The sequence below is a fragment of the Vagococcus fluvialis bH819 genome, assembly GCF_900163795.1.
In the GTDB taxonomy this organism is placed as follows: domain Bacteria; phylum Bacillota; class Bacilli; order Lactobacillales; family Vagococcaceae; genus Vagococcus; species Vagococcus fluvialis_A.
Window position 1 is genome coordinate 346,030 of record NZ_FWFD01000008.1, and the last position, 57,671, is coordinate 403,700.

At 33.8% G+C, this 57,671-nt stretch carries 55 protein-coding genes, 1 pseudogene and 1 riboswitch (2 of these 57 only partly in view); of the genes and pseudogenes, 18 read left to right on the plus strand and 38 right to left on the minus strand.

Annotated features, from left to right (window positions below):
• Positions 1-327, plus strand: the 3' portion of a protein-coding gene (locus FM121_RS05755) for an ECF transporter S component (protein WP_086951206.1). 297 nt of this gene lie to the left of the window's left edge; the window shows 327 of its 624 coding nt (coding positions 298-624); its start codon lies off the left edge, out of view; the stop codon is at positions 325-327.
• A gap of 333 nt (positions 328-660) precedes the next feature.
• On the opposite strand, the gene FM121_RS05765 is transcribed toward FM121_RS05755, so the two are convergent.
• The 3 genes from FM121_RS05765 to FM121_RS14715 form a co-directional block, all read right to left on the minus strand.
• A complete protein-coding gene (locus FM121_RS05765) occupies positions 661-1,473 on the minus strand; it encodes a DUF1129 family protein (protein WP_086951208.1) in 813 nt (270 codons plus the stop codon).
• Between the two features lies 1 nt (position 1,474).
• Positions 1,475-1,804 (minus strand): PadR family transcriptional regulator, encoded by a 330-nt coding sequence (locus FM121_RS05770; protein ID WP_086951209.1) that lies wholly within the window; start codon positions 1,802-1,804, stop codon positions 1,475-1,477.
• Between the two features lie 123 nt (positions 1,805-1,927).
• Entirely contained in the window at positions 1,928-3,028 is a 1,101-nt protein-coding gene (locus tag FM121_RS14715) for a 3D domain-containing protein (RefSeq protein WP_143597062.1), read from the minus strand.
• A gap of 145 nt (positions 3,029-3,173) precedes the next feature.
• On the opposite strand from FM121_RS14715, the gene FM121_RS05780 reads away from it, so the two are divergent.
• The 3 genes from FM121_RS05780 (at position 3,174) to FM121_RS05790 (ending at position 7,325) form a co-directional block, all read left to right on the plus strand.
• Positions 3,174-3,656: a nucleoside 2-deoxyribosyltransferase gene (locus FM121_RS05780; RefSeq protein ID WP_086951211.1), complete on the plus strand. Its 483-nt coding sequence runs from the start codon at positions 3,174-3,176 to the stop codon at positions 3,654-3,656.
• Positions 3,657-3,832: 176 nt separating this feature from the next.
• On the plus strand, positions 3,833-5,572 hold the full coding sequence (locus FM121_RS05785; RefSeq protein WP_086951212.1) for an ABC transporter ATP-binding protein: 1,740 nt from the start codon (positions 3,833-3,835) through the stop codon (positions 5,570-5,572).
• Positions 5,565-7,325, plus strand: coding sequence for an ABC transporter ATP-binding protein (locus FM121_RS05790; protein WP_086951213.1), 1,761 nt, complete (start codon positions 5,565-5,567; stop codon positions 7,323-7,325). The genes FM121_RS05785 and FM121_RS05790 overlap by 8 nt, the downstream gene beginning before the upstream one ends.
• A gap of 42 nt (positions 7,326-7,367) precedes the next feature.
• Here the strand turns inward: FM121_RS05790 and FM121_RS05795 are convergent, their stop codons facing one another.
• The 3 genes from FM121_RS05795 to FM121_RS05805 form a co-directional block, all read right to left on the minus strand.
• Entirely contained in the window at positions 7,368-7,844 is a 477-nt protein-coding gene (locus FM121_RS05795; protein WP_086951214.1) for a hypothetical protein, read from the minus strand.
• A gap of 74 nt (positions 7,845-7,918) precedes the next feature.
• Positions 7,919-8,608: a YjjG family noncanonical pyrimidine nucleotidase gene (locus FM121_RS05800; RefSeq protein ID WP_086951215.1), complete on the minus strand. Its 690-nt coding sequence runs from the start codon at positions 8,606-8,608 to the stop codon at positions 7,919-7,921.
• A gap of 20 nt (positions 8,609-8,628) precedes the next feature.
• Positions 8,629-9,111: a MerR family transcriptional regulator gene (locus tag FM121_RS05805; protein ID WP_086951216.1), complete on the minus strand. Its 483-nt coding sequence runs from the start codon at positions 9,109-9,111 to the stop codon at positions 8,629-8,631.
• Positions 9,112-9,198: 87 nt separating this feature from the next.
• On the opposite strand from FM121_RS05805, the gene FM121_RS05810 reads away from it, so the two are divergent.
• Positions 9,199-9,933, plus strand: coding sequence for an SDR family oxidoreductase (locus tag FM121_RS05810; RefSeq protein ID WP_086951217.1), 735 nt, complete (start codon positions 9,199-9,201; stop codon positions 9,931-9,933).
• Between the two features lie 71 nt (positions 9,934-10,004).
• Here the strand turns inward: FM121_RS05810 and FM121_RS05815 are convergent, their stop codons facing one another.
• Positions 10,005-10,529: a folate family ECF transporter S component gene (locus FM121_RS05815; protein ID WP_086951218.1), complete on the minus strand. Its 525-nt coding sequence runs from the start codon at positions 10,527-10,529 to the stop codon at positions 10,005-10,007.
• Positions 10,530-10,569: 40 nt separating this feature from the next.
• Positions 10,570-10,674: riboswitch (THF riboswitch) on the minus strand.
• Between the two features lie 59 nt (positions 10,675-10,733).
• Entirely contained in the window at positions 10,734-11,111 is a 378-nt protein-coding gene (locus FM121_RS05820) for a methylglyoxal synthase (RefSeq protein ID WP_086951219.1), read from the minus strand.
• Between the two features lie 127 nt (positions 11,112-11,238).
• On the opposite strand from FM121_RS05820, the gene FM121_RS05825 reads away from it, so the two are divergent.
• Positions 11,239-12,345: an ABC transporter ATP-binding protein gene (locus FM121_RS05825; protein WP_086951220.1), complete on the plus strand. Its 1,107-nt coding sequence runs from the start codon at positions 11,239-11,241 to the stop codon at positions 12,343-12,345.
• Between the two features lie 117 nt (positions 12,346-12,462).
• Here the strand turns inward: FM121_RS05825 and FM121_RS05830 are convergent, their stop codons facing one another.
• The 6 genes from FM121_RS05830 to FM121_RS05855 form a co-directional block, all read right to left on the minus strand.
• Positions 12,463-13,038: a hypothetical protein gene (locus tag FM121_RS05830; protein WP_086951221.1), complete on the minus strand. Its 576-nt coding sequence runs from the start codon at positions 13,036-13,038 to the stop codon at positions 12,463-12,465.
• Positions 13,039-13,114: 76 nt separating this feature from the next.
• Positions 13,115-14,002, minus strand: a complete 888-nt coding sequence (gene rsmA / locus FM121_RS05835) for a 16S rRNA (adenine(1518)-N(6)/adenine(1519)-N(6))-dimethyltransferase RsmA (protein ID WP_086951222.1) — start codon at positions 14,000-14,002, stop codon at positions 13,115-13,117.
• Positions 13,995-14,573, minus strand: a complete 579-nt coding sequence (gene rnmV / locus FM121_RS05840; RefSeq protein ID WP_086951223.1) for a ribonuclease M5 — start codon at positions 14,571-14,573, stop codon at positions 13,995-13,997. Before rnmV ends, rsmA begins: the two co-directional genes overlap by 8 nt.
• Complete coding sequence (locus tag FM121_RS05845) at positions 14,573-15,343, minus strand: TatD family hydrolase (RefSeq protein WP_086951224.1); 771 nt, start codon at positions 15,341-15,343, stop codon at positions 14,573-14,575. The genes rnmV and FM121_RS05845 overlap by 1 nt, the downstream gene beginning before the upstream one ends.
• A gap of 80 nt (positions 15,344-15,423) precedes the next feature.
• Complete coding sequence (gene metG, locus FM121_RS05850; RefSeq protein ID WP_086951225.1) at positions 15,424-17,430, minus strand: methionine--tRNA ligase; 2,007 nt, start codon at positions 17,428-17,430, stop codon at positions 15,424-15,426.
• A 305-nt stretch (positions 17,431-17,735) separates the two neighbouring features.
• Positions 17,736-18,005, minus strand: a complete 270-nt coding sequence (locus FM121_RS05855) for a GNAT family N-acetyltransferase (protein WP_086951226.1) — start codon at positions 18,003-18,005, stop codon at positions 17,736-17,738.
• 126 nt (positions 18,006-18,131) lie between these two features.
• Between FM121_RS05855 and FM121_RS05860 the strand changes: the two genes are divergently transcribed.
• The 3 genes from FM121_RS05860 to FM121_RS05870 all read left to right on the plus strand — a co-directional run bounded on the left by FM121_RS05860 (position 18,132) and on the right by FM121_RS05870 (position 21,099).
• The gene (locus FM121_RS05860; RefSeq protein WP_086951227.1) at positions 18,132-19,478 is read left to right on the plus strand and encodes an Nramp family divalent metal transporter; all 1,347 of its coding nucleotides are present in this window, start codon (positions 18,132-18,134) and stop codon (positions 19,476-19,478) included.
• Between the two features lie 81 nt (positions 19,479-19,559).
• Positions 19,560-20,096, plus strand: coding sequence for a hypothetical protein (locus tag FM121_RS05865; protein WP_086951228.1), 537 nt, complete (start codon positions 19,560-19,562; stop codon positions 20,094-20,096).
• A 154-nt stretch (positions 20,097-20,250) separates the two neighbouring features.
• Positions 20,251-21,099 (plus strand): AraC family transcriptional regulator, encoded by an 849-nt coding sequence (locus FM121_RS05870; RefSeq protein WP_086951229.1) that lies wholly within the window; start codon positions 20,251-20,253, stop codon positions 21,097-21,099.
• Between the two features lie 190 nt (positions 21,100-21,289).
• On the opposite strand, the gene FM121_RS05875 is transcribed toward FM121_RS05870, so the two are convergent.
• Positions 21,290-21,940, minus strand: coding sequence for an HD domain-containing protein (locus FM121_RS05875; RefSeq protein ID WP_086951230.1), 651 nt, complete (start codon positions 21,938-21,940; stop codon positions 21,290-21,292).
• 104 nt (positions 21,941-22,044) lie between these two features.
• Here FM121_RS05875 and FM121_RS05880 point away from each other — a divergent pair, with 104 nt between their 5' ends.
• A complete protein-coding gene (locus FM121_RS05880; protein WP_086951231.1) occupies positions 22,045-23,469 on the plus strand; it encodes a cryptochrome/photolyase family protein in 1,425 nt (474 codons plus the stop codon).
• A gap of 77 nt (positions 23,470-23,546) precedes the next feature.
• Here the strand turns inward: FM121_RS05880 and FM121_RS14440 are convergent, their stop codons facing one another.
• The 3 genes from FM121_RS14440 to FM121_RS05890 form a co-directional block, all read right to left on the minus strand.
• Positions 23,547-23,723, minus strand: a complete 177-nt coding sequence (locus FM121_RS14440) for a hypothetical protein (protein WP_179203800.1) — start codon at positions 23,721-23,723, stop codon at positions 23,547-23,549.
• Positions 23,724-23,822: 99 nt separating this feature from the next.
• The gene (locus FM121_RS05885; protein WP_086951232.1) at positions 23,823-24,248 is read right to left on the minus strand and encodes a hypothetical protein; all 426 of its coding nucleotides are present in this window, start codon (positions 24,246-24,248) and stop codon (positions 23,823-23,825) included.
• Between the two features lie 17 nt (positions 24,249-24,265).
• Complete coding sequence (locus tag FM121_RS05890; RefSeq protein WP_143597063.1) at positions 24,266-25,192, minus strand: hypothetical protein; 927 nt, start codon at positions 25,190-25,192, stop codon at positions 24,266-24,268.
• 181 nt (positions 25,193-25,373) lie between these two features.
• Here FM121_RS05890 and FM121_RS05895 point away from each other — a divergent pair, with 181 nt between their 5' ends.
• From FM121_RS05895 to FM121_RS05915, 5 genes are all read left to right on the plus strand, one after another.
• Positions 25,374-26,435: a DUF871 domain-containing protein gene (locus FM121_RS05895; RefSeq protein WP_086951234.1), complete on the plus strand. Its 1,062-nt coding sequence runs from the start codon at positions 25,374-25,376 to the stop codon at positions 26,433-26,435.
• Positions 26,436-26,438: 3 nt separating this feature from the next.
• Positions 26,439-27,326 carry an N-acetylmuramic acid 6-phosphate etherase gene (gene murQ / locus FM121_RS05900; protein ID WP_086951235.1) on the plus strand — a complete coding sequence of 296 codons (888 nt, stop codon included), beginning with the start codon at positions 26,439-26,441 and terminating at the stop codon, positions 27,324-27,326.
• Between the two features lie 15 nt (positions 27,327-27,341).
• Positions 27,342-28,766, plus strand: coding sequence for a PTS transporter subunit EIIC (locus tag FM121_RS05905; protein ID WP_086951236.1), 1,425 nt, complete (start codon positions 27,342-27,344; stop codon positions 28,764-28,766).
• Position 28,767: 1 nt separating this feature from the next.
• Positions 28,768-29,403 (plus strand): HAD family hydrolase, encoded by a 636-nt coding sequence (locus FM121_RS05910; RefSeq protein WP_086951237.1) that lies wholly within the window; start codon positions 28,768-28,770, stop codon positions 29,401-29,403.
• Positions 29,404-29,471: 68 nt separating this feature from the next.
• Positions 29,472-30,317, plus strand: coding sequence for a MurR/RpiR family transcriptional regulator (locus tag FM121_RS05915; protein ID WP_256958413.1), 846 nt, complete (start codon positions 29,472-29,474; stop codon positions 30,315-30,317).
• A gap of 91 nt (positions 30,318-30,408) precedes the next feature.
• On the opposite strand, the gene FM121_RS05920 is transcribed toward FM121_RS05915, so the two are convergent.
• Genes FM121_RS05920 through FM121_RS05935 form a run of 4 tightly spaced genes read right to left on the minus strand, consistent with a single transcriptional unit; the run spans position 30,409 to position 34,045 of the window.
• The gene (locus FM121_RS05920) at positions 30,409-31,365 is read right to left on the minus strand and encodes a siderophore ABC transporter substrate-binding protein (protein WP_086951238.1); all 957 of its coding nucleotides are present in this window, start codon (positions 31,363-31,365) and stop codon (positions 30,409-30,411) included.
• An 18-nt stretch (positions 31,366-31,383) separates the two neighbouring features.
• On the minus strand, positions 31,384-32,142 hold the full coding sequence (locus FM121_RS05925; RefSeq protein ID WP_086951239.1) for an iron ABC transporter ATP-binding protein: 759 nt from the start codon (positions 32,140-32,142) through the stop codon (positions 31,384-31,386).
• A complete protein-coding gene (locus FM121_RS05930; protein WP_373385072.1) occupies positions 32,139-33,086 on the minus strand; it encodes an iron chelate uptake ABC transporter family permease subunit in 948 nt (315 codons plus the stop codon). Before FM121_RS05930 ends, FM121_RS05925 begins: the two co-directional genes overlap by 4 nt.
• An 8-nt stretch (positions 33,087-33,094) precedes the next feature.
• A complete protein-coding gene (locus FM121_RS05935) occupies positions 33,095-34,045 on the minus strand; it encodes an ABC transporter permease (RefSeq protein WP_086951241.1) in 951 nt (316 codons plus the stop codon).
• Between the two features lie 150 nt (positions 34,046-34,195).
• Between FM121_RS05935 and FM121_RS05940 the strand changes: the two genes are divergently transcribed.
• The 3 genes from FM121_RS05940 to FM121_RS05950 are packed head-to-tail and all read left to right on the plus strand — an operon-like array spanning position 34,196 to position 36,196.
• The gene (locus tag FM121_RS05940; RefSeq protein ID WP_086951242.1) at positions 34,196-34,654 is read left to right on the plus strand and encodes a YueI family protein; all 459 of its coding nucleotides are present in this window, start codon (positions 34,196-34,198) and stop codon (positions 34,652-34,654) included.
• Positions 34,655-34,711: 57 nt separating this feature from the next.
• Complete coding sequence (locus FM121_RS05945; RefSeq protein ID WP_086951243.1) at positions 34,712-35,794, plus strand: serine hydrolase domain-containing protein; 1,083 nt, start codon at positions 34,712-34,714, stop codon at positions 35,792-35,794.
• Between the two features lie 24 nt (positions 35,795-35,818).
• Positions 35,819-36,196: a hypothetical protein gene (locus tag FM121_RS05950; protein ID WP_086951244.1), complete on the plus strand. Its 378-nt coding sequence runs from the start codon at positions 35,819-35,821 to the stop codon at positions 36,194-36,196.
• Positions 36,197-36,264: 68 nt separating this feature from the next.
• On the opposite strand, the gene gshAB is transcribed toward FM121_RS05950, so the two are convergent.
• From gshAB to recG, 16 genes and pseudogenes are all read right to left on the minus strand, one after another.
• Positions 36,265-38,544 (minus strand): bifunctional glutamate--cysteine ligase GshA/glutathione synthetase GshB, encoded by a 2,280-nt coding sequence (gene gshAB, locus FM121_RS05955; RefSeq protein ID WP_086951245.1) that lies wholly within the window; start codon positions 38,542-38,544, stop codon positions 36,265-36,267.
• A 280-nt stretch (positions 38,545-38,824) separates the two neighbouring features.
• Positions 38,825-40,732 carry a PTS fructose transporter subunit IIABC gene (locus FM121_RS05960; protein WP_086951246.1) on the minus strand — a complete coding sequence of 636 codons (1,908 nt, stop codon included), beginning with the start codon at positions 40,730-40,732 and terminating at the stop codon, positions 38,825-38,827.
• 22 nt (positions 40,733-40,754) lie between these two features.
• The gene (gene pfkB / locus FM121_RS05965; protein ID WP_086951247.1) at positions 40,755-41,669 is read right to left on the minus strand and encodes a 1-phosphofructokinase; all 915 of its coding nucleotides are present in this window, start codon (positions 41,667-41,669) and stop codon (positions 40,755-40,757) included.
• Positions 41,666-42,418, minus strand: coding sequence for a DeoR/GlpR family DNA-binding transcription regulator (locus tag FM121_RS05970; RefSeq protein WP_086951248.1), 753 nt, complete (start codon positions 42,416-42,418; stop codon positions 41,666-41,668). Before FM121_RS05970 ends, pfkB begins: the two co-directional genes overlap by 4 nt.
• Positions 42,419-42,694: 276 nt before the next feature.
• On the minus strand, positions 42,695-43,972 hold the full coding sequence (ftsY, locus tag FM121_RS05975; RefSeq protein WP_086951249.1) for a signal recognition particle-docking protein FtsY: 1,278 nt from the start codon (positions 43,970-43,972) through the stop codon (positions 42,695-42,697).
• A 12-nt stretch (positions 43,973-43,984) separates the two neighbouring features.
• Entirely contained in the window at positions 43,985-44,797 is an 813-nt protein-coding gene (locus FM121_RS05980; protein ID WP_086951250.1) for a Cof-type HAD-IIB family hydrolase, read from the minus strand.
• Positions 44,798-44,812: 15 nt separating this feature from the next.
• Positions 44,813-48,388, minus strand: a complete 3,576-nt coding sequence (gene smc / locus FM121_RS05985; RefSeq protein WP_086951251.1) for a chromosome segregation protein SMC — start codon at positions 48,386-48,388, stop codon at positions 44,813-44,815.
• Between the two features lie 18 nt (positions 48,389-48,406).
• Positions 48,407-49,111, minus strand: a complete 705-nt coding sequence (rnc, locus tag FM121_RS05990) for a ribonuclease III (RefSeq protein WP_086951320.1) — start codon at positions 49,109-49,111, stop codon at positions 48,407-48,409.
• Positions 49,112-49,231: 120 nt separating this feature from the next.
• Positions 49,232-51,034 (minus strand): annotated as a pseudogene (locus FM121_RS05995) (oligopeptide ABC transporter substrate-binding protein).
• A 21-nt stretch (positions 51,035-51,055) separates the two neighbouring features.
• The gene (locus FM121_RS06000) at positions 51,056-51,955 is read right to left on the minus strand and encodes an ABC transporter permease (protein WP_086951252.1); all 900 of its coding nucleotides are present in this window, start codon (positions 51,953-51,955) and stop codon (positions 51,056-51,058) included.
• Between the two features lie 24 nt (positions 51,956-51,979).
• Positions 51,980-52,942, minus strand: a complete 963-nt coding sequence (gene opp4B, locus FM121_RS06005) for an oligopeptide ABC transporter permease (RefSeq protein ID WP_086951253.1) — start codon at positions 52,940-52,942, stop codon at positions 51,980-51,982.
• Position 52,943: 1 nt separating this feature from the next.
• A complete protein-coding gene (locus FM121_RS06010; protein ID WP_086951254.1) occupies positions 52,944-53,891 on the minus strand; it encodes an ATP-binding cassette domain-containing protein in 948 nt (315 codons plus the stop codon).
• Positions 53,891-54,841: an ABC transporter ATP-binding protein gene (locus tag FM121_RS06015; protein ID WP_179203810.1), complete on the minus strand. Its 951-nt coding sequence runs from the start codon at positions 54,839-54,841 to the stop codon at positions 53,891-53,893. Before FM121_RS06015 ends, FM121_RS06010 begins: the two co-directional genes overlap by 1 nt.
• A 564-nt stretch (positions 54,842-55,405) precedes the next feature.
• Positions 55,406-55,645, minus strand: coding sequence for an acyl carrier protein (gene acpP / locus FM121_RS06020; RefSeq protein ID WP_086951256.1), 240 nt, complete (start codon positions 55,643-55,645; stop codon positions 55,406-55,408).
• Between the two features lie 105 nt (positions 55,646-55,750).
• Positions 55,751-56,755 carry a phosphate acyltransferase PlsX gene (gene plsX / locus FM121_RS06025; RefSeq protein WP_086951257.1) on the minus strand — a complete coding sequence of 335 codons (1,005 nt, stop codon included), beginning with the start codon at positions 56,753-56,755 and terminating at the stop codon, positions 55,751-55,753.
• 51 nt (positions 56,756-56,806) lie between these two features.
• Positions 56,807-57,671, minus strand: partial view of an ATP-dependent DNA helicase RecG gene (gene recG / locus FM121_RS06030; protein ID WP_086951258.1) — the end only. It continues 1,175 nt past the right edge of the window; only the last 865 of its 2,040 coding nucleotides appear in the window; the start codon falls outside the window, past its right edge; its stop codon occupies positions 56,807-56,809.

Here is a 57,671-nt window from a genome sequence, read left to right on the forward strand (position 1 = left end):
GCCTTAGTTCCAAGAATTTTAACAGGAGTCATTCCCTTTTATGTCTTTAAATGGCTACAAAAAAAAGAACTTAAGTCAAACACTGCTCTTTTCATCGCTGGTGTTTCTGGTTCTTTAATAAATACTATCCTCGTGATGAACCTAATTTATTTTGTTTTTCAAGATGCTTATGCTACTGCTAAACAAATGGTAATCGGAGCTGGTCTATACAAAGCTGTTCTTTCCGTTATCTTAATTAACGGTGTTCCTGAAGCCCTTATCGCAGGTATTGCGACAAGCGCTGTAGCCTCAATTCTGCTAAAGGTCTACCATAAAAATAGGACCTAAGCATGACGTCTCTTCTTCAAGCTGATGCTATTATTAAGACATCAACAAGACAGGAGAGAAATCAGATGAATGAAAAAAATAGCTGGCTTCGCGTGATAGTCATTGCGCTAATCATACTTATAGGCCTAAAATTATTACCCTTTATTGTCGGTTTAGTCGCAGTCATGATCAAATTAGCGATGGTTTTAGTTATTATATATTGCCTAACGCAATATTTTTCTAAATCATCACGTAGATACAACTCCTATAAATAATTTTTAACAACAAGAAACACCCAATGATCCCCCTCATTGGGTGTTTTATTTTGTTCAAGTGAATTGATCCATATTTCATTTATTTTGTTTTTTTGAAATTTAAATACATTGAGCCGTAAATCAAAACTAAAATTAAGACAATGAAAATGGTTTTGTTTGTATTAGTCGCTAATAATACTTTGGCACTTGGAATATATTGAATAGTAGGGATTAGGTTAAGAAGGGCTAAACTCACAATTGAATAATAATATTCTCTTTTCTTTTTTAGTAAAACCCATAATGAATAGATGACTAAACCACTCCAAGTAATAACTAAGCCTGTCATTGAAGGAACTGATATACTTAACCACAGGCTACCTAAATAGTTCGATACAAAAGTTAAACCAATAAAAAGAAAACTAATCAAAAAAACTATACTATATTCTTTTTTCTTTTTTGTATTCGGCTTAAACGTAAATTGATTTATCATCCAAAATATAAGCTTAACAAAAGCTAAACTGATCAGCCCGTTAAGTATTAAGGTGAGAACATTTATACTCGGATTAATTCTTGTTAAGCTAGAAAACAATGAAAAGAGTGAACTAATCCCAAAAATCATTAAAACCAATGTCACTTTTTTATTAGTTGCTATCTTTGGTAGTTGATCCAATAGTTTATCTAGCATTGGTTGAGGATTTTCTCCAAAATATTTTTCTGCGCTTTCACCATTACTTTGTGCTTCTAAGATATCATTTAGTAATTCTATTAAAATAAGTTCTATGTCTAGTTCAGCACGAAATAAAGACTTAGTTCTGATATAAATTAATATTTTTTCATAGTATTCTTTATTCTCTGATGTTAATTTTTCCCGTAAAACATTATTTTCTTCAATCAATTTTTCTTCTTTAGTCATTTTATTTTATTTCGTCTCCTTCTAAAATGTGATCAACATTGTTTGTTAAAAGCAACCACTGCTCTTTAAATTCTAATAACCTCTCATTCCCTATTTCAGTTAAAATATAATATTTTCTATCTGGCCCATCTGGTGAAGACTGCATATCCCCTATAATAGCTGCTTGTTTTTCCAGTTTCTGAAGTAATGGATAAACCGTACCACCAACAATATCATCAAAACCTGACTTTCTAAGTTCTTGGACTAGCTCATAACCATAAATTTTTTCTTTTTGAATAATTGCTAATACACAACCTTCAAGAACACCTTTGAGTAACTGAGTTTGTTTCACATCACCCCTCCTAACTAGTTTGTTTTACATAGTAGATAGATTATATCAATCTCCAACTACTATGTAAAGCAGACTAGTGGAATAAAAAAAACTTGAGAATGAATTCTCAAGTTTTAAATTTTATTATTTAACTGTAACACTTACTGTACGACGACCAAACTGTCTACATTCTTCGATTGTGTTGTAATGTAAATCAATACGGTTACCTTTAATATCCCCACCAGTGTCTCCTGCTACAGCAATACCATAACCTGATACTTCAACTACTGATCCTAATGGAATTGTATTGGGATCTACAGCGATAACACGTGAATTCTTGCGTAAGTCAATACCTGTTGCTGTAAAGTAACTCAATCCAGGTTGTGTATATGAATATCCTGTTGCTTCCATTTGCATAGATTGACCACCAGTACTCGGTTGAGCAGGTTGTTCTGGTGCTGTTGGTGGTGTTACGTCTACTGATTCTTCTGTTGATTCTGAAGTTGTCGTTTCTTTAACTTCGCTAGAAGATACACTTGTTTTTTCTTTTGCTACGTGTACTTGTGATTTTGCTTCCACTTCTTTACGATTAGCTACTTCAACTGCCGCTTTTTTAGCTTGCGCTTCCTTAACGACGCGTTCATTAGATAATTTTTCTAACGCTGCTTGATTATTGCTTAATTCATTTTTTAAAGAAGAGACATCTTTCTCTAATGTACTAGCTTCTTGTTCCATTGAGCTTTGTTTTTCAGTCAATGTTGTTTTGTTTTCTTCTAAGCTTGTTTTCAATTCATCTAGTTTTTCTTTATCTTCTGCAAGTGAATCGACTTTAGATTTCTCTGCACCTTGTAAAACAGTCATTGCATAGGCACGATTAAAGAAATCTGATATATTTCCGGATGACAACAAAGCGTCTACTAAATTAAACGAAGAACCATTTGATTGGATATTTTGCATGCGTCCAGCCATAACCTCAGTTCTTTTAGTAATACTTGCTTCAGTTTTTTCTATATTTTTTTCTGTTTCTTTAATTGTAACTTCTGCTTCTGAAACTTCTGTTTTTAAAGTTTCAACTTCTTGATATTTTACGTTAACTGACTCCAATGCTTTATCTATCTTACTGCTAATCACAGTGCTTTCTTTTTTTACTGCTTCTTCATTCGATGCAGCTAAAGACATCACTGGTGATACCGACAAAGCAACAACAGATAAAAGCATTACGGATAACCCTTTTACTTTCAACAACGACAACACCTTTCATTTATACCGTCCAATTTAATTCTGTCCTAATTATACAAGAAGATAACTCTCCCTTTGTAACAATCTCTTTACAAATTATTACAGTTTAAGCTAAGCTATACATATCACGTAATAGTTAGGAGTTTTTTTTATGACAAAACAAATTTACTTTGCAAGCCCACTATTTTCAGACATGGAGCGTCAATATAACGACCATCTCGTTAATAAGATTCGCAAGAAATATCCTGATGAATCTTTTTATGTTCCACAAGAGCAAGGTGATATTAACAATAAAGAAAGTTATGCAAATGCGATGATGATTGCAAAATATGATACCGAAGCCTTATTGAATAGTAAATTAGTCGTTGCTATTTTAGATGGCGCAAGCATTGACGTTGGTGTTGCTTCTGAGATTGGCGTTGCTTATCAAGCAGGTATTCCTATTCTGGCTTTATTCACTGATTCTAGACAACAGGGAGCTTCTAATCAACAAAAAATAGAGGCTCTAAACGACGTGGCTGAATCTCAATTTCCTTACGTTAATCTCTATACAGCTGGTTTAATCAAATTAAACGGAAAAATTATTAATAACGAGCAAGAGTGGATTGAAACAATAAAAACATACTTAAATTAAAGCTATTTATCTTATTCAGTCATATAGAACACACAAAAATTCACGGACAATCAAAAAATTGATTGTTCGTGAATTTTTCTTTTAACAATCAATTTAATCTGAGTCCTTTCCTTTAAAATTAAAACTCTTTGACGTACAATGTGACTAGTTAAATAAATATTAGAAAGGATGCTTCTATGTTATCACTCATGCGTTATGCAAATAAATATAAAAAACAACTTATTTTAGGCCCTTTTTTTAAATTACTTGAAGCCGTTCTTGAACTGTTCCTTCCTCTTTATATGGCAAAATTAATTGATCAAGGAATTAGACAACAAAATTCAGAATATGCAATAAAAATGGGCGTTTATATGCTTATCATGTCAATTATTGGCCTAATTTGCGTCATGATTTGTCAGTATTATTCTTCAATTGCTTCACAAGGATTTGGAACTGAACTTCGCAACGCCGTTATGAAAAAAATCAACCAATTTTCTCATCAAGAAATCGATCATTTCGGTTCATCCACATTAATCACTAGAGCTACTAGTGATATCAACCAACTTCAATTAGCTCTTGCCATGTTAATTCGTTTGGTTATCAGAGCACCTTTTCTTAGTATCGGTTCAATTATTATGGCCTTTTATATTGATGTACAAATGGGCGTTATCTTTTTATTAACTATTCCTATTTTTTCAATTATTTTATTTTTTATTATGAAAAAAACAGTCCCATTGTATAAAAAAGTACAACAAAAAATTGATCGTTTAAACGCTACAATTAGTGGTAATTTAAGCGGTGTCCGAGTGATTCGTGCTTTTTCTAAAAAAGAAAAAGAGATTAAACATTTTGGAGAAGTTAGTGATGATTTAGCAATTGCTTATAAAAATGTTACCAATCTTTCGGCTCTCCTTTCGCCTAGTACCATTTTCATTATGAATTTAGCTATTATTGCCATTCTTTATTTTGGTGGAATCAATGTTAATTTAGGTCATCTACAAGCTGGACAAGTCCTAGCACTAATCAATTACATGACTCAGATGTTACTTGCTCTTGTAGTTGTTTCAAATTTAGTCGTCATCTTTACTCGTGCCTTTGCTTCTGCTGAACGAGTGAATGAAATTTTAGAAATATCGCCTCAAATTGAAACATCTAATGAAGATATAATTACAACTTCTTGGAATAAAAAAAAGCTTTTAGTTTTTGATGATGTTTCATTTAAGTATACGGAAAATAGTGGTTATGTTTTAAAAAATCTAACTTTTTCACTAGATAAAAATCAAACACTAGGCATCATCGGCCCAACCGGAAGTGGAAAAAGTACCCTGATTCAATTAATTCCTTATTTTTATCCACCAACTAAAGGTTGTATTTCTGTTAATGAAAAAGAGGTTACCACTTATAAAACTGGAGACTTGAGAGAGCATATCGCCATCGTTCCACAAAAAAGTGCTCTATTTAGTGGAACGATTCGCAGTAATTTACTTATTGGGAAACCAGACGCAACAGACGCAGAGTGTTTTGAAGCGTTGAAATGGGCCCAATGTCTTGATTTTGTAGAATCTCTTCCTGAAAAATTAGATGCTCAAGTCTTCGCTCAAGGTCAAAATTTTTCTGGGGGTCAGAAACAACGCCTCAGTATTGCACGTGCCCTTATACGAAAACCAGATCTTTTAATTATGGATGATTGCTTGAGTGCCCTTGATTATCAGACTGATTTTCTTATCAGGCAAGCTTTAAAAAAACATTTTAACGAATCCACCATCATTATCATTTCTCAACGTGTTTCTTCTGTTAAAGAAGCTGATGCCCTACTTGTACTAGATGAGGGTAAACAGGTGGGATTTGGTACACATGATTCCTTATCAAAACAATCAGTTATCTATCAACAAATTGTTCAATCGCAATCAGAAAAGGAGGAGATTAAACATGCGTAGAAAAAGTTTTTCTGCAAAAAGTCCTCAACGTTTTTTGACATATTTAACTGCTTTTAAAAAAGAAATATTTCTCGCTACTTTTTTTGGTTTGATAAATGGTGTTTCAGTTGTTGCCATGACCTATTTTATTGGCCAATCAATTGATACCATGATTGGACTGCAACAAGTTAATTTTAATAAACTATTTCACATTATTTCGTTGCTACTTGGCATTACTGTTGTCACTACTTTTTCTCAGTGGATTATTCAAATTTTAGGTAATAGAGTGGCTTACTTTTCAGTTGCTAAACTTCGGAAAGATGCCTTCTATCATCTTAACCAACTACCTTTAAAATACTATGATCAAACTGCTCACGGAGATATCATGAGTCGTTTTACTAATGATCTAGATTACGTTTCTGAAGCGTGCGCTTTAATTTTTAATAATGTCTTTTCTGGAATGACGATTGTTATTATTTCCTTGATAAGTATGTTTAGCCTGAGTACAACTCTCACTATCATCGTACTTATTTCAACCGCTTTAATCTTTTTAGTTAACTGGGTAGTAGCTACAAAAAGTCAAAAAAAATTCACTCTACAGCAGAAAACAGTAGGTGATATTTCGGGATTTTTATCAGAAACTATTTATCAGCAAAAAGTAATTAAAGCTTTTCAGTTTGAAGAAACATCTCAAAATAATTTTGAAATACTGAATACTAGATTACAAGAAGTGGGACAAAAAGCTCAATTTATCTCTTCTTTAACAAATCCTTTATCACGATTTATTGACCATTTAGGCTATCTTTTGATTGGTGTAATTGGAGGATTACTTGTCATTAATTCACCAGAGACGATGACTATTGGGATTATTACAAGTTTCATCATCTATTCTAGCCAGTTTTCAAAACCATTTATTGAATTATCCGGAATTACTACTCAAATTCAAACGGCAATTGCAGGATTAGATCGTGTCTTTCATTTAATGGATCAAAAAGAAGAACTTCCTGATAGTCTACTTACTTCAAATTTTGATGTTATTTCTGGAAAAATTATTTTTAAAAATGTTGATTTCTCCTATCAAGATAATCAAACATTGATTGAAGATTTTAATTTAGTCGTTCAACCAGGTGAAACAGTAGCAATTGTTGGGAAAACTGGCGCTGGTAAATCTACATTAGTTAATCTTTTAATGCGTTTTTATGATGTTACTAAAGGTCAAATTTCAATTGATGACATCCCTATTCAAGATATTCCTCGTGACAAACTGAGACAATCATTTGGGATGGTCCTTCAAGAGACATGGCTTTTTGATGGCACAATTTGGGATAACTTAACTTTTGGTAATCCTAATGCAACTAAAGAGCAAGTTATCTTAGCTTGTAAAGAAGCTTCTATTTATCATTTTATTGATACCTTACCTAACAAATTTAATACATTGCTAGGCCAAAGTGATTTGATTATTTCTGATGGTCAAAAACAACTTTTAACAATTGCTCGCACAATGATTAGTCAACCCAAGATGTTGATTTTAGATGAAGCTACTAGTTCTGTTGATACTTTAACTGAGCAACAAATTCAAACGGCTTTCTTAAAAATGATGAGGAACAAAACAAGTTTTATTATCGCCCATCGTTTATCTACTATCAGAGAGGCTGACAAAATCATGGTGATGGATCAAGGTCATGTTGTAGAGATTGGAACCCATGACAAACTCCTAGAGATTAAAAATGGTTTTTATTATACTTTATATCATGCTCAATTTAAACATTCATAAAAAAAACCGAGATTAAACTATTAAAGTTTGATCTCGGTTTTTTTATGAATGTTCATTAGTGTTGTATTTCACAAAATCAAGTGTTGCTAGTAAAGCAACTAGCGCAACTTCATTCTCATGTTCAAAGACCGTTAATTCATAAGATTCACCTATTGAAATCCACCGTTCACGGACTTTTGCGACTTTTCGATAGCCTAACATGATATCAAATGACATCTTATTTAAGTCACCTTCTATAAACATTTTGTCACTTTTAACAATATAATCTTTTGAATTTTTTTCTTTTTCAATTATAAAAATAACTTTTCTGTCGACTTCAATAACAAATCTTTCTACGGTTTCTAATCTTATTTCATTAACCGTCGCTTCTGAAGTTTTACTTACATGTGTAATTGTTATTCTAGGAGTTTTTTTCACAGAGGACATAGATAGATTGTACTCGTCTTTTCCTTTTTGATTGACAATGGTAACCAATTCATGGATACTTGTTTCACCTTGCTTCATAATTAGTCGTTTCATTAAATCACTCCTTTTTGTTCAATTTCTACACATCCATTATAACATGTTAGATACTTAACAATACAGAGCTCTTGTTACTTTTTTAATAATATTTTTATTTGTCTTAAGCTATTGCACTCATATATTGGACTATCTTCTCCGTATGTGTCCGAAAAGTTGTTTAACCACACCGAATCAATCCCAACTCTGTTAGCTCCTCTAATATCAGAGCTTAGACTATCACCAATCATTAATACTTTAGAAAGGTCTGTTATTCCCTCTTGATTAAAAATAGTATCAAAAAATCGTACATCTGGTTTCTCAAATCCTACCTCTTCTGATATATATAACTCTGTGAAAAAAGAACTCATTTTAGCATTTTTTAAACGTTGTCTTTGAGTCCTTCCTACTCCGTTTGTTCCAGCATAAATAATATAACCTGAATTTTTTAATTCTGTTAACAACTCAACGGCATCTTTCATAATGTCATTTCGACTCTCTAATAATTTTCGATAATCATTATCTGCTGTTTTTCCATCTACTACAATGCCTTTCCTTCCAAAAAACTTAGTAAATCTTGTTTCTAGAACTATTTCTTTTTTTATGCGACCTTCTTCTAATTTTGTCCAAAGTTCGTGATTAATTTCTTTATACTCCGCTAACGTTTCTTCATTAAAAATAACACCATATTTAGTAAATAGCGCCTTTAGAGCATAGTATTCAGACATGCTAAAATTTAATAACGTATTATCTAAGTCAAATATTAAATATTCATACTTTTTCATACAGATCCTCCTATATATTATTATTTATAATGACGAGGTGTGTCACTTATTTTCCTTCTATCATCACTTTGTTTCTGATTATACTGTTTTAAGACTTCTGGGTCCAAAGATTTTGTTCCTTTTTTAAAATGGATCGTTTCTGTTTTTGCTTCACAAGCTGTTTCGTAGTACCATTTTTTCCATTTCAAAAATGATAACATTGCTTCTAACGACTCTATTTTTGCTTCTAAAGCTTGTTCTTTTTCTGTAAAGAAGTCTTTTCTTTCTATTAAAGTTGAATCTCCCATCATAGTCCATTCTACAAATTGACCAATTTCTTTAACAGGAACATCCGAGAGTTTCAAACACTGAATAACTTCTAAATATTTCAAATCTGTTTCACTAAACGAACGGTGACCAGATTCATTTCTTTTAACAAATGGTAGTAAGCCAATTTTATCATAATATCTTAATGTATCTGTTGAAATATGGGTTATTTTTGATACCTCACCTATTGTATACATTTTTTCACTCTTTTCTCTTGACTTGGAGTTAACTCCAAGGTTTATTCTCTTATTAGATTCAATTAAATATAAGGATGTGTTAGAAAAATGTCAACTAAACCACTTATCGTTATCACAGGTGCAAGCTCAGGATTTGGCGCTAAAACTGCTCAATTATTTAACTCTAAAGGATTTCCACTATTATTATTAGCTCGTCGTACAGAAAAAATTAAAGAACTTCCTTTGAATTTTGATAATGTTCTAATTGAAAATGTCGATGTGACAAATAAAGAAGAGCTTCAAAAAGCCATTACTAAAGCTGAAGCTATTCATGGTCCAACCGATTTATTAGTAAATAATGCGGGAATTATGCTTTTAGGTAATATTCTTGATCAAGATGAAGAAGAATGGCAAAAAATGTTACAAACCAACGTTATTGGTGTTCTGAACGGAATGAAAGCTGTCCTAGGTCATATGATCGAAAGAAATCATGGAACAATTATTAACGTTTCCTCTATCGCTGGATTCAAGGCTTTTCTTGACCATGCTGCTTATGCTGCTAGTAAATTTGGTGTCCACGGTTTAACTGAAACTATTAGGCAAGAAGTAGCAGACAGTCATGTTCGTGTCTCTTTAATCTCTCCTGGAGCTGCTGAGACTGAACTTTTAACTCATGTGACTAACGAACAATCTTTTAATGATTATGTTTCTTGGAAAGAGAGTATGGGAGGATTAACTTTAGATCCTCAAAAAGTAGCTGAATCAATTTTCTTTATTTATGAAATGCCTCAAGAAGTAACCATCCGAGAAATTTCAATCGCTGCTACAAAACAACAAGCATAAAAAAACGAGGCTGATCTAATGTCAGTCTCGTTTTTTTGAATTTAAATACTTTTAAATACTCTTTTTAATTACTATGAACCAAATTTAATAATTTGTTTTTGAAATACTCTTATATTAACCATAGAATAGGTAATAAATACTTGAATAACACACATAATACTTGAACTAATGATACGTGCTGGTAAGAATGCAAATACTGCATTTCCTTGCATCATGTATAGCCACAAAGTATTGAGAGGAAGACTTAAAGCAAATGTTACGATAATATTTACTAAAATAATACGTGTTAATGTTAAGTCTTTTTTGTGATAAAAACTACTATAAATAATACCTGCTAAAAGTGCTGTTAATGTAAATCCAGGGAAATAGGCTCCTCCCGCTGGAAATAGCATAGCACCTATAAAATCACATAATGCATTTGCCGATCCTGCAATAATTGGACCAAATAAAATAGCCATAATCACAACTGGAATAAAGAAAAAGCTGATTTTAACAAATCCCGTTGTAATTGATAAAAATTGTGACAAAATAATTCGTAAAGCCATTAAGACCCCCATTAAAGCGATTGTCTTAGTTGTAAAAACTTGTTTTTCCATTCTAGCATCTCCTTTTTAGATAGAGTTGCTACATCCAATATGCAGCGAATGCGAAAATAATGTCGCAAGTGCTCCTCTAGCACTTTTCGTCCAGTGAGCTACATCCCATCACACCGGCACTTGACGCTTTATTTTCTACTCTGTTTTCTTTTACACTAAAAACTATATCATATTATTTAATAATTACAATAAAGGGGATAACAGTCAATTTTCCGACAAATTTTGAAGTTCTTTAAGCAATAAAATGGCCGTACTTTTGTTAGTCGCCAGCGGAATTTCATAGACGTCACTCAGACGAATTAAAGCGTTAACATCTGGTTCATGAGGTTGTGGTGTTAACGGATCCCTTAAAAACATAATCATATCCATTTCACCTTCCGAAACTTTTGCTCCTATTTGTTGATCTCCGCCCAGTGGACCTGACTTAAAACAATGAATTTTTAGCTTGGTTTGTTCCATGATTTTTGTTCCTGTCGTCCCTGTGGCAAATAATTCATGTTTCTCAAAAACTTTTTCATATTTTTTTGCTATCTCAATCAGATCTTTCTTCTTTTTGTCATGTGCTATTAATGCTATTTTCATAAAAAACACTCCTTATTTATTTTTTAGTCATTTTGACATAAATGATTGGTCACTTTTAACATTGTAAGCGTATTACATTTTCTATTATACTCTATGTAACAAATGAAGTGAAAGAAGGAAATTTGACATGGTAGAAATCGCATTAAAACATATACATAAAAAATATGATGGTAACCCAAATTATTCAGTAACAGACTTTAACTTAGAAATTCAAGATCAAGAATTTATCGTTTTTGTTGGTCCTTCAGGCTGTGGTAAATCAACAACATTACGTATGGTTGCTGGACTTGAAGATATTTCAGAAGGCGAATTATGGATTGGAGACCGCATGGTAAATGACGTAGCTCCTAAAGACCGTGATATCGCTATGGTATTCCAAAACTACGCATTATATCCACATATGACTGTTTTTGATAACATGGCATTTGGTTTAAAACTTCGTAAATATGACAAAGCTGAAATCCAAAAACGTGTGGATAATGCTGCTGATATTTTAGGTTTAACTGAATACTTACAACGTAAACCAGCCGCTTTATCAGGTGGACAAAGACAACGTGTGGCTTTAGGTCGTGCTATTGTTCGTGATGCTAAAGTGTTCTTAATGGATGAGCCTTTATCAAACTTAGATGCTAAATTACGTGTGGCTATGCGTGCTGAAATTGCTAAATTACACCGTCGTTTAGAAACAACAACTATCTATGTTACCCATGACCAAACAGAAGCGATGACAATGGCTGATCGTATCGTTATTATGAAAGACGGCTTCATCCAACAAATCGGTACACCAAAAGAAGTGTATGACACACCAAACAACGTTTTCGTTGCTGGATTTATCGGTTCACCTGCAATGAATTTATTCAACGTTACTCTAGGCGAAGATGGCTATATTACAGATGGTGATGATTTACGTCTTGAAGTTCCAGAAGGTAAATTTAAAGTTCTTAAAGAAAAAGGTTACGCTGGTAAAAAAGTGGTCTTTGGTATTCGCCCAGAGGATATCCATAGTGAACCAATCGTGAAAGATGCATCACCACATAGTGTTGTGAATTCTGAAGTCGTTGTTTCTGAATTATTAGGTGCTGAAACAATGCTTTACACTCGTACAGGTCAAACAGAATTTATCTCTAAAGTAGACGCTCGTTCAGCCTATATTCCAGGTGAACAAATTGAACTTGCTTTCAACTTAAATAAGAGTCATTTCTTTGATGCTGAAACAGAAGAAGTTATTCGTTAATTAAATTTATTCCCTCTTTTCACTTTTTATTAACCAACTAAGTGAAAATTAAAAGGAGTTGACTTAAATGTCAACTCCTCTTTTATTTATCTAACTAATCCTTTATTCGTACACGTATTATTTAACCTTAATTTGTTTTGCCGCCAAATACACCGGTAATTTAAATTTTGTGCCAATTTTTTCTGCAATTGAAAAAGCAATTGTAAAATCAACTATGCTATGAATAAAGCCACCTACCCCTACAAACACAATTACACTCATAAAGAAGCCAGACGTATAAGTTTCTGTAGATAACTTACCATTCATAAAGAATACTGTGACAACCAAAGTCTCACAAATGGCATGGATTAAACCAATTATTACATTAAAAGCCACCATTTTTTTAGGTGAACTAATTATATTAGGTTTTTTTGATAAATACCAACCACCAATAAACGCAAAAATAACATGTGACAATGCTCTAATTGCAATAATAAAAGGGGTTGTTAAAAAAAAGCCAAATGCCGTTCCTAAAGCAACTAACACTGCCACTGTAGGAGACACGAACATGGCTAAAAATACTGGTACATGACTTGCCAGTGTATATGAAGCTGGCCCTAACACAATTTTTATAGGCATAACCATGGGTATCATAATTCCTAATGCGATTAAAAGCGCCGCATACGTTAATGATTGAACTGAATTTTTTTTCATTTTTATCCATCTCCAACATCTTTTTTAACTATGATAACGAGTGAACAGAGTTTTGTCAACGAACATTACTTAATAACTAGGCTTCTTTATTCGCTATTAGACGATTGGATAAATCTCCAAATTCTTGAATACTTAATGTTTCTCCACGACGCTTTGGATCTATCTCACATTCTGCTAATGATTTTTCTAACCACGCCTTAGTAACTTCATCTTTGCCAAAATAGCTAGTTAAATTATTCCATAATGTTTTTCTACGTTGCATAAAAGCTGATTTAGTTAATTTAAAGAAGAATTTTTCATCTGTCACTTCAACAATCGGTGTTGTCCGCTTCGTTAATTTAATGATAGCTGAGTCAATATTAGGTTGGGGAATAAACGCTGTCTTAGGAACGATAAACGCTAATTCTGCTTCCATGTAATATTGAACAGCGATTGATAATGAACCGTACGCTTTCGTACTTGGTACAGCAGCAATTCTATCAGCTACTTCTTTTTGCATCATCACAACCATTGTCTCAATATCTAAATTAGACATTAATAAATGCATCATAATGGGAGTCGTAATGTAATAAGGCAAATTAGCCACCACTTTAATTCCACCATCTGTCGAAAACGTTTCTCTAGCAACAGTCTCTATGTCCGCTTTCAAGACATCTTCATTAATAACCGTCACATTATCATAAATTTCCATCGTATCATCTAAAACTTCAATTAAGCGTTGATCAATTTCAAAAGCTAAAACTTCACCTTTAGATCGTGCTAAATGTTCTGTTAAAGCGCCAATTCCTGGACCTACTTCAATAATCCGATCTTGATCAGTTAATTCAGCAGCAGCAGCTATATTTCTCAAAATATTAGGTTCTGTTAAGAAGTTTTGACCTAAACTTTTCTTAAATGAAAAACCATATTTTTTCAGAATTTCTTTCGTTCGACTTGGTGTTGCAATATCTTTATATTCACTCATTCTTTTCACCCTCTAAAATTTCTTTCATTGCTTTTGTAAATATTTCTTTTTCAATATGAAACATTTTCAAGCGTTTCTTTAGTTGTTTGCCATTTGTATAACCAATATTTAATTTTTCGCCTAACGACTCTCTTCTTCCTTTTGCATGAGGTCCAGCGATTAAACCAAATCGAATTAAATCCTCATTTTCGATTTCTGAATCAAAAGAATCTGTCGTTGGTGTTGAAACATTTCTTAACGCTTCTATGATGGTCTCATCACTAGCGTGTTCTACTCCTAGACTATTTCCTTTTTTTTGTGGTTCCCCTTTTTTCCTCGAAATAAAGGCATGTTTAGCTGTTGGAACCACTTCAGTTATTTGCTTACGTATTTTTTCGCCTGAAAAATCAGGATCTGTAAAAACAATGACCCCTCTAACTTTTTCAGCGTGTTCAATTTTGAGCAACGTTTCTTCACTTAAAGCCGAGCCATTCGTTTCTATCGTATCTGCCTCTACGACTTGTTGCACTCGCTTTGTATCAGATTTCCCTTCCACAACAATAATTTCTTCTATTCTTATTTTTTTTGTCATTATTCACCAATCCTAAATAAACGATGGGCATTTTCTCTGGTCACGTTTGCTACCTCTTCAAAAGGAAGATTTCTTAATTCAGCAACTTTTTCAGCTACATAACGTGTATATCCTGGTTCGTTTCTCTTACCACGATATGGCATAGGCGCTAAATAAGGAGCATCTGTTTCTACTAATAACTTATCCAGTGGAACAACCGTCGCAGCCTCATGAACTTCAAAAGCCTTTTTAAACGTCACCACGCCACTAAAAGAAATATGCATGCCTAAATCCAAAAAGCGCTTTGCCCATTCGCCATCCCCACTAAAACTGTGCATAATGCCACCGATATTATGGATTTTTTCTTCTTTTAATATTTTGTAGGTATCCTCAATGGCCTCTCTGGTGTGGATACTAATCGGTAAATTCATTTCTTTGGCTATCGCAATTTGTCTTCTGAAAATTTTATCTTGAACCTCTTTAGGGTCCTCCATCCAGTGATAATCTAAGCCGATTTCGCCAAGAGCTACGACTTTCGGTGTTTCTAATTGGCTTTGTAAAGTCGTCTCAATTTCCTTTGTATAACTGCCAGCCTCTGTAGGATGCCAACCAATAATACTATAAATATCTTTATGTGTTTCGCTTAATGCCAATGATTTTGTAATAGTTGGTGTATCAAAACCAACAACTGCCATCTCAGTCACGTCTAACTCACGCGCACGCTCAATCACTTCCGGAATTTCTTTTTCAAAGGCCTCTACATTTAGATGAGTATGTGTATCAAATATCATTTATCTCACTCCAATCCTTCTTATTTTAACACAAAATAAAACGACTGAAAGAACTAACGCTTTCTTTCAATCGTTTTTTACTAAGCAATAATCGCGCCATTTTCAGCACATTTAGGTGCTTCTACTACGTATAACTTACCATCTTCATTCTCAGCAGATAAAATCATCCCTTGACTAATTTCACCACGCATTTTACGAGGTTTCAGATTAGCTACAATGACTACTTTTTTACCCACAAGCTCTGTTGGTTCTGGATAAAACTCTGCAATTCCTGAAAGAATTTGACGATGTCCTTTATCACCTGCATCTAAACGGAACTGAAGTAACTTATCAGCCCCCTTAACTTTACGGCAATCAATGACCTCTGCTACTTTTAATTCGACTTTATCAAAGTCTTCGTATTTAATTTCTTTTTCTTTAGATGAAACTAATTCTGTTTCTTCTGGATTAAATACTTCCTCTTCTGTGGCATTCGTTGTTTGAGCCATTTGTTCTTTAATATAAGCTACTTCAACTTCCATATCTAACCTAGGGAAAATTGGCGTTCCTTTACTAATTACTTTCGTATCTTTAGGGAAATCACCAAAACGAATATCCAACATAGATAATGTTTCTTCACCTAAACCTAATTGACGTAAAATTTCTTTTGGTGCTTCTGTTAAAACTGGCTGTAGTAATATAGCTGAGATACGTAAACTTTCCGCTAAATGAACCATAACACTTTCTAATTCAGCTTTTCTTTCTGGATCTCTTGCTAATACCCAAGGCTCAGTTTCATCAATATATTTATTGGCACGAGAAATTAATTTCCAAATTTCACCCAATGCTACATTAAACTCCATTTTTTCCATAGCTTTATTATATTTTCCAATAATATCAGCTGCCGTTGTTGATAATTCACTATCAAACTCCGTGACTTGTGAAGCGTACGCTGGTATATGACCTTCACAGTATTTATTAATCATCGCAATCGTACGGTTTAGTAAATTACCTAAATCATTGGCTAGATCATAGTTCACTCGAGCCACAAAATCTTCTGGTGTAAAGACACCATCTGAACCAAACGGAATCGCGCGCATCAAATAATAACGTAGAGCATCTAAGCCGTAACGTTTAACTAGCATTTCTGGGTAGACAACGTTTCCTTTAGATTTAGACATCTTGCCATCATTCATGACTAACCAGCCATGAGCAAAAATTTGTTTTGGTAATGGTAAATCTAAAGCCATCAACATAATTGGCCAATAAATTGTATGGAAACGTACGATTTCTTTTCCAACCATGTGAACATCAGCTGGCCAATATTTTTTAAAGTTACTATCATCTTCCGTGCCATAACCAAGAGCTGAAATATAGTTAGATAACGCATCAATCCAAACATAAACCACATGTTTCGGATCAGCATCTACTGGAATTCCCCAAGAGAATGATGTTCTACTAACAGCTAAGTCTCCTAAACCTGGTTTAATAAAATTGTTGACCATCTCATTTTTACGAGATACTGGTTCTATAAAATCAGGGTGTGCGTCATAATACTCTAATAAACGATCAGCGTATTTACTCATACGGAAGAAGTAACTTTGCTCTTTAACAAGCTCTACTTCGTGTCCACTTGGTGCTTTTCCACCAATAACTTTACCCTCTGTATCACGGTAAACTTCAGCTAATTGATTTTCAGTGAAGTACTCTTCATCAGAGACAGAATACCATCCTTCATACTCACCTAAATAAATATCCCCTTGATCTAGTAATTGTTGGAAGATTTTTTTAACTGTTTTCATGTGACTTTCATCTGTGGTACGAATAAATTTTGTATAATCAATATCTAATAAATTCCATAATTTTTTAACGTCTGTTGCCATATCGTCAACGTATTCTTTTGGTTCAATCCCTAATTGTTCTGCTTTTTGTTCAATTTTTTGACCATGCTCATCTAATCCCGTTAGATAAAACACATCAAATCCTTTCAAACGTTTGTAGCGAGCCATTGCATCACAAGCTATTGTTGTGTACGAACTACCAATGTGTAGTTTGCCACTTGGATAATAAATGGGGGTTGTAATATAAAATGTTTTTTTCTCCTCCATTTGTAAACCTCCTCGATTAATCTGGGCAAATATCACCCATTTTTACATATAGTCCTTAGTATTATAACACAATTTAAGACAATTTTTAAAAAAATCAAAAAAGAAGCGAGCAACTCACTTCTTTTAAGGATTATAGCAATCAACGCTACTTATAATTACATTTTTTTGTCTAAAAAATAGTTTCCTATTTTTATTTTCAAAAAAATCACTATTGTTTTATTTATATGAATCTATTATAATCATAAACTATGGTGTTCATTCATCATATTTTAGGCTAAGGAGCTGTCTTCGGATAGCTTCTTTTGTTATTTTTTTAGTAAATATTGATAAGTTTCATGAGTTTCAAAATATTTTGCTACATAAGAACAAGTTGGAATTATTGTGATATTTTCTATTTGTGCTTTTTTTATAACTTCTAAAACTAATTTTTCTGCCAACCCTTTTCCTCTTTGACTTGAATCTACAAAAGTATGATTGACATCTATCGAACCATCTCCCAATATTTCCCAGGTAATTTCTGCTATCATTTTTCCTTCTTCGGTTAAATAAAAGCGATTTTTTTCTTCTTGAAACATGATTACCACTCCTTTAACTTTCTTTTTATTTTACTATATACAATTCCATCAAACAAAACAATTCCCTTGCTTTTTTATGTATTTAAAAATATAATTTAGGTACACCTAAAAAGGAAGTGTCTTTATATGAACAAACATCAAAACCTACTAACTGATAAACTTAATGGTCTAAGTTTACCTGAAATAAATAATACTGTTTCCGTTCCAAAAAATGCAAGTTTTTTAAGAAAGCTATTAGCATACTCTGGCCCAGGCGCTTTAGTTGCTGTAGGTTACATGGACCCTGGAAACTGGGTAACATCTATTGCTGGTGGTGCCCAGTTTGGCTATCTATTACTATCAGTTATTTTAATCTCTAACTTGATTGCTATGATGCTCCAGTATATGTCCGCCAAACTAGGGATTGTTACTGGGATGGACTTAGCACAAGCAACCCGTGTTCACACTAATAAAAAAATGGGGATTTTTCTTTGGATTATGAATGAATTAGCCATCATGGCCACAGATATCGCAGAAGTTATTGGGAGTGCTGTAGCATTGAATCTTTTATTTGGTTTTCCACTTTTATTAGGGGTTTTTATTACCGTCTTAGATGTTTTTTTACTGCTTATGCTAGCCAAACTTGGTTTTAGAAAAATAGAAGCCATTGTGATGACTTTAATTGCGACTATTTTTGTTATTTTTATGTATGAAGTTATTCTAGGTCAGCCTAACATGAGTGATCTATTCTTAGGATTCATCCCTAGAAAAGAAGTCCTTACCAACAATGGTGCACTACTTCTTGCTTTAGGGATTGTTGGCGCGACAGTTATGCCTCATAATCTTTATCTACATTCTTCTATTGTTCAGTCCAGACAATATGATCGAAAAGATAAATCTGCCTTAAAAGAAGCACTTCGTTTTGCCAAATGGGATTCTAATATCCAGTTATTTTTTGCCTTTATTGTGAACTGTCTCCTTTTAACTTTAGGAGCGACACTCTTTTTTGGCCATGGGGATTCACTAACAACACTTGGTTCTTTATTTCACGCTTTATCTGATTCAAAAGTTGTCGGAGCCATTGCCTCACCTGTACTCAGCGTTCTTTTTGCCGTAGCTCTCTTAGCTTCTGGACAAAATTCGACCATTACTGGGACTTTATCTGGACAAATTATTATGGAAGGTTTTATCAAATTAAGAATACCCACTTGGGCTAGAAGATTAATCACTCGTTTGTTAGCTGTTATTCCCGTTGTCATTGCGATTATTATCTTTGGTGATTCTGAGGAAGTTGTGGAAAAACTGCTAATTTATTCTCAAGTTTTCCTAAGTGCTGCTTTACCAATTTCAATTATTCCTTTAACCATTTTTACCAGTCAAAAAAAATTAATGGGCGATTTTACTAATCATTTGTGGGTGACTGTCTCCGCTTGGGTTATCACTGTAACCTTAACAATCCTTAATATATACCTTATTATTTCTATTTTTGTTTAAAATATACCGATTTATGTTGGTACTTTGTCTGACATCGTTTATAATAAAGGTATAAAAATACTATTATTGGAGGTCTACAAAATGTTTCAACAACAAAAAGTTTACAAAAGTATGGAAAATCGTAACTTTACCCCTGAAAGTTTGTTAGCCGAATTAGAAGATTTAAAACAATTTAAATTTGAAAATATTTCTTACACTGGTATTAGTTTAAACATCGAAATGTTGATTACTCAATATTTACGTGACGCTAAATTCGCTCTTATTGAGGTTCAAGGTGGATTGGCCAAAAAGAATTTTTCTACATGGTCTGCTGATTTGACTTTAGCGATTAATATCTTTAACCACTTTGCTGATTTTACTAAAGAACATTTTAATTATTATCTAGAAGAAGCTAAAAAATACCAAGCTGAAACTGGGCACAGTAACACGTCTCAAGAATACAAAGCTTATTTTGAACAAGGCAATTCTATGTACTTCCATGATGTCTTACATAGCGTTTTTGATCTTTCAAGAAAACTTGATCTAAGTATTGATGACTTTAAAGAAGCTTTAGCCTCTGATGGGTTAGATGCTGCTGATTATCAATTACCTGAGAAAAAAGTTTTTGAAGGTAAATAATTTAAAAAAGTCATCATTCAAGAAAAAGTAACACACTCTTTTCTTGAATGATGTTTTTTTATGAAAATTGACTTTTTTTGCCAAAGTTTATCCAGTATTCTCACTTAGATTTAGTTAAGATTAATTCAGAAGAAAGAAAGGTAGAAATATAGCAATGAATGAAATCGCAGCTGTCCTTGAGTATATCGAGAATCATTTAACAACAGAGATCGTCATGAAAGACATTGAGCAGTTAGCACAAATGTCAGAGTACAATTTTCAAAAAGTTTTTTCGATTCTAGCAGGAATTCCTTTAGGGGAATACATTAGAAAAAGAAAACTATCTTGTTCTCTTTATGACTTGAAGGAAACAGATATGAAGATTATTGATATTGCCTTTAAATATGGTTATCAATCCTCTGAGAGTTACAGTCGAGCTTTTCAGCAATATTTCCAAACTTCTCCTTCTAGCGCTCGAAAGAATTGGAATGATTTAAAAATATTCCCTAAATTATCGATTCGCGTACAAATCAAAGGAGGAACTGAAATGAATTATTACATGACAAGAAAACCCGCTTTTTTAGTAACAGGAATTAAAGAAAATTACCAAACAGTATCAGAAGGACAGGAAAAAATCCCACAATTTTGGGATACCTTTAATGAGACTAAACTCTTTGATCAAGTTATTAATGAGAAAGATCCCACAACACCTAACACTGTTCTAGGTATCTGCTTACCTGGTGAAGGTGAAGCTTATAACTATTTAATTGGTGTTAGAAGTCGTGAAGAAACAACTCTTCCTAGTTTAGAAACAATTACTATTCCAGAAACGGATTGGGTCGTTTTTAAAGCTGTCGGAAAAGTGCCAGAAGCCATCAGAAAGACGTATCAAGAAATTTATGAATCTTTCTTCCCAAGCACATCATACACTCAAAGAAATTTACCAGACTTTGAATCGTACCCGCTCGACCTTGATCCAATGTCAGACAACCACGTAACAGAAATATGGATTCCCGTTAAGTAAGAGTGATAAAAAAGGCGCTTAGCTCCAAGCAATTGGAAGAAATTAAAAATAATTCACGGGCTTCGAATTAATTTTAATTTTTGAAATTGCCGCAGGAGCTGCCTTTTGAATCCAGACTAAGTAAGAGTGAATCAAAAATTGCTTTGCTCCAAATAACTGGATCAAAGCAATTTTTCTTATTCTATTTAAACTATTTTTCCCAATCAGAGATAAAATCTTCTACAAACAACTCCATTAACTGTTGTCGCTTCTCAGCTATTTTTTTTGCTGTTGTCGTGTGCATCATATCTTTTAATAAAAATAATTTTTCATAAAAATGATTAATCACTGTTTGATTAATTCGATAATCCTCCTTAGTCATATTTTTACGAGGGGGAATCTTTGAATCGTACATGGCGTGCCCTTTTTTTCCTCCATAATAAAAAGTACGACCAATACCAATTGCACCAATTGCGTCAAGTCGATCTGCATCTTGTACAATTTGAGCCTCTAAAGATAACCTGTCATCCTCATGTTCTAATTGATGACTAAAAGAAACATGGTCAATAACTTCAAAAATATGCTGACTATCTTTTTCAGTGATTTCTATAGTTGAAAGGAAATCAGCCAATAATTTTCTAGAAAAAGGCACATCTGACACTAATTTATCATCCATTACATCATGTAAATATGCCCCTGAAAGAACAATAAATAAATTGCCGCCTTCAACCTTTTGAATTTTTTCAGCTGCTCTTACTACACGGTAAATATGATCCATATTGTGCCCTGTTTTATCATTTAATAGAACTTTTTCAGCGTACGACTTGATTTGTTCTAGTTGTTTGAATTCTTCTTGGTTCATACCCACACTCCTATCTTTTTTATTAGTTTACCAATAAAGAGTGTTCTTGGCGATTGTGTTGCTCCCTTTATTTTTGTTACAATATAAAGAAAAGGAGGATTCTTATGGCTATTCATATTATGTGGTTTCGAAGAGATTTAAGACTAGAAGATAATACAGCGTTTAGCGAAGCTCTCACATCATTAACTCCAGAAGATAAACTTCTATGTATCTTTCATATTAATGACCAACAATTACGAATTGGAACTAACAGCCACGATTATTTTTTTTCCACTTTAGATCACTTTATTTCAGATTCAAGTGAGCAGCATTTAACCATTCATCTATTAACTGGAAATATTATCGACGCCTTCGATGCATTATTAACAATTTACTCAGATACAACACACATTTTTTTCAACATAGATAATCGAGGCTTTGGCAGAAAAAGAGACCTAGCCGTGACTGCTTTTCTAGAATCAAAAAATATTCAGGTTAATTCATACGAAGAAAATCATCTCCATCAAGCGACAGAAATTCAAAAGCCAGATGGAACACATTATAAAATGTTTACTCCATACTACAAAAAATGGCGGCAATTATCTAAGGGACATTATCAAAAAAATAATCTTACTCCTTACTTAGACAAAGTTATTCATCAGCCACAATACTTTGAAATGGGAACACAAACTTTAAACAACTTACTAAATAATCGTCAAACTGACTTTTCAAGTAAGGTCGGTGAGACACAGGCCAACACGCAATTAAATACATTCATTATGACCCACTTAGAACATTACGACATAAATAGAGACTACCCTTTTTTAGATAGCACAAGCCGTCTGTCTCCTTACCTTTCAACTGGCGCTATCTCTATTAGAAAAGTTTATCAAGCCTGTCAATCCTTGCCTGATAGTGATGGAAAAGAGATCTTTATAAAAGAACTGGCTTGGCGAGATTTTTATCATATGATCTATTTTTATTACCCGAATCAATATCAAGAAGAATTAAAAGGGAAATACCAACAGTTACCTTGGCAACAAGAAAGTCTCATTTTTGAAAAATGGAAGATAGGTCAAACTGGCTATCCCATAATTGATGCAGCTATGAGACAATTAAACGAAACTGGTTGGATGCATAATCGGCTTAGAATGCTAGTCGCTTCTTTTTTAACAAAGGATTTACTCATTGATTGGCGCTTAGGAGAAAGATATTTTTCTGAACAACTGATTGATTATGACTCAGCAAGTAACATTGGTGGTTGGCAATGGGCCGCTTCAACTGGAACAGATGCCGTTCCTTATTTCCGAATTTTTAATCCCATTACACAGGGGATAAAGTTCGATAAAGAAGCTGAATTTATTAAAAAATTTGTACCCGAACTTACTAATTTACCTGTAAAATATTGTCATGAACCCTGGCTACTATCTGAAACGCTTCAACATAATTTGGCTTTTAAAGTAGGTGTCACCTACCCATCTCCTGTAGTGGATCATAAAATGGCGAGAGATAGAGCTTTGGAGTGGTTTAAAGAAAGTTTAGAGAGATAGGCTTTCTAACTACTTTTTAAGAAATATCAGAGGAGCTTGTAATGATTACTAGAAATTGAAGATATTTTCTTTTTTATTTAAATATCTTCAATTTCAAGAATAAATTTTTTAATATGACTATTAACTTTCGTAACGATTAAGTACTTTTCTAAACTGTTCTTATCTTCTTTATTTGCATAATCATAACAACACAAATAATAAGCATTCATTACTGATAAAACTTCCTTTTGCGTGAAAATTTGATTGTCATACATCGCTAATAATTTCCTAGCTTAATCCGACCGCTTAGACATAGGAATTAATCGTTTAGAAATACTACATAATTTTTATTTACTTTTAAATTTACTTGGAACTTATTTTTTAATATTTGCTTTTATTGAATTAAATAATGGGGCATAACTGAATAAACTTTCTTGAATTTTCATATCTAGTTTATACTCGTTTAAATTTTTAATTAAGTTTAAATAAATCATTTCCTCTCGAATTAATTTATCTGGATTTCTCACGTAACTTTCTTTATAAATTTTTAATATGAGAAGTTTATTTTTTCGATTTAGATATCTTAATCCATATTTTCTTTCTAATTGATCACAGTACTCTTTATGCTTTTTTACACCTGCAAACCGTTTTCCAAAGGATATTAATTCATTATAAAATTCTTCCTCTAAGTTAATATCTTTTGCTCTAATATTTCGATACATTCCCCAGTTATCTTTTTTTTGATAATAATCTTCTCGACTAATTTCTCTAGATCCTACATAAATTATGCTACCACCCATAATTTTCTCCTTTTTATTTAATCATAATACCCTTCAACTTCCCTTATTTCTTCCAATTCATAATCATCCAAAATATGTTCCCAATCTTCTATATTATTTTCTGTAATCGTTTCTTCCCTCTTATGGTCACCTTTTTTTTCTTTTGAATAGCTAAAGGGTTTACTATTTTCTTCAGTACTTTCAATAGTATTTATTTCTGATTTTTCTTTTTCCTTTTCTATTAATTCTATATTAATATATCCAGCATATCTTGAAATCATATTTTCACTTAAAGAAGTCAATGATATCTTAAAACTATCATTACCCATAGCGTAATCATTTAAACTATACGTAGCAGTTCCTTCTAATATTCCAGTTTTTTCATCATACTTCCACTCATCATCATATCGTTGGCTGAGATAAGCATAAACATTATCAGTCTCTATTCTAAAAGGTTCTAGATCTTTTTCCTTTAATCCTGGATGTTCATTAGGATTTCCTCTGCTATTAATTATAAAAGACAAGTATACTTTATGATCATCTTTAACCTCATGCCTATTTTTCAACTCTTTATCTGGTTCTTCAACAATTTCTATTTCATTGCCCTGTTCATCTTTAATTGATAATAACTGAGATTCATAAACTAACTTTTTATCTTTTTCCAAACTTTCCTCAGCTTTTTCCTTCGCTTCTTTTTCTTCTTGCGGAACAATTCTACCTGCAGTTAACATTATTAATGTAAATAAAATAGCCACTATCCATCCGATTCCTTGATAGTTTTCTGAATGACAAAACAAAGCATAAATAAAAAATAATCCAATAGGTAATAATGGATTCAATATATATCCCGTAAATATATAAATAACAAAAACTAATAAAAATACTAAAATAATAAAAAACCACATACTATAAATAATAGCCATTGTGTCTGTAATGGCCTGCATAAGTCTCCTCGAATATCTCATTAACAATCCCCTAAAATAATTTTATAGTATTTTATTATAACAGTATTTTAGAAATAAAGCAGAGTAATAAAATCCCATTAAAGAAATTTTATTCCTTTTTAAAATAAAATGATATCGTTTTATTGAAATATAATTCCAAACAAGTTATACTGTAATCAAATAAATAAAGGAGGCGCTTTACATGTTTGGTTTTTCAGTATTTCTAGGCTCTGACATGTCTCAAGAAACGGAAGACTATCTTATTGAGATGACTCAAAACGGCTTCGTTGGTATTTTCACCTCCATGCATATTCCAGAAGATGATCAGTCTCAATATGTTAGTCGAATCACTCATCTAGGAAATCTAGCCAAAGAACACGGACTTAATCTAATGGTTGATATTTCAACTAAAGGATTAGCTACGTTAGGTATGGATATTAATGGAGATCTAAACAAGATTAAAGAGTTTGGCATTACAGGTCTTCGAATGGATTACGGCATTCCAATGGAAACGATTGCTCATGTTTCTCACCAATTAACAGTAGGATTAAATGCTAGTACACTTTCATTAAATGATATAGCTGAGTTGAAAAAGCATGGTGCTCAATTTTCTAATATGGAATTTTGGCATAATTACTATCCTCGTGTTGAAACAGGATTAGAGCGAGACGACTTCATCAAGAAAAATGTCTGGTTGAAAGAGTTAGGTGGAAAGATTATTTCATTCACTCCTGGAGATAAGGTATTAAGGGGACCTCTTTTCTGTGGATTACCAACCTTAGAGGAACATCGTTTCAGACATCCTCTAGCAGCAGGAATTGATATGCTAACAGAATGTCTTGTGGATGAAGTTTATATTGGGGATGAACAACTTTCTATTGAAACAATGAATCAGTTTAAACACTATCAAGAACATCAGATCATCCAGCTTAATAGTCAGTTTTATACCGAAGACTATCAAGAACTTCTGACAGATGTTCATACAAATCGAATGGATACAGCTCGTGACGTAGTGAGAAGTCAGGAAGCCAGATTTAAAAAATTACCTTTCATCAATCAAATTAATACCATTGAACGTTTCAAAGGGGCTATTACCCTAGATAACCATCTTTATGGTCGTTACGCTGGGGAACTACAAATCGTAAAAAACGAGCTTGCTGCTGATCCTCGCGTCAATGTCATGGGAAAAGTGATTGATAAGGATTTAGATTTAATTAAATGGATAACAGCTGGACAAAAATACCAGTTTATTAGAAAGGATTAGCCGATGGATTTAACTAAATTAACAACCGAAAGAAGAAACGACCGTACGATGCACTTAGATGAGTTATCATCTCTTGAGATTTTAACCATCATGAACGAAGAAGATGCTAAGGTACCTTTAGCAATTAAAGAAGAACTCCCTACTATTAATACCGTTGTTGAAGAAATTATTAAATCATTTAATAAAGGAGGTCGCTTAATTTATATTGGAGCTGGTACAAGTGGACGTCTAGGCATTTTAGATGCTGCAGAATGTGTCCCAACATTTGGTACAGATCCTGAAATGGTTCAAGGTATTATTGCCGGTGGAAACTCTGCCATGACCGTTGCGGTTGAAGGCGCTGAGGATTCTAAAGAATTGGCTATAGAAGATTTGAAAAATATCAAACTCAACGAAAATGATACAGTGATTGGAATTGCTGCAAGTGGTCGTACACCTTATGTGATTGGTGGTCTAGAATACGCTAAGAGTGTTAACGCTACAACGGCTACTATAGCTTGTAACAAAAATGCTGAAATCAGTAACTACGCTGAGTTTCCAATTGAAGTAGATGCTGGTGCTGAAGTTTTAACTGGCTCAACAAGGTTAAAAGCTGGTACAACGCAAAAATTAATTTTAAACATGTTATCAACTGTTTCTATGATTGGGATTGGAAAAGTTTATAATAATCTAATGGTTGATGTGAAAGCAACCAATGAAAAATTAGTGGAACGCTCAAAACGTATTATTATGGAAGCAACTGGGTGTGATTACCCTACAGCAGAAAACACTTTTGAAACATCAAACCAAAATGTAAAACTTGCTATTATTATGATCTTAACTGATGTGACAAAAGAAGAAGCTGCAGAAAAATTAACTAAGGGAAAAGGTTTTATTAAAAATAGTATTTAATTGGGGGAAATTAAAATGACAGATCGTATACAAAATATTGCTAATGGCATTTACGATAATGTAGGTGGCATGAAAAATGTGAATAAAATCGTTCACTGTATGACACGTGTAAGAATGGAGATCGATGATTATACTCAAGTCGATTTAGATAAATTAAAACAAGTTGAAGGTGTTATGGGGGTGGTTGAAGATGATACTTTACAAGTTGTCATTGGACCTGGAACAGTGAATAAAGTAGCTCAAGCAATGGTTGATATGGCTGGCGTTAAATTAGGTGAACCAATCACTCACACAACTTCTGGGAAAGATGCTGTTGAAGCTAAAGCAGCTCAAGTTAAAGCAGATGTTAAAAAGAAAAACCAAAAACCTTGGTCTAAAGCATTAAAATCAATCGCTAATATTTTTGTTCCTTTAATCCCTGCCTTTGTTGGTGCCGGAATTATCGGTGGGATTGCTTCAGTTTTAGGAAACTTAATGTTAGCTGGACAAATTAGTGGCGATAACTGGGCACATATTATTACTGTCTTAAAAATCGTTCAAAGTGGTGTCTTTGCTTATCTTAATATTTACGTTGGGATTAACGCTGCGACAGAATTCGGGGCTTCTCCAAGTTTAGGTGGGGTTATCGGTGGGATTATCATGTTAACAGGTGTGACTCCTGAAAATCCATTACCTAATATCTTTACCGGTGGGGATTTAAGTCCTAACCAAGGTGGAATTATCGGTGTTATTTTAGCAGTCTTCTTAATGTCAATGATTGAGAAAAAATTACACAAAGTAGTACCTGAGTCAATCGATATTATTGTCACTCCTACTGTGACACTTCTAACTATGGTTATGATTACTATTTTCCTAATCATGCCAATTGCTGGTGCTATTTCAGCTGGTTTAGTTGGTTTCATTAACTGGATTTTAGGTGTTGGTGGTGCTTTTGCTGGCTTTATGTTGGGGGCTTTATTCTTACCAATGGTTATGTTTGGTCTTCATCAAATCTTAACACCGATTCATTTAGAAATGATTACAAACAATGGTTACACATTATTATTACCTATCCTAGCTATGGCTGGTGCTGGTCAAGTTGGAGCTTCTATTGCTCTTTGGGTTCGTTGTCGCAAAAACAAGCAATTAACTGAAATGATCAAAGGTGCTTTACCTGTTGGGATTTTAGGAATTGGTGAACCTTTAATTTATGGGGTAACATTACCTCTTGGTCGTCCATTTATTACCGCTTGTATCGGTGGTGGTATTGGTGGTGCAGTGATTGGCTTATTTGGTAACGTTGGTGCAACATCAATTGGACCTAGTGGGGTTGCTTTAATTCCTTTAATTAACAATGGTCACATGTTACAATATGTTATCGGTCTACTAGCGGCTTATGCTGGTGGCTTCTTAGCAACATACTTCTTTGGAACTAATCCAGAAATGCGAGTTGAACAATAAGATGAAAAAAGCTGTTATTTTTGATATGGATGGCGTCATTATTCAATCAGAAATATTCTACCTTAAACGCCGAGAACTATTTTTTAATGAACAAGGAATTATCATCTCAGATGACTTCCAACAAAACACGATTGGGTCTAATCCAAAAGCAATGTTTGAAGCTCTTTTTCCTAACGATCTAGCAAAGCAACAAGAGATGCTAATTGCTTTTGCTAACTTTAGAAAAGATTTCAAAGTCAATTACTCAGAGATGTTAACAGATCACATTCAGGAAGTCTTAACTTGGTTAAAATTGAATGACTATAAAATTGGGTTAGCTTCTGCTGGTGAGTATCTCTCTTTAGTCAATGTATTGGAAGTTACTGGATTAACCGGATTTTTCGATGTGGTTGTTAGTGGTGCAGACATGGCTAAGTCAAAACCTGCCCCTGATGTTTATCTGGCTGCTGCTGAAAAATTAGGTATGAAGCCTTCTGAGTGCGTTGCCATTGAAGATTCAACTTACGGTATTCAAGCAGCCATCTCAGCAGGAATGGACTGTTTGGCTTTAAAACCAAAAGACTTTGTCATAAATCAAAGTCAGGCGACAGAGATCATGATATCTCTTCAAGAAATTCCTATCTGGCTAACAAGATAGATTTTAAGACATACAACCTTTATAATGGAGTTGTATGTCTTTTATTTTTTATGAGAGGGCTGTATCCAATGAAATATAATATTATTTATATCATGAAAGAAAAATTAAATAGTTTATCAAAAGCAGAAAAACAACTGGCTCTCTGGATTATGGAAAATCCTCAAGAAGTCATTAATATGAGCGTGACTAACCTAGCTAAACAAGCCAACTCAAGCCCTGCTACAATTGTTCGTTTGTGCTATTCTCTTGGACTAAGTGGCTTTACCGATTTAAAAATACAATTATCTAAAAATTTACCTCAAATCGAAGAAAATCTTCACACAGATATTATTAAAGATGAAACCATTGATAACATTAAGAAAAAATTGAAGTTTAATTTAAATAATAGTTTTGAAGAAACTTTTAACTTACTAAACGATGAGGTTATTTCCCAAGCAATTGATTATATTGAAGAAAATACTACTATTTTCACATTTGGTTTAGGTGCGTCTGGTATTGTTTCTGAAGATATCTATCAAAAATTCACGCGAATCGGTCGCAATGTCATCTTCAGTAAAGATCATCATTTAATGTCAACTTCTCTTGTTAGTAATTCTCTTTCAGGAACGTTTATCGCTATTTCTAATTCTGGAGAAAAACAAGAAGTCATTCATTTGGCTCGGATTGCTAAAAATCAAAACATTCCAGTCATTGTCATCACAAGCTCTCCTGACTCTAGCTTAGCAGTCATTGCAGATTGTCTGTTGATTACCTCAAGCGGTAGTGAAGCACCCATTAGAAGTTCCGCAACAAACTCCATGATGGTCCAACTATTTGCAGCTGATATCTTATTCTCTACCTACGCCTCTAAAAACTATGAGGAAACAATGAATAAATTAAATGTCTCAAAACAAATAATTGAGACTTTGAAATAGCGTGGTAAAAAAGGCGTTTAGCTCCAAGCAACTGAAATAAAAAAAGGACTAGCAATTAACTCCACAAGTTAATCACTAGTTCTTTTTCTTTCTATTCAAATCCCTTAGCTACATCCTTAATCATCAATTCAGTTGACTCAATCCCACCACCTGATAAATACCAAACATCTGGTGTTAACGTAATCACTTTACCATTTTTTCCAGCATTGGTTTGTTTCACTAATGCGTTCTCTGCTACATTGTTTTTACTGTCATCTCCACCAATTGCTTTGGTACGATCAATGACGAATAACACATCTGGATTTTTTTCTAAAACATACTCATATGATACTTCTTGACCATGAGTTGAGGCTTCAATTTTATCATCTGCCATAGCCACACCGAATGTATCATGAACAATACCGAAACGAGAACCTTTTCCATATGCTGATAAAGAACCTTCATTAACCAAAGTGACTAAACCTGTTTTTTTGCTTGCTTCTGCTTTTTCTTTTAATTCTTTGATATCTGTTTCTAACTTAGCAATTTTTTCTTTAGCAGCGTCTTCCTTATCAAAAATTGTTCCTAACGTTTCAATGTTTTGTTTTGTTGATTCCCACGTTTTAGTGCTATCAACACCTAAGTATAAAGTTGGCGCAATTTTTTCTAAATCTTTTTGTGCATCTTGTTGACGACCTGAGATAATGATTAATTCTGGTTGCATGGCATTGATTTTTTCCATATCTGGTTCTTTAATCCCACCAGCTGACTCAACTGATTTAAACGTATCTAAGTATTTAGGCAATGTTTTTAATGGAGCTCCTATCACCGTATCACCAGCACCTAGTTGATTTATCGTATCTAATGATCCCATATCAAAAACAACAACTTTTTTAGGATTTTTAGGTACTTCTACTTCTTTACCTTCACCATCTGTCACTTTGACTATTTTTTCTTTAGCTACTTCACTTGTTTTTATTTCTTTTTTAGCATCATTACCACCACAAGCTCCTAAAACCATTGTTGTTAAGGCTAATACACTAATAAAACCAATTAATTTCTTCTTCATCTATCTTTTCTTCCTTTTCTAATTAAAATATAAACAGAAACGTTTTCCTTCTAGTTCACACACTCGAATGCTCATATCATACAGCTCATCTAGAACTTCTTTAGTGATTACTTCGTCTGTTGTTCCTGTTTTAAAAATTTTCCCGTATTTCATTGCCACAATGTCATCTGCATAACTTGCGGCAAAATTAATATCATGCAAAACGATAATAACTGTTTTTTTCTTTTCATCGACTAAACGACGAATCGTTTTCATCAATTGAACCGCATGATTCATATCTAAATTATTGAGTGGTTCATCTAAAAAGATATACTCAGTATCTTGTGCCAGAACCATCGCAATATAAGCTCGCTGTAATTGACCACCTGATAGCGTATTGATGTTTTCATCTGCCAAATCAAGTAAGTTCAGATAACTCAAGCTTTCGGCAATTTTTTCTTGATCAACTTTTGTTAGCTTGCCTTTACTATGTGGAAACCGACCAAATGCTACGAGTTCTCTAACTGTTAAAGTTAATTGAACGCCATTAGCTTGTTTTAGTATCGCTAATTTTTTAGCCAACTCTTGTTGATTCCAAGCTTTGATTTCATTCTTCTCTAAATAAATACCGCCCTGATCTTTGTCTAGTAGTCTACTCATCATTGACAGTAAGGTACTCTTCCCTGCACCGTTGGGACCAATGAAGGCTGTTAATTGACCACTTCTAACTTCGTAATCAATACTACTAACAACTTCTTTGTTGCCGTATTTTTTAGTCACTTGACTGACTTCCATCATACGCTTCCTCCTCTCGTTTTTAATAGTTTCCAAATAAAGTAAAGACCACCACTAAATTCAATGACCACACTCAACGTCGTGTTCATATGAAAAACTTGTTCTACTAAAAACTGACCTGAAACAAGAAATAAAATACTGAGAATCCCACCAGATATAAATAGATAGGTATGTTTGTATGTTCCTATCCACTGATATGTAACATTGGCCACAATAAAACCTAAAAAAATAATCGGCCCAATTAATGCTGTCGCAAGAGCGACTGATAAGCTAATTAAAAACAATAAATATTTTCTAAACCGGTTCACATTAATTCCTAAGTTAGTCGCCTGTGCCATTCCTAAATGAAGGACATCTAGTTTTTTAGCCGCTAACATAAATAGGATGACTAAGATAATGACGATTGGAATAACTAAAATAAGCAAGTAAACTTCTATATTACTGAAACTAGCGAATAATTTTCCTTGTAATTTGTCGTATTCATTCGGGTCCATCATCACTTGTAAGAAAGTACTCATACTTTTGAAAAGTGTTCCTAAAATCATACCAATCATTAATAATAGGAATAAATCTTGTTTCTCTTTTTTGAGTAACGTTGAAAACAAGAGAACACTGATAAAAACCATTAACAAAACATTCAGCATAAACAATCTTGGATCTCGTTGATGAGAGCTTCCCAAAAAGAAAAATAAAAGGGTCTGAATGAGGACATATAGCGAATCGAATCCTAAAATACTAGGTGTTAAGAAGTGATTCTGAGAGATTGTTTGAAAAGTAATCGTTGAAAAACTAGTTAATAACCCAACGATGACAAAAGCCAGTATTTTTTTTCCTCGAAGTTCTAAAGCAAATTCCCAATTACCGTAAGTGTGATAGGTTAAAAATAATAAAACCATTCCTAAAGTTAAAAGAATTAGAAACATTAGTTTAGTTGCTTGATGATTCATAACTTTTCTCATGCCTTCTTTGACCCCCTTAATAAAAGGAAGATAAAGACCACACTACCAACGATACCTACGATTAAACTTACCGGTACTTCATATGGTTGTCTAAGAACTCTTGATAAAATATCACACATGACTAAGAATAAACTACCTGAAACAGCTGTAATGAATAAAGTCTGCTTCATCTGATCCCCGTAGAATTGCGACACAATATTAGGGATGATCACACCAATAAATGGCAACCCACCTATCGTAACCAAGGTCACACTACTAGCAATCGCAATCAAAAGTAACCCTAACATTTGCGTTTTTTCATAGTTCAGACCAACATTAGTTGCGATATCTTCTCCCATTCCGACAATCGTAAAACGGTAAGCAAAGAAGTAGCAGACAATTAAAATCGGAACTGAAATATAAATCAATTCGTAATCACCTTTAGTGACTGTAGCAAAATTTCCTTGAAGCCATGACGTCATATTTTGGATTAACTGAAATTGATACGCAAAAAAAGTCACCACAGATCCAATAACATTTCCAAACATCACGCCAATCAATGGGATCATAATTTGATTTTTAGATGGTATCCACTTAATCAATTTTAGAAATAAAAACGTCCCTCCAAAGGCAAATAAAAAGGCTACAAATGAACGTGTTAAAATGGAACCTGAAGGGAAAAAGAGCATTGCTACTAGCATTCCTAAGCGAGCACTGTCCATCGTACCAGCTGTTGTGGGTGATACAAATTTATTTTGTGTTAAATGTTGCATGATTAATCCACAGACGCTACTCGTTGCCCCAGCAATAATCAAACTTGCTGTACGTGGAATTCTCGTATTCCATAAAACTAATTGTTCCAGTTCGTTAAAGTTAAAAAAGTGGGTAACTGAGATACTTTGTACACCAACAAACAATGACAAACAAGAAAAAAAGATTAGTAAACTAATCGGAAGTGTTTTTTTCATCAAAATAATTCAACTTTCTAATTGATAATGATTTTCATTTCCAGTTAAGCTTAACCAAATTGAAACAAAAATGCAACAATTTTCTAAAATCTTTCCTACACCAACATATGTTATACTTAGTATATAAAACTTAAGGAAAGGAGTTATGTAATGGCAGGTAAAGATGTCCAAGATTATTTAGATAACGCCCTTTATGGAACACCTCAAATTAAACCCGATGAGCAAAAAAAATACCTAGGAACGTTTAGAGAAAGAGTTGTTTTTGTGCTTACCACTGAGGAAGCAAGAAAGTCAATTTTTGATAGTTTTTCTTTACAACAGTTTACGGATTTTCCGAATGGTACGTTGCTCATCGATGCCAACTGTGATATTACTAGTCAAAATCGTTTAATGAATTTAGCCAAACGAAAAAACATTGATTTTAAGTTTGTTGATAGAGATGAAACGACTCTTGTTGATGATGAAATAGCTATCGTCTATGCCTTAGATACTCCAATTAACAGAGAAGATATTTCAGCAAAAAACAACACATCTTATAATAAAAAAACAAATAAAGAACCTAAAACGGAAACAAAAAAAACAGGTTTTTTCAGCAATTTATTCAAATAAACTTCAAATTTTTCTATTAAATTTAATAATATAATAACAAATTAAGCGAGGTAAGATATGACGTTCAATAAATTAAAAGAAAAAAAAGTTTTGGTCCTTGTCGCTTCTGTTTCCTTAGTTTCTCTTATATTATTTGGTGCTATTTCTAAAAAAAACTCCTTTCATGCAGAATCTAAAATCAAGTCAACTAAGCAAGAAATAGTCATGGATGATATTGATACACTTATTGATGAATCTAATATGTTCGGCACTCTTGTTATGATGAAAAATGGTGAATCTGTTTATACACAGAGTTATGGAATGGCTGATGAAAAACAAAAGATAAAAAATAATAAAGATATCATCTATCCCATCGCTTCCTTACAAAAAAGTATGACCGCTGTTATGATTGCACAGTTGATTAGTGAAGATAATCTTTCTTACAACACAACGATTGATGCATTTTACGAAGACTTAGACCATGCAGATGAGATTACTATTCGTGACTTAATTGAACACACTAGTGGGTATGTAATGCCCGAAATAGCAAGTGATTCTGTTCTGGTTACTGAGCAAGAACAGTTAGATAATGCCTTAAAAACAAGTGAATATACAGATGATCGTTCATATCAATATTCTAATGGAAATTATTCTCTTTTAGCGGGAATAATCATGGAATTAGACGATCGACCATACGAAGAAAGTTTACAAACAAGAATTCTTAACCCACTTAATATGAAACAAACCTATCTTTGGAATAATTTACCTAGTGATGCTCAATTACCCAAAGAATACTTTTATCAAGAAAATAAAAATTATCAAACAGATACTCTTGTTTATTCGGAAGAATTGATGAGTACTCTTTTAGGTGCTGGAAATATTTACGCTACTGCAGAAGATGTGGCTCGTTTTGAGACGTCTCTAAACAATGGTGTTTTACTAAAAGATGAAGAATATCTTGAATTATTTGGTATTCAACACAATGATTTGATGTCTAGAATGGGAAATATTTCTTCATTAGATACTGCTGGTGGTTATAGTAGTTATGTTTATGGTGATATCACCAATCAAAATGTCGTCGTTTTCCTTGTTAATCAATCCACATCAAATGATACGACATCATTAATGGATAATCTTTATCAAGAATTATTAAAATTTTGATTAATACTTTAGAGGAGTGATTAGATGAACAAAGATACAATGATTAAAAAAGAGTTAGCCCAAGCTTTACATGCTCACATTATGTTACTAAAAGACATCGATACAATTGATGCTAGATCAGATGAAGGTTTACGTTTTATCTTTAAAAGCTTTGGTTTTATGCTAGAAAGAATCCCAGAGGCTTTGGTTTCTGAGAATGAAGAAGATATTTATTTTGCAGCATTTCAGTATTATAACTTATTAGCTGAATTAAAAAATAATTTAACACTTTCTTATCCACATTTAACATCTGTTGATTTATCACACTTTCCAGATAGCCATGTAGATATCTTAAACAAATGGTGGGAAGAAAAAACTGGACTAAAAGTAGATGAACCAACGAAACAAACAATGACACTGTAGGGTGAAAAAAGATGAGATTGACTATGTATAGCAGTCAATCTCATCTTTTTATTTGTAACAAAGACCTTTTATTTTCCTAATTCTGGGTACAGTAATCGCAATACATCCATTGTCAGTCTCCGATTTTTACCAGAAAATGGGTAAATATGCATGTGCATCGCAGGGTTAAAGTTCCCTTCAATAATACCGTAAGTGTCACTTTCTTTTGTTCCTTCTATCTCTCGATCTGGAATAATCAAATCAATCCCACAAATCACCGCACCTAAACTTTCTGTGGCCGCTTCGGCAATCTTTTTATAACTTTCGTTCATCTCATCTGTGATATCAATCGAATCGCCACCTGTACTTACATTAGAATTCTCACGTAAATAAACGACTTGACCTTCTTCTGGTACACTGGCAGTTGTCAATCCTTGTTCTTTTAACATCAATTGTTCCAAATCACCTAATTGAATTAACTCTAGTGGCGCACGATGATTCGTCCCTCTTAAACTATCTTGATTTTTCTCAGAAACTAACGATTCAATCCTTCGAACACCATCTCCCACTACATTAGCTGGGACACGTAGCATGACGGCTCTTGTTTTTCCATCTAAAACGAAGAATCGATATTCTGTTCCTGGTAAAAACTCTTCCACCAATATGTCTGCATCTTCTTTAAAAGCAATCTCTAGAGCTTTTTGATAATCTTCTAATGAAGCACCCTCTTTAAAAATTGAAATACCTAACCCATAGTTAGTTGATTTAGGTTTGACTACAAAACCTTTATTGGCAAATAACTCATAACTCAATTCAGCTTTTTCAATTGTCGAAAATTCTTTTCCTAAAGGAACTCTAAAACCAGCCTTAGCTAAAACTTTTTTCGTCACTGTTTTATTTTCCATGAGCAATGGTACAACATAAGAATCTTTACTTGTCATGTTACCATTTTTAACATACTCTACTTTTTTGTTGAAGATTAGTTTTAAAAATTGATCGTTTTCATCTAAAACTTCAATTTTTACGCCCTTTTGAATCGCATCAAACATTAAGATTTGTGTAGACAATTCCATTTGACGATAACCAGATAACTGGTATGGTTTTTCCCAAGCTCTTAAGTAATAATCTGCAGCTAATTGGGTGCCTAATTCTTTATTACTCATATCTGATTTTTGCTCTTTTAAAACAATTTTTGCAGCCAATGTTTCCTCTGGATTTTCTAATTTTGATTTAGCTACTTCAACAACTGCTTGTTGTTCTTTTGTTAGACCGATATATTGGGCCATTTCTGTCATCTCTTTTAACAACCATAGACCTTCTTTTAAATAAGTTGTCTGATCTAACGGATGTTCTAATGAAACTTCTTCATTAATTAATGTTCCTTTAGCTAGTATTTCTTCTGAAGATTCATCTTTTTCATCTAACCACAACATGGTCATTACAAATAAATGTAAGAATGTTAAGGTTTCTTCTGAAATACCATATTCAGAAAATGGGTCTAAATCGATATTTCTAAGTTCAATGTAGGAAACACCTTTTTCTAATAACTCTTCTAAATCATCCGTTCCCCTTAAACGCACAGAAGAATAAAACTCTTTAGCTTCAATCAAATCACCATTATCGATTAAATGCTCGATATCAGCTACGTATTTTTCAATTGATTCGTAAGATGCTTTGATTTCTGGACGATTGGTATAACCAAAGTGACTGTTTCTAATACTTCTAACAGGCTCATCCGGACGCTCATCCAAGAAGTAGCCCTCTTCAGCGAAAGGACTTGCTCCAAATAAATAAGTAATCAACCAACGATATCTTAAGTAATGACGAGATGTTTTCAAATAAAGTTCTGTTCTAAATGATTCAAAGGTTTGAGCTGTTTGTGCTTCTTCATATAATTTCTGAATCATCTCTGCTGAAAATTCAAAATTATAATGAATGCCACTCACCATTTGTTTTCTTTTTCCGTAAACCTTAGCCAAATAACGACGATAATTCACGTCCCCTTGATCACTAAGTTTTGCAATCACAATACCACGATTACATTTCGGTAGTACCGGTGGCATACTCAGCGGCCACAGTCTTTCTTTATCATCTAAAGAACGCAACGTGACATCATGAAGAGCACCTAAAAAACGCAAGGTTTCTTCATTTGATTCAAAAACTGGGGTAATTAATTCAATTTGTGTTTCACTAAAATCTGTTTGGATGTAAGGATGGAAATCTCGTGAACCGACTTTTTTTGGATGATCTGTCTTTGCTAACTCACCTAACGGGGTCACACGCTGGCTTTCTTTTTCTAAACCAAGTCGAAACTCTTTAAACAAGGGTTTAATCGTCTCAGATGCTAATCTATTTTTGATTGCTTTCATTTGTCTTCACCTTATGCCTTTTTTTCTTTTACATTTGTAAACTATTATACCACTTCATAAAATCTTTCTCTAAAATTATGTTTCAAAACTAATAAAAAATAAGAGGTCGTGACAAAAGTGTTCATCTTCAAGAAATAAGAAGGAAATCATGAAAATTGATTTTCAAATTTTTGTGATTTTCGGCTTATTTCCGCCGAAGCTACTTCTGTCACACCGTTTATTCGCAAAAAGAGAGCATGACCATAAACATAAGTCACACTCTCTTTTTTATTTTTAAAATTTATACTTTCTTTTTCAATAACCCTAAAACAATCGCACTAACAAATGAACCGATTAAGATAAAGGCTAAGTAAAGGAGTGGTTTATTAACTAGCATGATAACAAAAATCCCACCATGTGGCGCCATTAATTTAATACCAGCACCTCCAACTAAAGCACCTGTTAAAGCTGAACCAACAACAAAACTCGGAATCATTTTTAATGGATCAGACGCTGCAAACGGAATCGCACCTTCTGTAATAAATGAAAATCCCATGACTAAGTTTGTCAAGCCAGCATCTTTATCTTTTTTCGTGAATTTATCTTTGAATAAAATGGTTGCAATCGCAATCGCAAGTGGTGGAACCATCCCACCAGCCATAACTGCTGCCATCATTGGACTACCACCTGTAGCAACCGTTGCTGCAAGGGTTCCAGTACCAAATACATAAGCCGCTTTATTGACTGGACCACCTAAGTCAATCGCCATCATACCGCCTAATAAAGCACCAAGTAAGGCGGCATTCCCACCTGATAAACCATTTAAGAAGTTATTCAAACCATTATTGATTGCTGCCATTGGAACATTCACAACTAGCATGATTACGCCTGTGATTAATACTCCAAAAAGAGGATAGAATAAAATAGTTTTGATACCATCTAATGATTTTGGTAAACCCTTAAGAATTTTTCTTAAGAATTCTACCACGTAACCTGCGATAAAACCTCCTAATAAAGCGCCTAAGAAACCTGCTCCACCTGTATTAGCTAACGCACCTGCTGCAAAACCAACTACTAAACCAGGTCGATCTGCAATACTTGATGCAATGAATCCCGCTAAAACAGGTAACATAAAGCCAAAAGCAGCTCCACCGATAGTATTTAATTGAGCGGCTAATTCATGATAGCTACCTAATTTTGACAATTCTTCTTGAGGAACACCCATAAATTGATCCACCATGAATGATAAGGCAATAATAATTCCCCCACCAATAACAAATGGTAACATATGACTAATTCCGTTCATCAGGTGTTTATAAATTTGAGAACCAACACTACCAGAACCGGAATTCGTTTGCTCTTCCCCTTGAGCATTTCCACTATGATGATAGATTGGTGCTTCTTGTCCAAGGGCTAAATTAATTAACTCTTCTGTTTTTTTGATACCATCACTAACTGGCCGATTGACTAAGTGCTTGCCTTCAAATCTAGCCATCTCGACATTTTTATCTGCAGCAACAATAACTCCTGTTGCTCGCTTGATATCCTCAGTTGTTAAGCGATGTTTAACACCTTCAGAACCATTTGTTTCAACTTTAATCTCTACATTCATCTCTTTGGCTTTATTTTTTAACGCATCTTCTGCCATATAAGTATGGGCAATCCCTGTCGGACAGGCTGTTACAGCAATAACAAAAGGACGATCTGTTTCTGTTGGAATTTCCGCCTCTTCTGCCGCTTGCGCTTTATCGTATTCTTTTTGTGCCATATCAAAAATTGAAATAACTTCTTCTGAATTTATGGCTTTTTTTAATGAGGTAATTAACTCTGGATTTAAAAGTAAACGAGATAATCCAGCTAAAGCTTGTAGATGTGTGTCATTTGCTCCTTCTGGTGCTGCAATCATAAAAAATAGAAACGTTGGTTGACCATCTAGTGCTTCGTAATCAACACCTCTTGAACTTTTAGCAAATAACACAGTTGGCTTAACCACTGCACTATTTTTAGAATGAGGCATCGCTATTCCGTCCCCTAAACCAGTTGACGTTTGCTCCTCACGTTTGATAATACCTGCTTCAAAGACCTCTTGATCACTAATGCGACCTGCTTTGTGTAACTTACTCACCATTTCTTTAATCGCAGACTTTTTATCGGTCGCTTTTAAATCCATGATCATGCAATCCGCTACTAATAAATCCGTTACTTTCATCGTTAATCCCCCTATTTTTTTATCACGTTAATTTATTTATTTTAACTTTTTCGACTAATGCTAAAATATCTTTTCCCGGTGCTAAATCATCATTAAAAGCTGTCGCACTTCCTGATGCCACACCGTATTTGAAGGCTTCTAACGTATCATCTCCTTGAGATACTTGACTAACAAAGCCTGCAACCATTGAATCCCCTGCTCCAACTGAATTTTTTAGATTTCCAATTAACCCAGGTGCTCGATAAACTCCTGTTTCATTGAATAAGGCTGCCCCATCTTTCCCCATTGACAGTAAAACATTTTTTGCTCCCATTCCCACTAGCTTTTGGCCATATGGAATCATTTCTTCAAAATTATTAAAAGATACTTTAAATATGTCTGCTAATTCATGATGATTTGGTTTAATCAGAACTGGTCCAAATTTTAATATATCGAGCATTTTCTCACTGCTAATATCTACGACAAATGGAACCTCTAACTCGCTTACTAATTGAACCAAATCTAGATAGACATCTTCAGATAAACCTTTAGGAATACTTCCAGAAAAAACAATTAAATCAGTTGTTGTACAATCTGACAGTTGAGCTTTTAAGGCTTGTAAATGAATCCTTTCAATTGTTGGTCCTTGACCATTAATCTCTGTTTCAACATCACTTTTCAACTTGATATTAATTCGTGTATCCCCAGGGACTTCAATAAAATCTGTAATTAGTCGTTCTTCACTTAATTTATTCCTAATAAAAGAACCTGTAAATCCACCAACAAAACCTAAGTTAGTTGATTCTATCCCTAAATTTTTTAAAATTCTAGACACATTAATCCCTTTACCACCTGGAAATTTATATTCTTCCGTTGTCTTATTCAGTTGATCGACTTGAAATTCAGGCACTCGAATCACATAATCAATGGCTGGATTTAAGGTCACTGTATAAATCATTTTAAAACCTCCTTGATTGTTGTTTTATTTTGGAGACGTTCTTTTTGATCTTCTTGTAAAGAATCTGTGATAAGTAACGCTTCTTCAATATTACCAATTTTAGAAAAGTTTACTTTATCGATCTTTGTTCCATCTGCTAAAACAAAAACATGTTGCGCTTGATGCATAGCAACTTTTTTAATTGCGGCTTCTTCAGCATCTACTGTTGTATAACCGTATTCATCATGAACACCATTAGCTCCCATAAAAGCCTTATCAAAATAACACATTTTTATTTGTTCAATGGCTTGATGACTGACTGCTGCTTTTGTGGTATTTCTAATCGTTCCACCAATCATCGTTATTTGAAGTCCTAAATCAATCCCTACACTGGCATGTTGAACAGAATTAGTCACAACATGGATTTTTTTATCCTTCAAAAACGGTAACATTTCATAAGTTGTTGTCCCCGCATCTAGGTAGATAAACTCTCCTTCTGTAACAAGTGAGGCAGCATAGGCACCGATTAAATTCTTTTCGTGAAGGTTTTTGGCGGATTTTTCTGTCATATCTAATTCCGCTTCTAGTTTAATCGTTCGTTTAGCACCACCATGAACACGTCTTAAAATACCTTCTGCTTCCATCTCTTGTAAATCACGACGGATTGTTGATTCTGAAACGTCTAATGATGACATTAATTCTCTTGTTTTGATGATATTTTTTTCATTTAACAAAGATAAAATCGCTTGTTGTCTTTCTTCCGTTAACATAATGATCACTCCATACTTTTATAATACTATCAAATACATTCTTTTTCAATCAAAAACATTCATAAATAAAAAAATAACCGTCAATTTCTGACAGTTATCTTTTGGTTTTATAAAACTTATTCCAGTGACTCAGAGCAGAACGCTCATAAAGAAACTCTTAGTAGTCCGGCATTTTTTGAGCTGCTCTTTCGGTAACTTCACTATCAATAGTCAATCACAAACCGATTGATTATTGATACTTCCAGTTACTCAGAGCAGAACGCTCAAAAATGCACTCTAGTCTTCATGCATTTCCATTAGGTCTTTAAATAATCCGTAGACAAATTGATTTGGATCGAAGTCTTCTAAGTCTGTAATTTTTTCGCCTAATCCGACTAATTTAACGGGTAGATGTAATTCGTTGCGAATAGCTAGAACCATCCCACCTTTAGCTGTTCCATCTAATTTAGAAAGAACAATTCCAGTGACATCCGTGGTATCTTTGAATTCTTTAGCTTGAACCATAGCATTTTGACCAGTCGTTGCATCTACCACCAATAAAACTTCATGAGGTGCTGAGGGATATTCTCGCTCGATGACACGTTTCATTTTTTCTAATTCTTTCATCAAATGAACTTTATTTTGTAAACGTCCAGCTGTATCAACTAATAGAATATCATAATCTTCTTTTTTAGTTTTTTCTACAGCATCAAAAACCACAGCAGCGGGATCACTCCCAGCACCATGTTTAACAACATCTACACCCGCACGATCTCCCCAAACAACTAATTGATCAATCGCCCCTGCTCTAAAGGTATCGGCTGCTGCTAGTAAAACTTTCTTACCTTCCAGTTTGTATCGATGAGCCAATTTTCCAATACTCGTTGTTTTACCTACACCATTCACCCCAACAAATAAAATAATTGTTGGACCTTCTTTTTGAATATTTAGATTGTTATTTTCTTCTGTACCTTCAGCTTCATAAATCTCAACTAATTTTTCAATAATGGTATTTTGAACGTCAGCTTGTTTTTTTACATTCTTCAGTTTCACTTCTTCTTGAAGTTCATCTGAGATACGCATCGCTGTTTCAAAACCAACATCTGCACTAATTAAAGATTCTTCTAAGTCTTCGAAAAACTCGTCATCTACCATACGGAAATTAGAGAATAAATTATTCATAAATTGACCGAATGTTTTACGTGATTTTTCTAAACCTTTATCATATTTTTCAACCGTTGTTTCTGCTACCACATGCTCTTCTTTTGGTTGTTCGATTTCCACTTTAACTGGTTCTGGTTCAGCAACTGGTTCTAGAACTTCAACTTTAATTTCTTCTGCAATCTGCTTTGGTTCTTCTACTTCAATTGATTGATTAGATTCTTCTTCAATTTTAATTGACTCAGAAATAGTTGTTTCAGTAATTTCTTCGATTACTGGTTCTGTCGTTTCCTCTAGTTGAGGAGTCTCTAGCGATTCAGCTACAATTTCCTCTTCCACTATCTGCTCTTGTTTTTCAATTTCAGCAGGTTTCTCACCCAAGACAGCTTTTTTTATCTTATCAAAAAATCCCATCATAAACCTCCTTTAATCTCTTAATACAAATTTTTCAACGGCATAAGCAACACCGTCTTCTTCATTTGATTTTGTAATGAACTGAGCTAATTTTTTAACCGTATCATTTCCGTTTTCCATTACAACACCCATTCCAGCATATTCAATCATGGAAATATCATTTTCCTCATCACCAATTGCCATTACTTCTGATTGCTCAATCCCTAATTCTTTAGCAAGTAACGCAATTCCGTTTGATTTACTTACGTCTTTATGAATGATTTCAAGCAAGCACGGACGTGACTTCATGATATTAAATTTTTCTTTCCATTCAGGTGCTAAACCTTTTAATTTCTCATCTAAATACTCTGGCTCAACCCCAACCACCATTTTATTGAAGATGATATCTTCTGTCAGCTCTTCTGGTCTCATTGTTTTATACGTTAAAATCGGATTTAATGTGTGATAAATGGATTCTTTGCTTTCTGATGTCGTTAGATTAATACATGTATCTACTGATATAATATCTAACGGTAAGTCTAATTCAGTCATCACCTCTGCCATTTGTGTAACTTCAGCAAGGCTTAATGAATAAGAAAGTAACTCTTCTCCCGTATCATTTTTTTGAATGGCACCACCATTAAATGTAATACTGTAATCACCAGCATCTCTTAATTCTAAACGATTTAAATATGTTTCAATCGCAATCAAGGGACGTCCAGTACATAAGACGATTTTTGTTCCTTGTTGTTTCGCTTTTGTTAGTACTTCTTTATTACGATCTGTAATCTTTTTTTCATCTGTTAACAATGTACCATCTAAATCAATGGCGACTAATTTAATCATCTATATCCTCCTATTTTAAAGGTTATCTAATAATTCTTGATTCTCTAATTCTTCTAAATGAACCGAAACGATTTTAGAAACACCTGACTCTTGCATTGTTACGCCATATAGCACACTAGCAGCTTCCATCGTTCCTTTCCGGTGAGTAATGACGATAAACTGGGTTGTTTCACCAAAATGACGCAAATAATTGCCATATCTTGCCACATTTGCATCATCTAAAGCTGCCTCTACCTCATCTAAAATACAGAAAGGGACTGGACGAGCTTGGATAATCGCAAATAATAATGCAATTGCCGTTAATGCACGTTCTCCTCCTGATAATAAACTTAAGTTTTGTAATTTTTTTCCAGGTGGTTGTGCGATAATATCAATCCCTGTGTGAAGTAAATCAGTTGGATCCGTTAATACTAAATCTGCATGCCCTCCGCCAAACATGTTAGGAAATACTACTCTAAACTCTTCCCTAATATCACAGAATACATCATGGAATTTTTTAATAACAAGTTCGTCCATTTCATTCATTGTCTCAAACAATTCATTTTTTGCAAGCACTAAATCTTCTTGCTGACTAACGAGGAATTGATATCGCTCATTAACCTCTTCATATTGCTCAATCGAGGCGACATTGACCACACCTAATTGTTGAATGTTCGCCTTCAAAATCAGAATCTTTTCTTTGCCTTCTTCAAAATCAACACTATTTGGATAAAGTGCCTTACCACCTTCATAAGTCATACCATATTCTTCTTGAAGATATGTTAGGCAGGCATCTAAAGCAATACCTGAACTATTTTTTGCTACTTCTAAGCTAGTTTTTTCATCCATCACTTTTTGTATGTTTTGATTTTTAAGGACAACTTCTTGCTCTAGTGATTCAATTTCTTTGTATAATTCTTCTCGTTGCCCTTTTAACTCTTCTAGTGAACGAGTAATCAATTCTCGATTTTCTTTCAAATTACCCATCTCTAGATAAATTTTTTGACTCGTTTGACCTTGAGTAATATGTTCATGAGACTGATTATCTAGCTGAGATACAATCCCTGCTTTTTGATTAGTTAAGTCTGATTGCTCTGCTTGTTTCTCAGATTCTCTAGTAACTAATTGATTAATCTTTTCTGTTAAAACGGCTAATTCTGATTGCTGTTTATTTAATTCTTGTTGTGTGACTTCTTTTTTCAGTGTGTTCTCTTCTTCTAATTGGCTTGTTTGCGCCATTAACTGATCTAATTCTGTTTGTTTTTCATCTAACTTTTCTTTGGCTTCAACTAATTGCTCTTTTTCTTCTTGATAATCTTCTAAGAAACGTTGTAATTCCCGTTTTTCATACTCAAACGCTCGACGTTCTTTTTCTTGTTGAATACTTCTATTTTCAAGTTGATTCACTTCATTAGTCAGATTTTGTTCAGAAAGACGCGCTTCTTCCCCTGATTTTCTAAGCGATTCTAAATCAAACTCAGCTTTTTGACTGGCATTTTTAAATTCTTTGACTTCTGCTTCTTTTGTTTCATACAGCTTCGTCATTTGAGCTATTTGTTTTTCTAACTCTTTTAATTCGTGCCCTTGTGAGAACAGTTGGTTGTTCTGTCCATTTTTACTAGCACCACCGGTCATCGAACCACCAGGATTCATAACATCTCCCTCTAAAGAAACGACTCTAAATTGGAAATTGATTTGCTTGGCTAGCTCGTTAGCTGACTTTAAATCCTTAGCAATGATTGTTAGGCCTAAAATATTTTGAATGACACTTTTTATCGAGTCATCATAAGTAATTAAATCACTAGCAATTCCCACATAACCCAAATGTTGCGCCACTCTGCTTTTAATGGTTTCGTTTAACTGCCGAGCCTTAATCGTTGTTAAAGGTAAGAAGGTTGCTCGTCCTACTCGTTTTTGTTTTAAATAAGCAATCGCTTGCCTTGCACTTTGCTCATTTTCCGTAATAACGTGTTGCGCTGAAGCTCCTAGTGCTGTTTCAATCGCTAGACTAATGTCTTTAGGTACTTCAATTAACTCAGCAACTGCACCCACAATGCCACCTAATTGTTCCCGGTCTTTTAAAACTGAACGAACACCTTGATAAAATCCAGAGTAGTTAGCTTGTAAATCTTTCAGACTTTTTTCTTTAGCTTGTCCTTGTTGCAAGATTTTTAAAGCTTCATACATTTGTCGTTCATTAGCTGTTACTTGTTGACGAAGTGATACAACTTCTTGTTGTTTGTTTTGGAAACTTTCTAATAATTGAGTGACTTGCTCTGTTTTATTACTTAATTGTTTGGCTTGTTTTTCTTTTAAGCTTTTGGTTTCTTTTTCTTCTAAAAGTAATCGATCAAAAGTAGCGACATCCTTTTCACTGCGAACCATTTCTTGTTGATATTGCTTTTCTAAATGTTTTAAATCATTGTTTATATTTGTTTGTTGTTGCATAACATCAACGTAATCACTTCTTAAATCTTCTAATTGTTCCTTAGCAGATTTACTAAAACGCATCATTTGCTCACTTAGCGTTTTTACTGATGCTAATAATACCTGTTCATTTTGAGTTAATTTTTCTTTTTCAAGGAGCAATAAATCAACTTCTTCTTTTAAAAGACGTTCTTTTGTTTCAATCATAATTAAATTTTCTTGGTAAGAAGATTTATTCTGCGTTGAAAAACGTTGGCGTTCTTCTAATACTTTTTTCTGGCCTTCTAATTGCTCGTAGCCAGTTGTCACTTCTAATAAATGGCTTTGCTTTTGATCCACTGTAGTTTCTAACTGTTCACGCTTTTCTTTTAACCTTGCTAATTCAATTTCAGCTTGTTTTAGGCTATAGCGTTTTTCATCAATATCCTTGATTAAGATAGTCAAAGAAGCTTCCTTTTCATCCCAATTCAATTTGTTTTTTTCAATTTCTTGAACAGAGATATTCACATCCACTTCTGTTAATTGTTCTTTAAAATGAATGTATTTTTTCGCTGTATCACTTTGTTCTCTTAAAGGATTTAATTGGACTTCTAACTCATAAATAATATCTTCCACACGACTAAGATTATCATCTGTTTCACTTAATCTTCGTTCTGCTTCTTTTTTACGGGTTTTATATTTTAAAACGCCTGCTGCTTCTTCAAAAATGCCACGACGATCTTCTGGTTTACTATTAAAAATAGCTTCAACTTTCCCTTGAGAGATAATCGAGAAAGATTCTTTTCCCAGACCTGAATCCATAAATAAATTAACGATATCTTTCATGCGACAACTTTGTTTATTAATAAAGAAATCACTGTCACCACTACGAGTTAAACGTCTAGTCACACTAACTTCACTAAAATCAATTGGTAAAAAGCGCTCTTCGTTATCTAGAACAAGTGTTACTTCTGCTCTATTTAAAGCCGCACGAGAAGAAGAGCCAGCAAAAATAACGTCTGGCATCGTTCCCCCACGCAAATTTTTTGCTGACTGCTCCCCAAGTACCCATCTTATTGCTTCGGTTATATTACTTTTACCACTACCATTTGGTCCCACAACTGCCGTTAAGCCTTGGTTAAATTCAATAATCGTTCGGTCGGCAAATGACTTAAACCCAGCTATTTCAATTCGTTTTAAATACACTAAAGTTTAGTCTCCTTCCTATAGTTGCTTTTTGCTCGCAATATCTGCTAGTGCTACTTCTGCTGCTTTTTGCTCTGCTGCTTTTTTACTTTTACCAGATCCAACACCTAAAAGTTTTCCACCTGCATTTATTTCTACATGGAAAATACGGCTATGAGCTGGACCTTCTTCTTTCACTAATTGATACTCGATTAGGATGTCTCCATTTTTTTGCAACACTTCTTGTAGTGCTGTCTTATGATCCATCTCATGTGAAAAAGCACCCGCTTCGATTCTTGGAATGATCACTTGACCAATAAAGTCTTCTGCTGCTGCTTGACCTTGATCGATAAATAATGCACCTAAAAAGGATTCAAATAAATCACATAAAAGTGATGAGCGAGTTCGCCCGTTTGAATTTTCTTCCCCTTTACCAAGACGAATAAATTTATCAAACTGACAATCCTTAGCAAACATAGCTAAGCTGTCTTCACGAACAATCGTTGCACGTAATTTAGTCAATTTCCCTTCAGGTAGATCTTGATAATGGTGATATAAGTAATCCGAAATAATTAATTCTAACACGGCATCACCTAAAAATTCTAAACGTTCATTATCCGTCATTTCCAAATGTCGATGCTCATTCACATAGGATGAATGGGTAAAAGCTTGTTCCAAAAGACTGATGTCCTTAAATGTAATCTCATACTTGTCTTTAATTAAATATATTAATTCTTGAATCATTTTTGCTTTTCTTCCTCTCAATCCAAATGTCATATAAACATTATACGTTTTTTTCATTACTTTTAAAACAAAAACTATCAATACAAGAAATTTTTCTTGTATTGATAGTTAAAATAAATGTTATTTTCTTGATTCAGCAGTTACTTCGACACTTGCCCAAGCAGTGTTATCTTTTTTAATATCCCAATCAAAACCTTTAACACGTGTACTCATTGGCATTACTTCATTTCTGAATAATGTAGGAATTGCAAAGGCTTCTTCACTAGCATATTTTTGCCAATCTTTAAAGACTTTTACACGATAATCATTATCAAAGGCTTTATCTGAATCCATTTCATCCAATAATTTACTGTTTTCTTCACTAGCAAAACGAGTATAGTTAAAGGCTGCTTTTTCACCGTAAAGTGACGTTTGCGATGGGTTAAAACTTGTAGCCCATGCACCTTGATACACATCTACTTCTGGATCATCATTTTTCAACTTATCATAGAAAGCATTAAAGTCAATCAAACGACCAGTTGTTAATTTAACATCTAAACCAATTTCTTTCCATTGGTTCATATAATATTCTGCTAATGGTTGTGCAGTTTCTCCACCAGCCATTGATGCAAATTTAATTTCTAATTTTTCACCTTTAGGATCGCGACGGAATTCTTCACCATCTTTTTTCTTGTAACCAGCTTCGTCTAATAATTTGTTAGCTTTATCAATGTCTTGTGTGTATCCTTTAAGATCACCATCGTGCATTTCACCTAAAACTGGTGGAATTAGTGAATTGGCAGATGAACGTAAACCATAGTAGAATTTATCTGCTACTGCTTGATTATCTACCGCATAAGCCATTGCTTGGCGTAATGATTTATTAGCCATTTTAGACTCTGGATTATAAACTACTTGTCCTTTATCATTATCCCATTTACCTAATTTAAAGCCAATGTATGTATAACTAAACTGTTCACGACCTAAGATTTCATATCCTTCAACATCTTTATATGATGGATAGTTATCTGTTGGAATCGACATAACAAAATCATATTTTTTTGCTTTTAAGGCTTCAACAATTGAGTTTGATGGAGCTTGACGAATAATAATTTTATCTAATTTTGGTTTTTCTCCATAATAAAATTCATTTGGTTCAAACTCAACAAACTCACCACGCTTGATATTAGTCATTTTGTATGCACCTAATGTTACAGGTTTTTTACGAATTGGTTCGCTTTATTCCATTCCTTTAACAGGCATGTCTTTAAAAATGTGTGCTGGCATTGCATTTTGCCATGGACCACCGTCACCGTCAGCTGTTAATAATCCAGGTTCTACATTTTCATAAGTAATTTCGACTGTTTTATCATCAACTTTTTTAATTCCTGAAACTGAATCAGCTTTACCTGCTTTATAGTCCTTCATACCAACGATACGTTGCATATTTTCTCCATAACGGATACCGCCAGTTCCTTCATAATCAGGATGTCCAATAATTAAGTATGGTTGGATAATATCTTCAGCTACTAAAGGTTTTCCATCTGACCATTTAGCATCTTTGATAATTTTAATAGTTCCTTTTTTTGCATCTTTATCTAACTCAAAACTTGCCATTCCTGAATCATCCATTTGGAATCTTTCATCATAACCAAATATCGGTTCATGAGATGGTTTCATGAATTGAGCATCATAATTATCTGAGTTAAATGCTGCATCAAATAATCCTTGAAATTGTGTATCCATTACTACTGCGCCTTCAAGAGTACCACCCTTTATTGCTTTAGCATCATTGCTTGTTTTCATTGGGAATTTTGCAATATCTTCTGTTTTGTCCCCACTCTTACCTTTTTTCCCGTCTTTACTTCCGCCGCCACAAGCAGCTAGACCTACTGTTACCACAGCACCAAGTGCTACAGCACTAATTAGTTTTTTGTACTTCATCCTTCATTCCCCCTTGTTTTTTTATCCTAGACGTTGACGTGCATCAGCTGAACGCTTAAATGCTTGACCAACGTAGTTTATACTTAACATCAGAACTAGGATTAGAACTGACGCTGGAACCCAAACCCATGTTTTTTCGGATAAAACATCGCCATTAGCAGCGTATCCAATTAACGTTCCTAAACTTGGTGTTGATTGAGGCAACCCAAATCCAAGATAAGATAATGTTGTTTCAATACCGATATTTGCGGCAAAATTGATTGTTAAGTTGGTAATAATCAGTGAACTTAAGTTTGGCATTAATTCACCAAACATAATTTTGAAATCACTCGTTCCTAATGTTTTAGAAGCACTAATATAGTCACGTCTGACTTCTGACAAAGCTTTCCCTCTAAAAAGTCTTGCTTTTGCTACCCAATAGAACAAACTCATAATCATAATAAAATTATACACCGTATAATTTGGTACAATCGTTACAAAAACGATAATAACCATAGTAACTGGTAGAATCATAACAAAATCAACAATACGCATAATTACAGTGTCAATAACGCCACCATAATAACCTGCCATAATTCCTAATCCTACCCCAACAATTGAAGTAATAATTGTGATTGAAAATCCAATAACAATTGAATTTCTAGCACCAATAATCAATTGCCCTAAAACATCACGACCACCCTCATCGGCACCTAAAATATAACCATCACCAGGTGGTGTGTATTTGTTTAAAATATCAACTTTCATAACCGCATCTTTATCAACCACTATAGCACCAATGAAAATGGCTACTAACAGAATCACTAATAAGCTTAGTGAAAATAGAGCTAATTTATCTTTTCTAAATTCTCTTGCAATCATTTTAATACCTGTAGGAGGTACACTAATTACTTCTTGTTTTTTTTCTTTACTCACAATCATTCTCCTTTCTTTATCCTTGTATGATTATTGAATACGAATTCGAGGATCTACAATACTCATAACAATATCAGAAATTAAATTTCCAATAATAGTTACAATCCCTAAAATTAACACTAGAGATGTTATAACAGTATAATCTAGACCTTTAATTGCATCAATAAATAATTTACCAATACCAGGATAAGCAAAGGTTTGCTCAATAACAACAGAACCACTAATTAAAGCTGCAATCTCATAACTTAATTGGGCTGCAATTGGTAAAGAAGCATTTCTAAAAATGTGTCTTGTAAAGACTTTGTTTGTTGGCACTCCTTTAGCACGTGCTGTCCGAACAAAATCCATTTGTTTGGCATCAATTACCTCGTTACGTAAATATTGAATCGTAACGGCTGTTGTTAATAATGCCTGAGAAATTGCTGGTAATAACATATGATAAAAACGACTCCACTGATATGCCATTGTTCCTTCTGTAATCCCAGCCGAAACAGAGCCAGTTGTTGGGAACCATTCTAGACGATACCCAAACACAAATAACATGATTAATGCAAAAATGAAAATTGGTACCGCAAAACTAAAGAAGTTATAAACAACAACAGTTTTGTCTAAAATAGAATCTTGGTAGCGTCCTGATAATAAACCTAATGGCAATGCTATTAAGTAAGTTAAAATAACAGTTAATAGTGATAGCCATAAGGTATTGACAACGCGAGAACCAATAATTTCAGTAACTGGCAATTTATAAAGGAAACTTTGTCCAAAATCACCTTTTAAAGCATTAGATACCCAATTAAAATATTGCTCATACCAAGGATTATTCAACCCTGCTAATTCTTTCATTCTTTCAATCGTTGCTGGATCTGTATTCGGATTAACACGTCCCGTAAACGGATCACCAGGCATTGCTTTAGCTAAAATAAAAATGAATAAGCTCAAAATAATGATTTGAGGAATCATGGCTAAGACACGACGTAATATTGTTTTCCACATACTATTTTCCTCCTCCTTCGCTCAATTTAACGGCAGCACGATGAGTTGGGCTGATAGTTTGTAGGTCATACACGCGACCATTTTCATCATAGTAATGATTATAAAGTTCGTCGTACTCTCTTTCGACTTTACGACGATTTTCTTTATGTATTGCACGATTGTCCACATCAATTTTGGGAATCGCTGATAATAAGCGCTTCGTATAGATATGTTGTGGGTCATTATAGATATCTTCTCTTGAGCCGATTTCTACGAAACGACCTTTGTTCATGATGGCGATATTATCACACATGTGTTTAACAACTCCTAAATCATGAGAGATAAAAAGATAACTTAAATTGTATTCTTCTTGAATTCTCTTCATGAAGTTCAGCACTTGAGCTTGCACAGATAAATCTAGAGCTGAAACAGGCTCATCAGCGATAATCAATTTAGGATTGGTTGCTACGGCACGAGCGACACCTAAACGTTGTCTTTGTCCACCTGAAAACTCATGTGGGTATTTATAAAGAGCATCTGTCGGCATCCCAACGATATCTAATAAGCCTTGAACTTTTTTCTTTTCTTCTTGATCAGATAATTTTTCAAAGTTACGAATCGGTTCAGCAATGATATCAATCACGCGTTTTTTTGGATTTAAACTAGACATAGAATCTTGAAAAATCATTTGTACGTCTTTATTATAACCAATTTGTTTACGAACGCTACGTTTAGTTACATCATGATCTTCAAAGATAATCTCACCAGAAGTTGCTTTTTCAAGACCAACAATTGTTTTACCAATCGTTGATTTACCTGAACCAGATTCACCTACTAAACCATAAGTAGTTCCTGCTTCAATTTCAAAATTAACACCGTCAACTGCATAGACGTAATCGACAACTTTATTGAAGAAACCGCCACGAATAGGATAGTGTACTTTTAAATCTTTGATTTGAATTAATCCCACTACGCTTCACTCTCCTCTTTAAAATGAAAATGCTTATAACATGTACAACGAACGAAATGTCCTGGTTCAACTTCATGTAAGGTTGGCGATTTTTCATGTTCTTCTTCTTTAATCCATGGAATACGTTCAGCAAATCGACAGCCTTCACGTTCCATATTTTTAAGAGTTGGTACAACACCTTCGATCACATGAAGATCACTATCATGAGCATCTTCTTGTGGAATTGAGTTAAGTAATGATCTTGTATATGGATGCTGTGGGTTTTTAAATAATAAATCAACAGGTGCTTCTTCTACTATTTGTCCTCCGTACATAACAGCAACACGATCTGCTGTTTCTGCAACAACACCCAAATCATGGGTAATTAAAATAATCCCTGACTCTGTTTCTTTTTGCAGGTCATTTAATAAGTCTAAAATCTGAGCCTGAATCGTTACGTCTAACGCTGTTGTCGGCTCATCTGCGATAATGATTGGCGGTTTACACGCAATAGCAATCGCAATAATTACACGTTGTCTCATTCCTCCAGATAACTCATGAGGATATTGTTTCGCTACACGTTTAGGATTAACAATCCCTACTTGATCAAGCAAATCAACCGCACGTTCATTTCTTTGGTCTTCCGTTAATTCAGTATGATAAAATAGTGATTCAGCAATTTGATCACCGATTCTCATTAATGGATTTAGTGCTGATAAAGGATCTTGGAAAATCATTCCAATGTCATTTCCTCTTACTTTATTATATAGCGTTTCATTTAACCCAACGAGATTCAAATCATTATAGATGATATCTCCTGTAATTCTAGTTTTGTTCGGGTCTTGTAACCCCATAATCGTCATGGCTAAAGTACTTTTCCCACAACCTGACTCCCCAACAATCGCTAAAATTTCATTTTTGTCTAATGTGATAGACACATCATCCACTGCATCATAGTAATCATCTTTCATTCGAAAACCAGTGTGCAAATTTCTAACTTCTAATAACTTGTTGTCAACAAACAATAGAATTCTCCTTTCCGTTCTATTCCCGTACTGATTTCATTTCTTATTTAAATTTTAACACTTCATTTATTTTGTCCATAGATTTTTCATAAAAAAACCTTAAGATATCTTATAATTATATTAGAATATCACATATTAATCAATAGCTTGGAGCAGTTTAAAATGAGACTAAGATTAGAAAATATGGTGTTTACCCTCATAATACACTTTACCAAACTATTCATCTTTGATTTGTTTTTTTATTTTTTATAGATAAAAATACTGTTTATTATAAATTTAAGTCTACTTCAAGCTCTAAAAAGTTATGATTAGTTCTTTAAATAACTTTGAAATAATAACATGTTTTTCTTTTTAAAATGGCAACTAAGATGAGAATATTTTAATAAATTATACTTTAATATCTCATTTTATCTCCTTTTATTTTTTTTACTACCTTTAAAAAAACATATTTTCTACAAATATCAAAAAATTAAAAAAAAGTGACAGGTATATACACCTATCACTCATTTCCTATTGCTTACTCATAATATAATCTACTGCTGCACCAATCGTTTCGATTTTTTCTGCATCTTCATCTGATATTTCAGCTTCAAAGACATCTTCAAGTTCTAAAACAAATTCCATAATACTAATTGAATCAGCTTCTAAATCATCTTTAATACTAATCGCTTCAGTTACTTTATCTTCATCGATTTCAAAATGCTCTATCACGATTTCTTTTATTTTTACAAAGACTTCTTGACGTTCCAATTGATCAACACCCCCGTTCGCTCTTTCTTGCGTTCACTATGATCTTAAACCTAATTTTACTTGTAAAGAATAGGTTTGTCTATATCTTTGGTAATAAACACTCGTTTATGCCTCTTTATTATTAAAGAATTCTTGTAATTCTTCTACTAAATTAGTTTCAAGCATTGTTTTTATCTGTCCCATAGTATTTCTAACTGCCTCTGGACCTGTTGAACCATGTGTTTTAACGACGGGCGCCTTCACACCAAATAGCACTGCTCCACCATGACTAGAGTAATCTAAAGTGCTTTTCATTCCTTTTAGACTATCTTTTAACATTAGAGCACCCATTTTCCCTTTGAGTCCACTATCCATTATTGATGATTTTAAAATAGTCATTAAGGATAGTGCTGTTCCTTCAACAGATTTCAAAACAGCATTTCCAGTAAATCCATCTGTAACAACAACATCGGCTACTCCACTAAATAAATCACGCGCTTCAACATTGCCAATAAAATCGATACTTTCTTCTTTTTCTAGTAGCTCGTAAGCCGCTTTTGTTAATTCGCTACCTTTTGTAGCCTCTGTTCCATTATTTAATAAGCCAACTTTTGGTTTGTTAATATTACGAACTTTTTTAGCATAAAAAGAACCTAAAATACCATATGTTAAAAGATGCTCTGGTTTATTATCCGCATTAGCTCCCATATCGATAAAGTCAAAACCCGCACCCGTCTCACCAGTAAAGACTGGCATCGTTGTCATTAAACCTGGACGGTCAACATTTTTTATCCGACCAACAATCAAAAGTCCTGACGCAAGAAGCGCGCCTGTGTTCCCTGCTGAAAATAACGCATCTGCTTCCTTATTTTTTACTGCTTGTGCCGCTAAAACCATTGATGCCTGTTTCTTTTTACGAATTGATTTAACTGGTTCGTCATCACTATTTATTTTTTCATCTGTATGGATAATTGTGACATTTTTTTCATCAGATAAATATTTTTTTATTTCCGCTTCTTTTCCATATAATAAAAATTCAAGTTCTGGAAAATCCTTTTTAGCTAGATTAATCCCTTCTACTATTGCCTGTGGGGCATTGTCACCACCCATAGCATCAACTGCTATTCTCACATGATTCCCTCTTTTCTCTTACTTTATCTTTTATATTTTACCATAATCTCACTAATCTAAGAACTCTGATTGTTCTTCTCGTTCTTTTAGGCTATTGATTAACATGTGATTTTCTGTCCGCTTCATCCAACTTGAATCGGATAAAAGTTCTGTTGCTTCAACTCTAGCCGTTTCTAAAATCATCACATCCGCCACAATATCTCCAACTTTAAATTCAGGTAATCCAGATTGTTTAGCTCCGAAAAAATCCCCAGGCCCACGCATTTCTAAATCTTTTTCACTTAAAACAAATCCATCTGTCGTTTCGGTCATTATTTTCATCCGCTCTTTCCCTTGATCACTCTTAGGATTAGCCACTAAAATACAATACGATGCAATGCTTCCACGTCCAACACGACCTCTTAACTGATGAAGTTGAGCCAAACCAAAGCGATCCGCATCCATGATCATCATCATTGTAGAATTTGGAACGTTCACCCCTACTTCAATAACAGTCGTAGAAACTAATACTTGAAGTTGATTTTCTTTAAAATCTTCCATAATAGCTTCTTTGTCTTTAGACTTCATTTTTCCATGGAGTAAGCCAACTTTGTACGTTGGACTAAAGAATTCACTCAGGTGTTCATAAATTTCCGTTGCATTTTTTACATCTAACATTTCTGATTCTTCTATTAAAGGACAGATAACATAAGCTTGCTGTCCTGCTTTAAGTTGTTTTGTCATCCAACTTAACACAGAATCAATCTGCTTAGGCAAAATCCACCTTGTTTCAATCGGGATTCTCCCTGCCGGCAGCTCGTCAATCACCGAAACATCCATTTCTCCATAAGCAGTAATCGCTAACGTTCTTGGAATCGGAGTTGCTGTCATAAACAAGACATCTGGGCGATCCCCTTTTTCTCGAAGTTGCTTTCTT

Excerpts from the sequence above, each read along its gene's own strand:
- FM121_RS05765 (WP_086951208.1), bottom strand. The coding sequence starts at position 1,473 with ATGACTAAAGAAGAAAAATTGATTGAAGAAAATAATGTTTTACGGGAA.
- FM121_RS05780 (WP_086951211.1), top strand. The coding sequence starts at position 3,174 with ATGACAAAACAAATTTACTTTGCAAGCCCACTATTTTCAGACATGGAG.
- FM121_RS05785 (WP_086951212.1), top strand. The coding sequence starts at position 3,833 with ATGTTATCACTCATGCGTTATGCAAATAAATATAAAAAACAACTTATT.
- FM121_RS05790 (WP_086951213.1), top strand. The coding sequence starts at position 5,565 with ATGCGTAGAAAAAGTTTTTCTGCAAAAAGTCCTCAACGTTTTTTGACA.
- FM121_RS05795 (WP_086951214.1), bottom strand. The coding sequence starts at position 7,844 with ATGAAACGACTAATTATGAAGCAAGGTGAAACAAGTATCCATGAATTG.
- FM121_RS05800 (WP_086951215.1), bottom strand. The coding sequence starts at position 8,608 with ATGAAAAAGTATGAATATTTAATATTTGACTTAGATAATACGTTATTA.
- FM121_RS05805 (WP_086951216.1), bottom strand. The coding sequence starts at position 9,111 with ATGTATACAATAGGTGAGGTATCAAAAATAACCCATATTTCAACAGAT.
- FM121_RS05810 (WP_086951217.1), top strand. The coding sequence starts at position 9,199 with ATGTCAACTAAACCACTTATCGTTATCACAGGTGCAAGCTCAGGATTT.
- FM121_RS05815 (WP_086951218.1), bottom strand. The coding sequence starts at position 10,529 with ATGGAAAAACAAGTTTTTACAACTAAGACAATCGCTTTAATGGGGGTC.
- FM121_RS05820 (WP_086951219.1), bottom strand. The coding sequence starts at position 11,111 with ATGAAAATAGCATTAATAGCACATGACAAAAAGAAGAAAGATCTGATT.
- FM121_RS05825 (WP_086951220.1), top strand. The coding sequence starts at position 11,239 with ATGGTAGAAATCGCATTAAAACATATACATAAAAAATATGATGGTAAC.
- FM121_RS05830 (WP_086951221.1), bottom strand. The coding sequence starts at position 13,038 with ATGAAAAAAAATTCAGTTCAATCATTAACGTATGCGGCGCTTTTAATC.
- rsmA (WP_086951222.1), bottom strand. The coding sequence starts at position 14,002 with ATGAGTGAATATAAAGATATTGCAACACCAAGTCGAACGAAAGAAATT.
- rnmV (WP_086951223.1), bottom strand. The coding sequence starts at position 14,573 with ATGACAAAAAAAATAAGAATAGAAGAAATTATTGTTGTGGAAGGGAAA.
- FM121_RS05845 (WP_086951224.1), bottom strand. The coding sequence starts at position 15,343 with ATGATATTTGATACACATACTCATCTAAATGTAGAGGCCTTTGAAAAA.
- metG (WP_086951225.1), bottom strand. The coding sequence starts at position 17,430 with ATGGAGGAGAAAAAAACATTTTATATTACAACCCCCATTTATTATCCA.
- FM121_RS05855 (WP_086951226.1), bottom strand. The coding sequence starts at position 18,005 with ATGTTTCAAGAAGAAAAAAATCGCTTTTATTTAACCGAAGAAGGAAAA.
- FM121_RS05860 (WP_086951227.1), top strand. The coding sequence starts at position 18,132 with ATGAACAAACATCAAAACCTACTAACTGATAAACTTAATGGTCTAAGT.
- FM121_RS05865 (WP_086951228.1), top strand. The coding sequence starts at position 19,560 with ATGTTTCAACAACAAAAAGTTTACAAAAGTATGGAAAATCGTAACTTT.
- FM121_RS05870 (WP_086951229.1), top strand. The coding sequence starts at position 20,251 with ATGAATGAAATCGCAGCTGTCCTTGAGTATATCGAGAATCATTTAACA.
- FM121_RS05875 (WP_086951230.1), bottom strand. The coding sequence starts at position 21,940 with ATGAACCAAGAAGAATTCAAACAACTAGAACAAATCAAGTCGTACGCT.
- FM121_RS05880 (WP_086951231.1), top strand. The coding sequence starts at position 22,045 with ATGGCTATTCATATTATGTGGTTTCGAAGAGATTTAAGACTAGAAGAT.
- FM121_RS14440 (WP_179203800.1), bottom strand. The coding sequence starts at position 23,723 with ATGTATGACAATCAAATTTTCACGCAAAAGGAAGTTTTATCAGTAATG.
- FM121_RS05885 (WP_086951232.1), bottom strand. The coding sequence starts at position 24,248 with ATGGGTGGTAGCATAATTTATGTAGGATCTAGAGAAATTAGTCGAGAA.
- FM121_RS05890 (WP_143597063.1), bottom strand. The coding sequence starts at position 25,192 with ATGAGATATTCGAGGAGACTTATGCAGGCCATTACAGACACAATGGCT.
- FM121_RS05895 (WP_086951234.1), top strand. The coding sequence starts at position 25,374 with ATGTTTGGTTTTTCAGTATTTCTAGGCTCTGACATGTCTCAAGAAACG.
- murQ (WP_086951235.1), top strand. The coding sequence starts at position 26,439 with ATGGATTTAACTAAATTAACAACCGAAAGAAGAAACGACCGTACGATG.
- FM121_RS05905 (WP_086951236.1), top strand. The coding sequence starts at position 27,342 with ATGACAGATCGTATACAAAATATTGCTAATGGCATTTACGATAATGTA.
- FM121_RS05910 (WP_086951237.1), top strand. The coding sequence starts at position 28,768 with ATGAAAAAAGCTGTTATTTTTGATATGGATGGCGTCATTATTCAATCA.
- FM121_RS05915 (WP_256958413.1), top strand. The coding sequence starts at position 29,472 with ATGAAATATAATATTATTTATATCATGAAAGAAAAATTAAATAGTTTA.
- FM121_RS05920 (WP_086951238.1), bottom strand. The coding sequence starts at position 31,365 with ATGAAGAAGAAATTAATTGGTTTTATTAGTGTATTAGCCTTAACAACA.
- FM121_RS05925 (WP_086951239.1), bottom strand. The coding sequence starts at position 32,142 with ATGATGGAAGTCAGTCAAGTGACTAAAAAATACGGCAACAAAGAAGTT.
- FM121_RS05930 (WP_373385072.1), bottom strand. The coding sequence starts at position 33,086 with ATGAATCATCAAGCAACTAAACTAATGTTTCTAATTCTTTTAACTTTA.
- FM121_RS05935 (WP_086951241.1), bottom strand. The coding sequence starts at position 34,045 with ATGAAAAAAACACTTCCGATTAGTTTACTAATCTTTTTTTCTTGTTTG.
- FM121_RS05940 (WP_086951242.1), top strand. The coding sequence starts at position 34,196 with ATGGCAGGTAAAGATGTCCAAGATTATTTAGATAACGCCCTTTATGGA.
- FM121_RS05945 (WP_086951243.1), top strand. The coding sequence starts at position 34,712 with ATGACGTTCAATAAATTAAAAGAAAAAAAAGTTTTGGTCCTTGTCGCT.
- FM121_RS05950 (WP_086951244.1), top strand. The coding sequence starts at position 35,819 with ATGAACAAAGATACAATGATTAAAAAAGAGTTAGCCCAAGCTTTACAT.
- gshAB (WP_086951245.1), bottom strand. The coding sequence starts at position 38,544 with ATGAAAGCAATCAAAAATAGATTAGCATCTGAGACGATTAAACCCTTG.
- FM121_RS05960 (WP_086951246.1), bottom strand. The coding sequence starts at position 40,732 with ATGAAAGTAACGGATTTATTAGTAGCGGATTGCATGATCATGGATTTA.
- pfkB (WP_086951247.1), bottom strand. The coding sequence starts at position 41,669 with ATGATTTATACAGTGACCTTAAATCCAGCCATTGATTATGTGATTCGA.
- FM121_RS05970 (WP_086951248.1), bottom strand. The coding sequence starts at position 42,418 with ATGTTAACGGAAGAAAGACAACAAGCGATTTTATCTTTGTTAAATGAA.
- ftsY (WP_086951249.1), bottom strand. The coding sequence starts at position 43,972 with ATGGGATTTTTTGATAAGATAAAAAAAGCTGTCTTGGGTGAGAAACCT.
- FM121_RS05980 (WP_086951250.1), bottom strand. The coding sequence starts at position 44,797 with ATGATTAAATTAGTCGCCATTGATTTAGATGGTACATTGTTAACAGAT.
- rnc (WP_086951320.1), bottom strand. The coding sequence starts at position 49,111 with ATGATTCAAGAATTAATATATTTAATTAAAGACAAGTATGAGATTACA.
- FM121_RS06000 (WP_086951252.1), bottom strand. The coding sequence starts at position 51,955 with ATGATTGTGAGTAAAGAAAAAAAACAAGAAGTAATTAGTGTACCTCCT.
- opp4B (WP_086951253.1), bottom strand. The coding sequence starts at position 52,942 with ATGTGGAAAACAATATTACGTCGTGTCTTAGCCATGATTCCTCAAATC.
- FM121_RS06015 (WP_179203810.1), bottom strand. The coding sequence starts at position 54,841 with ATGAAAGATGATTACTATGATGCAGTGGATGATGTGTCTATCACATTA.